Genomic DNA, 57,671 nt, shown 5'->3' with positions numbered 1-57,671 from the left:
AAAAGAATGGTCTTAGATGAAATGTCAAATATGATTAGAAAACAAAGCATTGTGAAGACATCAGTGAGTCATAGTATGCTGGTGCAAAACGCATTAAAGATGATTCAGGGACAGTTTAGAAAACAAATGAGATTGAAAAGTTTAGCACAAGAGTTATCTGTTTCTGAAAGCTATCTTTCAAGATGTCTCAAGCGAGAGACGGGGATGACTTTATCGGAGCACATATTAAAGCTTAGAATTGATGAAGCGAAACAGCTACTCATAAAAACAGATGCATCCGTGTATGATATTGCAACCGCTGTGGGTTTTAACTATCAAAATCACTTTGCATCCGTTTTTAAAAAATATACGGGCCTACAGCCTTTGGTATATAGAAATCGTCATTTTAGGTAATATCTTGAATATTTGTTGAGTATTTGAATTATTTTAGTCTCTTAAATGTGTATATTGCAGAACTGTAAGGATTTATCCCCACGATGTGTTTAGCGATATCGGGAATCTCAACAGGATCATGCAGTAAACCACTTTCATTAAAGATCTGCTTGATTTCAATTTCAGTGGTCTTATAGGTGATTTCAAGCTCAAGATCACAGCATAAAGATCTGAGCACATCTGCAATGGACAGTTTGAAGATTTCATAATGGGCATTATGAACGATCAGAAGACAATCATAGTCTTCTTTATCATCTACATGTATGCTGTAGACAATTGTGTTAGATCCAGAAGATTCTATATCCACAAAGTGAATGTTTTTCTTGATAAGTGCTGTATCTGTTATTCTAAAGCAATCATGGGTTTTTCTCAGTTCAATGAGATCTTTGACGTAGAGATAAAAAGCATAATGTGTTTTTTTATCGTGCCAATTGATGGCATTGATTGAAAGTGGTGCATTGTACGAATTATGGTTGCCCTTTTTACTGCGTAGGAATTCGTTTCCAGCGTGAAAAAAAGGAATGCCCTGAGATGTCATTATGATATTAAAGCAGAGCTTATTCATCTTGATCCAATCTTCGTAGGAACTATTTGGCATGGATTTGGACAGTTTATCAAATATGATCAAGTTATCGTGTGCATTAAAATAATTGATCGTTTCACAGGGATTCATGGCGAACCCCATATAAGTTTGATCATATGGAATAGAACCTAAAATGCCAACTTTAACGTTATATTCAGCATCTTTGTTCCCTTGAACGAAGCCATGGCCAGTGCCATCGTTGTCACCTTTAATGGCGTTTCTGAAGTCATCATTAAAAAGTGAGAAGCATTGGTTGCACTGGATCCCTTTATAAATGCGATTGGACTCAGGCAGTAGTGACAGACCTCCTGTCCATGGCTCACCATAGATCATCATTTCAGGATTGATTTTTTTAAGTTCTTGAATGGACAGATTGATGGTATCAATATCGATAAGCGCCATGAGGTCAAATCTAAACCCGTCTACTTTATATTCTCTTGCCCAATAGCATAGGGAGTCTATGATAAACTTCCGCCCCATAGGTTTTTCAGACGCAAATTCGTTGCCGCAACCAGAACCATTGGAAAAGATACCCTCTTGGGTTACACGGTAATAGTAGTTAGGAACAAGTGCGTTAAAATTAGATTGTGGCCCTCTAAAGGTATGATTGTAAACCACATCGAGAATAACCTTTAGACCTCTTTCATGAAGCGATTGAATCAACATTTTGAGTTCCATAACACGTGAAACAGGGTCGTTTGGGGACAATGAATAACTGCCCTCTGGCAAGTTAAAGTGTTCAGGGTCATACCCCCAGTTGTAACTCTCAGGTGCGTCAGAGAGTTCATCCACAGAGAGATAATCATTTATGGGCATCAAGTGGACGTGTGTGACGCCAAGATCAGCAATGTGGTCCAGTCCAGTGGCATAGCCCTCCAATTGACTGCCTTTTTCTGTAAGACCTAAAAACTTGCCTTTATGTTTGACGCCAGAACTTTGATCACCTGTAAAATCTTTAATGTGTAGTTCATATAAAATAGCATCACAATTTAAATTGCCCTTTGGAATAACATGATCTGCAAAGCCTTCGGGATCGGTTTGCCTCAAATCTAAGACGGCAGTCCTCAAACTGTTGGCAGATGCTGAAACGCCGTAAGGGTCTGTGACTTCAATTTCGTGGTTGACAATATAAGTGTAAAAGAACCCATGTAAATCGCCAAGTATTTTTACTGTATGAACACCATCTTCTGACTTGGTCATAGCATGTAAAGTTCTGTCAAGTGCATTTGGATGCTCATAGAGCGCTAATTGCACATCATCATGTGTAGGTGCCCAAACATTAAATTCAGTTTCAACTGGCGTATAATTATACCCCAGTTTTCGGCCTGTTACTGGATATTCCATAGAATCACCTTCATTTAGTTTATTGTAATTTGAACGCTTCGTTATAATTTAAAGTCCAGGGATTTTCGGTTGACATGCCATATGCCGGAAGCATATTTGTCAATGGTATAGTCTGCAGAAAATGCGCCGGAACATGCAATATTAGTGAGTGACATTTTCATCCAATGCGGTTTATTGCGGTAATAGAGTCCTATACGTTCTTGAGCATCGCGATAATCTTCGAAATCTTTCAGGACAAAATACTCATCATTAAACCTCAAGAGTCGATCAACAATGGGGATAAACTCATCTTTAGGCACTGGTAAAAAACTATTGATCAGTTGATCGATGACCTTTTTCAGTGCTGGATCTGCATTGTAAACTTCAAAAGCGTTGTAGTTGCCATTTTTATAATAGTCATAAACGTCTTTGTCTCGTAGGCCAAAGATGACGATATTATTTTCGCCGACTTCTTTTCTTATTTCAATATTGGCGCCGTCAAGTGTGGCCAGCGTTACAGCACCATTCATCATGAATTTCATGTTGCCTGTGCCAGAGGCTTCTTTGGAAGCTGTTGAAATTTGCTCACTGACATCTGCTGCAGGAATCATTCTTCCAGCTAATGAAACGCCGTAATTGGGCAAGAAGACCACTTTGAGTTTATTCTTAATGGTTTTGTCATTATTGATCACATGTCCAACTGTGTTGATGAGCTTAATAATTTGTTTGGCAACATAATAACTTGGTGCGGATTTACCTGCGAATATGAAAGTTCGCGGTGGCATGTCCAAATTTGGATTTTCCTTAAGCTGGTTATAGAGATGCATCACGTGAAGGATGTTCATATGTTGTCTTTTATATTCGTGAATTCTCTTGGCCTGCATGTCAAATATAGAATAAGGATCTACTGAGATATCCAATTTGTCTTTAATGAATTTGGCGAGGTCTTCCTTGTTTTGATGTTTGATTTCGTAGAGTTTGTCTAAAAATGCCTTATCTTCACGATATTTTAACAAATCTCTTAAGACAATTGGATTTTTTTTAAAGCCATCTCCAATAGTATCTTCAATGAGATCAGTCAATCTAGGGTTGGCATTGAGAAGCCAATGTCGATGCATAATGCCATTGGTTTTATTGTTAAATTTTGTCGGATAAATATTGTGAAAATCTTTGAGTTCCCGTGTTTTGAGAATTTCAGTATGAAGCTCTGCAACGCCATTGATGCTGTGTGAACCGACGATGGCAAGATGAGCCATTTTAACGATACCATCGTTGATAATAGCCATTTGATGGATCTTATTTTCATCTGTGTATTGATGGATATTTTTGAGAGTATCTATAAAACGACGATTAATTTCTTCTATGACCATGGTCACACGAGGCAATAAATCCTTCATCATGTATAGAGGCCATTTTTCAAGCGCTTCAGCCATAATCGTGTGGTTTGTATAAGAGATGCAATTGGTCGTAATACGCCATGCTGTATCCCAGTCTAAGCGCTCTTCATCGACGAGAATTCTCATGAGCTCTGGAACGGCAAGAGCCGGATGCGTATCGTTGATGTGAATTGCAACACGATCACTGAATTCTGTCATCGGTAAGTTAAGCTTTTTAAAAGTAGTGATAATACTTTGAATTCCCGCGGACACGAAGAAATATTCCTGTTTGAGCCTGAGTAATTTACCTTCATCATAGGCATCATTAGGGTATAGGATTTGAGTGATGATTTCCACGGAGTGTTTCTTTTCAAAGGCACTTAGATAGTTGCCTTTTGAAAAGTATTCGAAATCAAAAATATCTTCAATTTCTTCAGCAGACCATAGTCTCAGCGTATTAACCGTATTATTTTCATAGCCTAAAATAGGTGTGTCGTACGGCACAGCTCGCACAGCATCATAGCCAACATGCTTAAAGCATAATCGATCTTCTTCCATATAGGTCTCAACGTGTCCGTTAAATCTAATTTCAACAGCTTTATTTGGACGCTTGTATTCCCAAACATTGTTGTTGACAAGCCATCTGTCAGGGAATTCCACCTGGTTGCCATCGATAATTTTTTGTTCAAAAAGACCATTTTTATAGCGGATGCCGCAACCATGTCCAGGAATTGAAATGGAACTCATGGCGTCTAGAAAACAGGCAGCAAGTCGTCCTAGACCACCATTTCCAAGACCTTGATCCATTTCAACTTCAATGAGATCCTCTAAATCAATATTGAGAGCACGTAGTCCTTTTCGAGTAACGTCGTAAATGCCAAGGTAATGCAAGTTATTTTCTAAAAATTTGCCCGTTAAAAATTCCATTGAAAAATAGTAGACTTGTTTGACGCCATCAGCGCGATAAGATGCATTTGTATTCGCCCATAAGCTGCCAATATAATCTTTGATCATTTGCCCAAGTGCATTATATCTTTCAAGTGAAGAAGTATCTTCAAGCTGTCTAGCAGTTGTGGCGTGTATTGCCGCCATATAATCGATTTTAAAATTTTCTTCTGTAAGTTTCATTATTTTCACCTCATAAATTCAAATCGTGAATTCAAATCATGAATTCTTTATACCCAATATTTTGTGATATATCGCAAGGTATTCTTTTGAAGAGGTCTTCCAACTATGATCTGCACTCATAGCGTGTTTCATCATTAGACGCCAATTGGATTTATCTTGATAGTGCGCAAGGGCTTCTTTTATGGTAAATAAGAGCTCATGGGCATTGTAGTTGACAAAACAGAAGCCATTGCCTTCGCCTGTGAATTTATTGTAAGGAATCACGGTATCTTTTAGGCCTCCAATTTGACGCACGATGGGAATAGAAGCATATCGAAGCGCAATCAATTGGCTGAGACCACAGGGCTCGAAAAGAGAAGGCATTAAAAACAAATCTGTGCCCGCATATATTGCATGGGACTCATACTGATCAAAATAGATACGTGCAGAAAGCTTATGTGGATAGCGATATTGAAAGTATTTAAACATATCTTCATATTTTTTTTCACCTGTGCCGAGGACGACTAATTGGATGTCCTCTTGCAAGAGTTCTTCTAAAATATGATCCACGAGGTCAAGTCCTTTCATATCCACAAGTCTCGAAACAATACCTATCATTGGGATATTGGGATCAACAGGAAGTCCAAATTTTATTTGGAGGTGCATTTTAAGCTCGTTTTTTCGATTGAGAGAGCGCTTGTCAAAATGAATGACAATGTTGGGATCCGTGCTGGGATTATATACCTCATAATCAATGCCATTGACGATGCCTGACAATTTATGCTGATATTTTTGGATGATACCATCTAAGTTTTCACCAAAATAGGGGTAGGTTATTTCATGTGCATAGCTCTTTGACACCGTTGTGACATGATCTGCATAGACGATGCCACCTTTTAGGAGATTGATGCTATCATAAAATTTAAGCGCATCTTCATTGAAATATTCTTGAGGCAAATTGAGCATATCTCCAAGCACAAACGGATCAAATACGCCCTGATATCTCAAATTATGAATTGTAAAGACGGTCTTGATATGATCATAAAAGGGATCATAGTTTTTATAGTGATCCAACAAAACATTGACAGCAGCTGTGTGCCAATCATGTGTATGAATGACGTCAGGTTTAAGATCTAAAAACTTAAGTGCAGCGAGAACCGCTTTGGAAAAATAAATATAGCGCTCCGCATCATCACCATCACCATAGAGCATATGTCTTTTAAAATAGAATTCATTGTCTATAAAGTAATAGGTAACACCGTCGTAATTCATCTTGAAAATGCCAACATACTGATGACGCCACCCCAGTGTAACTTCCGTTTCGCCGATAAAGGCCATCTCTTTTCTAAAATCATTGCTGATTTTAGCATGGAGAGGCAAAAAAACTTCCACAGTGACCTCTTTAGAATTGAGCGCTTTTGGCAATGAACCTGCAACATCTGCAAGACCGCCTGTTTTAGCGAAAGGGGCGGCTTCAGAAGCGACAAAGATAACTCTCATTTATACAACCTCCTTAACAATAGAGGCCTTCTTGCCTGCAATATAAGGATTATTGGGTTCACCAATTAATGTGACGCCTGCATTTATTGTGGCACGTTTATCAAGAATGACGTGGTTGAGGTGCGCATTTCTTTGAATATCAGCCTTTTGCATGATAATCGAGTTTTTAATGATGGCGCCTTTATCGATCTTGACACCGCGGAAAATAATGGAGTTTTCAACATAGCCATCAATTTGGCAGCCATTTGCTACAAAAGAGTTTTTTACCTTTGCATGGGATTTATAGTACGTAGAAGGTTCATCCTTAACTTTGGTGAAAATTTGTCCATTTTTAAAGAAGAGATCGTTGGAAACTTCTGAATCCAAAATGGCAAAGTTTGCATCCGTATAGTTTTTAATGTTGTTGATACAGGATACGTGTCCATCAAATGCATGGGTAGTGACTTTGTACTTGTGGAGCGTGTTGAAAAGAGCCTGTTTTAAGAAGTTCGCCGAACCCTTTTCAATGGCGTCAAATAGGATATCAAAGTAGACTTCCTTTTTCATAAAATACATCTCAAGGGATAAATTGAATGCTCTATTTTTACCAAGATTCGTCCCAATGCTATCAAAGTTGCCTTGTGAATCCAGATGAATCATATCACAGCCGATAAAAGCATGGTCTGTATCTTCCACAGGTTTATAGATCATGCAAATATCTGAATCGGATTCAACGAATTTTTCATAGGCTTCATTGAGATCAATATTTGCCACCATATAAGATTTGGCTAAGAACAGATTTTCCTGTTTAGCGTATTTGATAAAGGAATTATTTTGATAGAACAGGTCCAAATCGCCTACGCGCTTATAAGTCGATGTATAGTCATAGGTCGGTGTGAACAGAAATAAACCATTTATTTTACGGTCTAGATCCCACGGGCGACCTGATCCCAAATGATCCATAACGGAACGAACTTTATTGCCTGTAAAAATGCCTATGCCAGTGATGCCGCTATTGACTATGTTAGAGAGAATAAAGTCAATTACACGGTATCTACCTGCAAAGGGGAGCATTGAAGTTGGTCTACTTTGGCATAAGACACCAAAATTATTATCTATTTCACTTAAATTGATAATTCCTAAACAGTTTTTCATGTTGTCACCTCTTTCTAAGATTCAATAATTTTATTTTTGGAAACAAGGTAGACCACTGTATCGTCTTTTGTACCTATTTTAGTTCCAGCTTTAATGACGACATCTTCCATGACAACCGCATTGTAAACCTCAGCACCCTCCTCGATGACAGCACCAGATAAGACAACGCTGTTGACCACTTGAGCATTTTTGCCAACCATGATCTCATTAAAGAGAACGGTGTTGTATAAGCTACCCTCTATACGACAGCCTTCATTTATAAGAGAGTTCACAACTGATGCGTCTTTTGAAACATAGTGAGGTGGCAGATGTCTATTTTTAGAATAAATTTTCCAATTTCTATCGTAGAGATCTAAAGTATTGCTATCGGCTAGAAGATCCATATTGGATTCCCAATAGCTTTTAATGGTACCAACGTCCTTCCAATAACCTTCAAATTGATATGCAAAGAGTTTTTTGCCGTCATTCATCATTTTAGGAATGATGTCATGTCCAAAGTCATTGCCTGAGTTAGGATCTTTTTCATCGGCGATGAGATATCTTCTAAGCGCTTTCCAGTCGAAAATGTAAATGCCCATGGAAGCCAAATTGGATTTAGGCTTTTTAGGTTTTTCTTCAAATTCAATAACAGACATATCGGGATTAACATGCATCAGTCCAAAGCGTGAAGCCTCTTCCCAAGGCACTTCCACAACTGAAATGGTGACATCAGCCTTTTTGTTTCTATGGTATTCGAGCATGATGGAATAATCCATCTTATAAATATGATCGCCAGAGAGTATGAGGACAAATTCAGGACTGAGCTCATCGATAAAGGAAATGTTTTCATAGATTGCATTGGCTGTGCCCTTATACCAACGTCCCCCTTGTTCATTCGTATAAGGTGGCAATACTCTAACACCGCCTGTTCTTCGGTCTAAATCCCATGAACTGCCGATGCCAATGTGAGAATTTAAATGATAGGGTTTGTATTGCGTTAAAATACCCACATCAAATATACCTGAATTGGAACAATTGCTGAGTGGAAAGTCAATAATGCGATATTTGCCGCCAAAGGGAACTGCGGGTTTTGCAACATCTTTTGTCAAAAGTTTTAGTCTTGATCCTTGACCACCGGCAAGGAGCATTGCAATCATTTTGCCTTCTTTCATAAGTTAATCCTCCTTTAATTTAAAGTATAAACCACCATAAGGGGGGAGCGTGATTCTAATAGCGTGGTAACGATGATGCATAAGTTCTTTTTTTGAAGTATAAATTTGTGGACCGTTTGCCATGGTGCCACCATACTTGATAGCGGCAGAGTTTAAGATGGTTTCGTATTTTCCTGGTATGGTGACGCCAACTGGATAATTTTTACGTTCAATTGGCGTGAAGTTGAGGACAATGACCAAACGTTCTCCCTTTTTATTGATGCGCTCAAAGGAAATAACGCTTTCATTTGAATTGTCCACTTCAATCCACTCATAGCCATCATAGCTTGTGTCGAGTTCATAGAAACAATTGTTTTGACGGTATGTCCAATTGAGATCTTTCACAAATTGTTTCAATTTTTGATGTGCTTCATAATCAAGGAGGTGGAAATCAAGTGCTTGCCATTCGTTCCATTCAATAAACTGACCAAATTCGCCCCCCATGAAGAGCAATTTTTTACCAGGGTGTGCCATCATGTAAGTATAAAGTAATCTCAACCCAGCAAATTTTTCTTCATAGCTACCAGGCATTTTGCTAAGCAAAGATTTTTTTCCATGAACGACTTCGTCATGACTCAGCGGCAATACAAAATTTTCTGTAAAAGCATAAGTAAGTGAAAATGTCAGTGCTTTGTGAAATCCTTTTCTAAAAATAGGGTCCAGTTCCATGTATTCTAAAATATCATTCATCCACCCCATATTCCATTTGTAGTTGAAGCCTAGGCCACCATCGGATATGGGTCTTGAAACCATAGGCCACGAAGTGGACTCTTCAGCCATCATTAAAGTATGGGGAAAATATTGAAAAACAATCTGATTCATCTTTTTGATAAAATCGATAGCCTCTAAATTTTCAACCCCTCCATATTTATTTTTGAGAAGTTGTCCGCCAAAGTTGAGGTAAAGCATATAGGCAACCGCATCAATTCGGATGCCGTCCACATGGTATAATTCATGCCAGTAGAATAGGTTGGAAATGAGAAAGGCGTTCACTTCGGGTTTGCTGTAATCAAAGTTCACTGTACCCCATTGTTCGTTGTGAGCGCGTTCATAATCGCTGGATTCAAAGCATGCACCGCCGTCAAAATGATAAAGTCCGTGAGCATCCTTGCAAAAATGACCGGGCACCCAATCTAAAATGACGCCAATATCGTTTTGATGACATTGATCGATGAAGAACATAAAATCCTTTGGCGTGCCATATCTAGAAGTGGGTGCAAAGTAGCCGGTGAGCTGGTATCCCCATGAACCATCGTATGGATGCTCCATGATGGGCATGAGTTCAATATGCGTGTATCCGAGATCTTTGACGTATGGGATCAGTTCATGCGCAAGGTCGTGATAAGAGTATTGTTTGCCGTCGTGCTTTTGACGCCAAGATAACAAATTGACTTCGTAGATATTAAGTGGACTGTGGTAAGGATCAGATTGATCTCGCTGGATGCACCAAGCGTCATCGTGCCACTGATAGCCAGAGAGATCATAATATTTTGAAGCCGTTTGTGGCCTTTCTTCTGCGTGAAATGCGTATGGATCTGCCTTGTAGTGAATACTGTGATCAGGTCCGACAATGTGATATTTATAACTGTCGAAGGGTTGAACATTCACGACACAGATTTGCCAAAGACCACTGTTTTTAATGCGTTGCATAGGATGTCTTGACGGATCCCAATCGTTGAATTCGCCAATGAGATTAACTTGATGCGCATTAGGTGCCCAAACGACAAATCGCACAGCGTTTACTTCAAAGCGGTTGATGGCATGAGCACCTAAAAATTCATAGCTTTTATAGAAGGTGCCCTCATGAAAGAGATGTACATCCAATTCCCCTTCATTTAAATAGAAATAACCTTTTTCTTGAATGTATTGATTGATTTCATGTGGCTGCATTGAATCACCTAACTTTCTTCTTCAAGGAGTATATTTAAGAACTTTTGAGTGGCTAAGGAAAGGGGTTTGCTCTTGTTGGTTAATATACCCACATTTATTTTGGGAATCTCTTCTTTAATTTGAACTTCTTTAATTTTTTCTGTAATCAAATCTTGCTCTGCCACATTTTTAGAGACAAAACCAATCCCCATATTGGATTTTACAGCTTCTAAGATGACTTCTAAAGAGCCAAATTCAAAGGATGGCTGTACATTAAGATGATTTGCTTTATAAAATTCCTCAAGAATCTTGCGCGTTGTTGATTTTTCTTCAAGACAGATGAGGGGCAGAGTGCTGATCTCCTTCAAGGAAAGTTTGGAAAAGGGCTTTAGTGGCAAGTAAGTATCTGTGGCAATAAAGATGTTATCAATGGTACTAAAAGGCGTAACGTCTAATCCGCTATAGTCGACATTTGGATTGAGGTTGATAATGGCGATATCAATTTCACCATTCTTTAGACGTTCAACGGATCTTGGCGAAGGCCTATTATTAATGGAGAGTTTTACCTTGGGATAAAGTGCGTTAAACCCCTTGATTTTAGAGAGGAGCAGATAACGTGTAATGGTGTCGCTGGCACCTATGAAGACCGTACCTTCATCTAAAGATTTGATGCTGTTGAGGGAATTTTCAGCAGACCGGATGAAATTGAAGGCTTTCTCAACGTGTTTAAAGAGTACTTCACCCTCAAAAGTCAGGCGAATATTGCGTCCTTGTCTAAAAAATAAAGTCACTTCAAGTTGCGATTCTAAAGACTTTATAGCTTGACTGACCGCAGACTGAGTGACATGAAGATTTTGTGCAGCTTTTGAAAAATTGAGTTCATCTGCAGCAAAATAGAAAAATTTATAGAGTTCAAAGTTGATATTAGGGTAGAGCGCCATTCATATTCTCCTTTTCTATAAAAAAGATGATAATATAATTTTATTAATTTCATGAGAAGTTTAAGTAATGTTTATTTTAAAATTGATTAGCAGAACTTATGAATATTATATCAAATATTTTCGAAAATGTAATATTTTCATTAAGAAAAGGTGTTTTTTATTTTAAATTGCATATATAATAAAAGATAATTGAGTATAATAAGACAGAATAATAATCTATATAATAATCTACAGAGTGAAATGCCATGAAAAATGGGTATATACATATCTGCTATGCGGGCGTTTGGAGCTTTTAGGAGATTTTTAATTTCGATTGCTTTAGAGAAAGCCATAAATGTACGAACAGGGAATGTATGAGTAAAAAACCAATTAAGGGGGAAAGACGATGAAACGAAAGGCTTTTGCAGTTACTTTGGTAATTCTTATCATTTTTATGGGAATACCACTTGATTTTGCTGTAAAGTATAAAACGGCTTCAGTAGTGGAAGTCACTGGGATGGTCACCATTTTAAAAGCAGGGGGCGAAAAAGCTTTTACACCTGAGGTGGATACCGTATTGGAACATGGGGACCGAATTGTCACAGGGAAGGGTGCTTCCATAGCACTTCAAATCGATACGGATAAGTATATAAAAGTGGGTGAAAAAACCTACATGAGTTTAAGTGAGCTCATGTCAGAGGCTGAGTCAGGTGGAGATTCTACCAATATCAAACTTTTTACGGGGAAAGTTTGGGCATCTCTCAGCAAGCCTCTAGGAGGAGATGATTCATTTGAGATAGAGACACCGACAGCAGTTATGGGCGCAAAGGGCACAAAGTTTTTTGTCAAATATGTTATTTCGCCAACAGAAGCACAGAAAGAGAAAAGCAGTACTGAACTGGTGGTTTTAGAAGGTAAAGTCAGTATGAAAACACAGGTTCAGAAACAAGGCGAAGGTGATGAACCCGCTGCCACACAAGATGTGGAACTCTTGGCAAGTGCAAATGAGACCTTATTACTGAATCCAGAACTCGTTCAAGGAATTTCAGATGAAATTACTAATAGACTGAATTCAGGTGAGGCAATTGAACAGATCAACATCCAAGAAGTTGTCAGTAAGGTTGGGAAGGCAAAACAAATTGAAGTCAGGGATTTGGACTTATTTGTGCTTGAAATTGTAGCAGATGAGCCTGAAGCCTTTGAACCAAATCTCACGCAAGATTTAGAGCAAATTATTGAACAGAAAAAACAGGAGTTGCCATCAGAACCAGAGCCTGATGAGGGCGTCAACAAGATTATTTATGATGAGCTTTCAGATGAGGACAATGCTGAGCCGCCTAAGGCGCCAACTACGCCGAATACGCCAGATAATCCAAACACGTCGAACACGCCTTCAGATGATGATAATGATAAAACAGATGCTTTGACAGTGACGAAGGTAGAAATTGTGGATGCCGTTTATGATGACGGCATAGCGGATCACATTGTGGTCACATTTAATCAGGATGTGAAGGATTCAACTTATTCCGCTTCAAGCGGTGCTTATATAGAATCATCGGACTTAATTGGAACATTGAGGACTTCAAGTATATCTAGAGATCAGATTCCGGGTGTAAACGATAAGGTTAACGATTCAATTCTCGTATTTGAACTCAATACTACAGAGAAGCCTGTGAATACTATACCGGTTGCTTATCTTAATATTCCGCATGCGGGTATGATTCAGTCAGTTTCAGGTGCTTCTCTTGGAACGGTTACCAATTTGTCTGTAGTAGACAAGATTGCTCCTGTGATTGTAGGTTCAATGATTTCTCTTGAGGGTGCTGCAGGCGACAAGTATGTCAAAATCATTTACTCGGAGCCTATTACTAATGATAGTCTAGATCTTTTGGGCTATGTTAAGATTGCAGCCAATTCTGAGACACTTTATAGCGCAGCACAGACAATCGGTTATGAGAAAAAATCCGATGATCCGTTCTATGTTGAGGCCAAAAAATTGGATTATCCAACGGTGAGATATGTAAAAAATGCAGCAATAGAGGGCTATGAACACATTTGCTTAAAGATGAACAGCGAAGTGCCATTTTACATTTCAGATGCAAACGGCAATCAAAGACTGCTTCAAAGAGATGTGCCTCTTTTAGGGCTTTCCATGGATACACAGAAGGCAATGGTTTCAGGTGTGACGGTAAAAACGTTAACGGCCAATAAGGATTATTTATTCACAGTAGAATTGAATGATTACCTATATGCAGAACAATTAGACTCATCAGTGTATATGAATCAAAGTCTTTTGAAAGGTACTTTCTCAAATTCAACTACAGAGTTTACTGATTTTCAATATCTGTTTGGCAAGACAGATCAGATTAAACTCGTTTTCCATGTGACTGTTTTTGAGGGGTCACTCTCAGATAATGATAGCGTTACGATAGATTACAGCTATCTTTATGATCTGTTTGGTCATGCTGTAACAGATTACTTTGATGATGCGGAGCAAATAACGCGGATTTATTCATATGATTCTGCTGAAGATACTTGGGCAATAGGCGCGCCACCAGCGGCACCTTTTTATGCAACAAGTGCAGCTACAATTGATGCGAATAGCGATGGTCTTGTGGATCATTTGCAAGTGACTTTTAATAGTCCTGTTGACGATTCTACTTTTGTGGCATCAAAGGGCATTGTCTTACAGTCCGAAAATCGCCTAGATCCTGTGGATGACTCTAGGATTGTAACAAATCTTACAGGTGCATATACAGATGATCAAGATGATGCCGTTATATATGTGAAATTGGATCATTCTTCTAGCAGTATTCAATACAACACAGGGGCTTTAGGGCTTTTAACCATACCTTCGGGCACTTTTAAAAGTAAAGAAGGGGCTTTAAATAATGCAACGGAGAGCTTGTTGACAATTGATCGTGCGGCACCTGTGCTCGTCGCTGGACGATATGATTTTAATGGCTTACGTGATGCCAAGAGTATTTGGTTAGTATTCTCAGAACCACTTGCTGGAAATAGTCTGGAAACGCCAGATTTTAGAATACTCAACAACAATACTGGTCAGCACAGTGAAGCCTATCCAATTGCATTTGGCAAGATGAATCAAAATGTGGGGTATCTAGGCAACGAGGTCAAACTAGAGGGATTAGACTCTGATACGATTCTGCACATGATAGAGTATGTCACTGCTGAACAGAGCACTTTCTTCTATTGCAGTGATGGCCTTACAATTGAAGATGCCTCTGAAAATCAAACCGTTTTAACAGGGCAAAAAATCGCTCTGACTGGGTCTGTGGTGGATACGTTTAAAACAGCGGTGAAGTCAGTTGATGTCAAGGATCTGGGATCAAATCAATATAAAATCAGTTTAATCTTTGATGACTATTTAAGTTATGATAGTGCAACAAGTTATATGGGGATGTTGAATGAGGTCGTCACGTATATGGATGGCTATTCTAATATGAGTGTTGTAAGCAATAGCTACAATGCGAGTGTCTCTGCCGATATATCTCTGAGCTTTGTCGTCCAATTGGAAGTGCCTTTGCTCACAACAGATCACTTTTCAATTGATATTACTGGATTATATGATTACAAGAACGCCCAAACTTGGGCAACAAATGACAACGTAGATAGAACTAAATTTGACATTATATACGATTCAGGTTGGACTTTTGATGCACCTTATTTGAGTTTGTTAGAGGCCAATACATTGGATTTTGATAGCAATGGGAGAGTGGATTATATTGAATTGACTTTTAATAAGGCCGTTAAAGATGACACCTTTAAAGATGTAGGCGCAATAGTAAATTCTTCTTCAATGTCGGTTGCTACAAGTGCCATTAAGGTTTTAGATGGCGAAGAATCGTTTAATTTTCCAATGGATCAGCCAGATGATACAAAAATTTATTTTGAAGTTGCAGAGAGTGTGGCTGGCAACACAGATGCAGTGGGGATCTTAGACATACCTTATGCAGGGATGATTGAAAGTCTTACGGGTTTAGTACTGCCTGCGACGAATGCTGTTCAAATAAAGGATAAGGCGAAACCGGTCTTGATGGATTTAGAGATTGACTTATCATTACCTCTAGATGAAAAATATATTGCTCTGAAGTTTTCGGAGCCTTTAAATGAAAGCGATACGGTGGATGTATCCAATTTAAAACTCATGAGTTCCGGTATTTATGCAAGTAACCCAATTGACTTATATGGGACGACCAGTGTTTTAGGAGATCAGATTTTCGTTAAACCTTTGGAATTAGGCAGTGTTGAAGATACTACACCTTCCTTTATCAGCAGACTTTCAAAGTATCTCTATGATTCTAATACGCCGACAGGTGGTTCGGCATCCATTAGATTATACAGCGGTTTTACGATTTCATCTGCAAACGATGAAGATTATGCTTTACCGGCGGAGTATGAGTATCCTTATGGTGGCCCTGCGGCAAGCTCCATCAAGAGAATCAATGAAACATCAGCTGTTTCAAGCATAACGCAGGTTACTTCTGGTTCAAGTGTGATTGTGACCTTAACTTATGACGATTATTTAGAGTCTTGGAACCATTCAGCGAGTGCGTATATACCAGCAACTGTAAATGTCAACACAGGCAATTTTGGCGTCATGTCACAAAAAGTTGGCAGTGATCATAAATCGTTAGAAATTGAACTCTGTAGTATGCCTCAAAATGGAGACTTTATTGTTATCAGTCAAGTCAGAAATATAACAAATAGTTATGGCGACGATGCCAATGCCAATGCCAATACAACACCTATTTATGCCCAAGCTATTGCGATTAGATTTGATGGTACAGAGTGGCACAGTGAACCGTATTAAAGGGGAGGGATACTATGAAAATGATAAGAAAAGCGGCACTTTTTATGATAATGATGGTGATCATGACACAGCTTTCCCTTGCATTTGCAGTAGATGTAAAGCCAATTACACCTGTTGATCCAGAGGTGAAAAGCGATTTGATGCTTGGATTGAATCAGCCTTATGGGTTGGCAACGGATTATCTAGGTGATGTTTATGTGGCGGACACTTATAATAATATGATTAAAAAAGTTACAGCAAATGGGCTGGAAATAGTTGCAGGTGGCTTTGATGGTAAGAACAGCATGGGTTTTCCAAGGGGTGGCCTTTTAGATGGAAAAGCACTTGAGGCAAGATTTAATAAGCCTCGCGATATTTTCATCACTAAAACAGGTGTCATCTATGTGGCAGATACAGGGAATCATGTTATTCGGAAGATTGAAGCAGGCGCAGTATCCACAATTTCTGGAACTGGCACCGCTGGCTTTAAGGATGGTGCTGCTAGTATAGCGCAATTTAATTTACCTTCTGCCTTGACAATGGATTCAGAGGGCAAACTTTATGTAGCAGACACTCTAAACAGCAGCATAAGGGTTATCCGTAAAGATGGTACAGCTGAAACACTTTCATTTACACCTGACCAGAAAACGTTGAAATCTGGAAAACTTAATGAACCAAGTGATTTATTGTTTGATGGCAATGGCATACTCTATATACTGGACAGTGGGAATCAATCGATAAAGCGTGTTGAGAACGGCGTTATTTCATTAGTAGCCGGGAATGTGACTGATCTGAATACAGAGACAGGTTATGTCAAAACAGGTCTTGTGAATGGCACCACAAGTGAGGCCAAATTTAATTTTCCAAAGGGATTTGCTTTAGATGACAAGGGCAACTTATTTGTGGCAGATTCTTGGAATCATGTGATCAGAGTGGTAGGAACTGATGGCGTTGTTAAGACTTATTCGGGAGCACCTTTTAGCGGCAATGTGGTCGGTGATATAAAAGAAGCAAGATATAATACGCCAACGGGGTTGATCATTAATAAGGGCACTTTAATGATCTCAGATATGTGGAACAATGAAATCAAGGCAATGCCGATTGATTACAACGATATAAGCTTTGGGTACTCTGAGGAAGCTTTACAAGCACTTATTGATCCTGCTCAAACAAGTACGGATTGGACCTTCTGGGAAAATCACATGAAAGTGGTGTTGGAGAAGCCAATTGTTGAAGTGGAGGGGATGATTTACTTGCCGTTTAAGGCAACCATGACACATTTCAATTATGAGATCTCTTGGGATGCAGTTCAGCGAAGAGTTATTTATAAAAACGATCAGGAAGACGATGGCTTTATAGATGAGACCTCGGGCATGAAAATTATTCAGAATAACAGTTATTTGTCCATAGAAGATTTTGAAAAAATCGTTCATAAGTCTATAAAACCATTGGAGATTTATAAGACCATTATTGTAGTGGATTAGAAGATAGTAAAGCATCTCTAATTAGAGTTTTTGCCGACAACTATGCCGACATCTATAATGAATGAAGCCCTAAAAATCTAAATAGCTCTGCAAGAAAAGGAAAAGCCAAGGTGAAAAAAATATGCCCCTGTCTGTGGACAGGGAACATATTCAAATCGCCTTGGCTTTAAAAATAGTAATGTGAAGTAATACAGTGGTGTTATTTCGAAGAAAACAATTCGTAGAGAGCCTGATCGTACTGGATGTGTTGATTGAGCTGTTCAAGCAATGTGTTTAATGAAGCTTTGATAGTGGCTTCATCACTGCTATCTATAGCTGTTTTTAGAGTGGTCATTAGAGTTCTATGAGCTTCTTGATCGATCTTATAAGTGTCTTTAAGTGCTTCAATTTCAGTTCTTAGAGCATCTCGTTCAGCCTGACCACTTGTCTTAAATGCTTCGAGTTGTGTTTGAGCTTCAGCTCGTGTAATTGTACCGTTTTCAAGCCCTGCCTTAAGTGTATTCAGAAGTGCTCTATATGCCGTTTGGTTTGCTTCTAGTTTAGTTTTTTGAAGTGTGCTTATAGAGTCGCGAATGGATTTTTGCGAGTCCATGGCAGTTTCAAATTGGTCTAAAAGTTCTGGCGCATAGAGTGTAACGATTTCGAGTGACCGGTCTCCCAATTGCGGCCCCCTATCATCACGCATAGGCATACGACCATTTTCGTTTTCAGGTCGTGGCGGCAAGTCGCCTTTAATTGGCCGATTTACAGTGGGCTTGTCTTCTGGAACCACAGCAATATCTGTACTTGAGTTGTCGGCAAAAGCCAATGCAGGCACAATCATGGTACCCAATAAACCTAATGTAACGATCTTTTTTATAAATTCTTTTTTCATCTTATTTCTCCCTTCATCTCAATTGTCGAGCAAGCTTGCATGCTTGTTCTATAAGAATAGTTTAACGGAGAGCGCATGGTCATATCAAAGGTGAAACTGTGGCAATTTTGTGGTAAAGTACGTTTGAATATTTTTACTGAAGTAGGGGTGTGATATGATGAATTTAAAGAATGGAGTGAGTCGCATGCAAAAAAAAATCTATGTTGCTGATGATGAAAAAAATATTCGTGAGCTGATCATGAGTTTTTTAAAAAATGATGGTTTTGAAGTAAAGACTTTTGAGGATGGAAAAGCACTTTACGATGCTTTTTTAATGGACCCTGCAGATATGCTTATTATAGATATTATGATGCCAGAGATGGACGGACTATCGCTGTGCACTAAGATCAGAGAGAAACATAATGTGCCCATTATCATCGTGTCTGCAAGAGACAGTGAGCTTGATCGAATTACGGGCATTACCATTGGAAGCGATGATTATCTGGTAAAACCGTTTTCTCCAATTGAACTTGTGGCACGCGTCAAAGCCATCTTTAGGCGCATGCAATTTGATCAAGGCAACTATGAAGTGAATCCACTATTAAGTTATGGTGATTTGACGATTTCTGTGGACAAAAGAGTCGTGCATTGTAAAGAAGTGCCTTTAGATTTGACGCCCACTGAGTTTGCCCTTATGGTCTATTTGTTTGAGCATCAAGAGCGCGCCATTTCCAGAGAAGAACTCCTTAAGAATGTTTGGAAGTTTGATTTTGATGTAGACACGCGCGCGACAGACGATGTGGTCAAGAGACTTAGAAAAAAACTCAGTTGTTCCAATGTGAAAATTGGAGCCGTATGGGGTTTTGGATTTAAACTTGAAATTGAAGATTCATTTAAGGGAAAGTAGGTCTGCTATGAGTAAAGCCCCCAAAAAAGCACAAAATCTTTGGACCATTGAACGTAAAATTTTGATGCCCTACATCGGCTTCATGATCGCTTTACCACTGGTCATTTTAATCGTTTTCAACATTGCCATGAGATTATACACAGAAAAAAATGCACGTGAGGAGATTCGAAACACGCTTGTGACGACCAATCTCATGCTCAAACAGCAACTTGTGAAAAGGCCTCTAGACTTTTCAAATGAAATAGATCGGAAACGCTTCAGTGATCAAATAGATTTTGTCAATGAAATTTTTAAGATTTCGAAAATGGCCAACAATACAGATATTTTTATATTTTCTAAAACAGGAGAATTGATATTTCCCACGAACAGGGATGAAACAGATCCTGTCATCTTAGCCGCTAAAGAGGCCATCTTCATACAGGAAATCGATGGGATTCAACGTGTTAAAGTCAATCAAATGGCCTATTTGATCGCTGGGGCGAGCATTGAAATCAATCAACCTATACCTGAAAGTGCTCCTGCTAGTGCGTCGTCAACCACATCACCAAATGTAACTGGTGACCTGCCACTTGCTAGACCCTTAAATAGAACTTTTCATGCCGTATATGTTTCTTCGTTAAATGCTGCAAATCTTCTGTTAAAACGGATTAACTTAATTTTACTGAGTATCATAGGTGTGACGCTCTTAGTCAGTAGTGTCTTTTTTAAAAGAATTGCATCCGGTATTTCTAAACCCATTATCGAAGCGTCGGCTTATGCAGATGCCATATCCAGTGGTCAATACGATGCGCTCTCAGTACATCAAGATACAGCAGAGATTTATCAACTTATGCATAGCCTTAATCAGATGAGTCAGAAATTGGAAGTGCAGGACCAGACACAGCGCAATTTCTTGCAAAATGTTTCACATGAACTCAGGACGCCATTGATGTCCATTCAAGGTTATGCGGAAGGTCTTGTAGGGGGTGTTTTTAAAGAAGTTACGCATCCAGCACAAATCATAGCAGATGAGAGTATTCGGTTAAAGGGGCTTGTGGATGAGCTCATTACACTTTCAAGACTTGAGAGCACATCTGTGAGCATTCAAAAGTCTAATTTGGATTTGAAAATGTGGCTATTGGAAATCGTTGAGCGCGCAGCGGGGATTGCACTTAAAGAGAACAAGCACGTCCGATTGATCTGCCAGGACTCTGTACATTTATTTCTAGATGAATCGTTGCTGGAAAAGACGATTTCAAACCTTTTGAGTAATGCCATTAGACATGCAAAAGATCAAATAGAAATAAGCGTAGAAGCCACTTCTGATTTCGTCAAAATATTTATATCAGACGATGGCAGAGGCTTTAGAAGTAATGAAATTGAATTCATCTTTGACCGTTTTTTCAAGGGGAGTGATGGCAACCACGGACTGGGACTTGCCATTGTGAAAAGTGCGGTGCTTCTAAATGGGGGCGAAATTAAAGCTTATAACAGTGAACAAGGGGCCGTTTTTGAGATTGAGTTTAAACGATAGATAGAGTGCCCAATAGAATGCATAAAAGCCTTGTGGGATCATGGAAAGTGGACTGAACCCCAAAAGTTAGATTTTTGGTCTAACTTTTTTGGGGGCCGGTTCAAATAAAATGATGCCATAGGGCTTTTTAAAATTAGCAGTGCTAATCTTAGTCATTAAAAATATTAATTTTCATTATAAAAAACCCTATGATAAAATGAGAGAGAAAGAAAAATGAGATTATAATTTAGAATATATTCACAATACATGGATGCATAAAACAGGTGGCATTTAAGCATTTGAAAGGGCCGTAAAGTGAAGCCCCTGCGGTCTGAGGCTAAGGAGGAAAATATGAGTTTAGTAAAGCGCATTTTGGTTCAAAAGAAGACGGGTTTTGACGTAGAAGCACATGAAATATTACATGATTTAAAACAGACACTTCACATTCATACGCTTGAAAAAGTGAGTATCATCAATGTCTATGACATGGAAGGTGTCAATGAAAGCAAACTTTCAGAAATAAAAGCATTAATTCTATCTGAACCCAATGTGGACAATGTCACTGAAACTGAAATTGAATTGCCTCAAAATAGCAAGGCCTTTAGAATTGAACTCTTACCGGGCCAATACGATCAAAGGGCGGATTCTGCGGCGCAATGCATTGAAATTGTAACGCTTGAGAAGCGACCTGAAATTGTGACTTCACGTATCATCGTAATAGAGGGTGCTGTTTCGGAGCCAGAATTTGAAATGATTAAAACGTATCTCATCAATCCAGTGGAATCCAGAGAAGTGCCACTGGAGATCCCTGAAACAGTTAAAATGGTAACACAGGAACCACATGCTGTAAAAACCGTTGAAAATTTCATCGACATGTCGCCTGAAGAACTTGTCGCTTTTAAAAGTACAATGGGCTTTGCCATGACTGTGGAAGATGTGGCATTTATACAAACCTATTTTAAGGAAACGGAACACAGAAATCCTACGATTACAGAACTTAGAGTGATCGACACCTATTGGTCAGATCACTGTAGACACACCACTTTTTCAACTGAAATTGAAGCTGTTGAGTTTGAAGAAAGCGACTTTAAACCTGTATTAAACAAAGCTTTCGAGGCATATCTAGAGGCACGTAAATACGTCTATGCTGATCGTAAAAGAGATATTACGCTGATGGATCTTGCAACGATCAACATGAAAACCCTCAGAAAAGAAGGCGGCCTTGAAGACTTAGATGTATCGGACGAAATCAATGCTTGCAGTATAGAAGTGGATGTTAAAATAGACGGTAAAAAAGAGCCCTGGCTTTTGATGTTTAAAAATGAAACGCATAATCATCCCACTGAAATCGAACCTTTCGGTGGTGCGGCAACTTGTCTTGGAGGTGCCATTAGAGATCCGCTTTCAGGCAGAAGTTACGTCTACCATTCCATGCGCGTAACCGGTGCAGCTGATCCTACAGTGCCGTTTGAATCCACGCTTGAAGGTAAACTGCCACAAAAGATCATCACGCAAAAAGCGGCAGCTGGGTTCAGTGCTTATGGCAATCAAATTGGACTTGCAACAGGTCATGTGGCTGAGGTTTATGATGAGGGTTTCTTAGCAAAGAGAATGGAAGTGGGCGCAGTGGTTGGCGCAGCGCCTAAAGCCAATATCGTCAGAGAAAAACCACTTGAAGGTGATGTGATTTTACTCGTGGGCGGTAGAACAGGTAGAGATGGCATCGGTGGCGCGACGGGTTCTTCTAAAGAACATGATGAGGAAAGTTTATTGACTTGTGGTGCAGAAGTCCAAAAGGGAAATCCACCAGTTGAACGCAAGATTCAGAGGTTGTTTAGAAATCCAAATTTATCAAAACTCATTAAAAAATGTAATGACTTTGGTGCAGGTGGCGTCTCTGTTGCAATAGGAGAACTTGCAGATAGTTTACAGATCAATTTGGATGCAGTTAAGAAAAAATATGAAGGTCTTGATGGTACAGAGCTTGCGATTTCAGAATCTCAAGAACGTATGGCAGTGGTAATCGCACCAGAAAACGTGGCGGATTTTATGGCGCATTGTGATCATGAAAACTTAGAGGTTTCAGAAGTTGCAAAAGTAACAGATGATGGCAGACTCATCATGACTTGGAATGGTCAAGAAGTGCTTAACCTTTCCAGAGCATTTTTAGATACAAATGGTGTGAAGGGCAAGACTTCTGTTAAAGTATCAGCACCTTCAAGTAATACCTTCTTTAATCAAGATAAACTTGGAACGAATAATAAAACAGTAGACCTTGAAGCAAAATGGCTAGAAACTGTGAAAGATCTTAACAACTGTTCACAAAAAGGCCTCGTGGAGCGTTTTGATAATACCATTGGCGCAGGAACGGTGTTGATGCCTTTTGGCGGTAAGACTTATAATACGCCGGCTCAAACCATGGTGGCTAAATTCCCAGTGCTCACAGGTGAAACGGATACCGTTTCCATGATGGCTTATGGCTATGATCCTGCCATTGGCAAGTGGTCGCCTTTCCACGGTGGATTGTATGCTGTGGTGGATTCCATCGCAAAACTCGTTGCGACGGGTGGCGCATATGAAAAAGTGAGACTTTCACTACAAGAGTATTTTGAAAAGCTGGGCAATGATCCTGTTAAATGGGGTAAACCGTTTTCAGCCCTATTGGGTGCAAGTTATGCACAAAGCCAGATGGGCACGGCTGCAATTGGCGGTAAAGACTCCATGTCGGGCACATTTAAAGACATCAACGTGCCGCCAACACTCATTTCATTTGCAGTGAATACAGCTGAGGGCAGTGAGATCATTTCGCCAGAATTTAAAGCGGGCGGCAATGCGATTGGCTATTTTTATGCAGAGCGAGATGCCTCTGAAATCATCGATTTTGAAAACTTGAAAAAAGCTTATTCTGAAATTCACCAAGCGATTTTAGAAGGTCAAATCCTATCGGCATATGCAGTGGGCAAAGGTGGCGTAGCACTTGCAATGACTAAAATGGCATTTGGAAATAAAATTGGATTTACATTGGATACGGAATTCGATTTATTTGAAGCCGCTTATGGCAGTTTGGTTTTTGAAATCAAAGCAGGCGTTGAATTAAGCCAATTATCATTTGCAAAAATGATTGGTAAAACCACTGAAAACTCTAATATCAGCGTCAACGGCGTGGCACTTGATATGGATGTGCTCATGTCAGAATGGGAAAAACCGCTGGATGCTATTTTTCCTAAAGTTCATGAAGCTCAGGCTCAGGGCACTTGCGAAACAATCACGTGTTTAGATCGTTCAATATACGCACCTAAAGCACAATTTGCAAAACCAAGAGTGCTTGTACCTGCATTTCCAGGGACAAACTGTGAATGGGATACGCAACGTGCTTTTGAAAAAGCAGGTGCTGTAGCAGAACCGTTTTTATTTAGAAATCTAACCCCTGAGGCAACAATGGCATCCATCGACGAATTGGTTGAGAAGATCAATAAGAGCCAAATCCTTGCGATTCCAGGTGGATTCAGTGCAGGCGATGAACCGGAGGGTTCAGGTAAGTTTATTGCATCTGTTTTTAGAAATCCTAGAGTTGCAGAAGCCCTTATGAAACTTTTGAATGAACGTGATGGACTTGTGATTGGTATTTGCAATGGCTTCCAAGCCCTCGTGAAGTTAGGGCTTTTACCGTATGGTGAAATTAAAACTTTAGATGAAAATGCACCGACCTTGACTTTTAACAAAATCGGTCGCCATGTGGCAAGGATGGCTCATGTGAGAGTTGCCTCTGTCAAATCACCGTGGTTTGCAAACGTAGAAGCTGGGGATGTCTTTGAAACGGCATTTTCTCATGGTGAAGGCCGATTCTATGCGGATGACAAAACACTTGAATCTCTCAAGAAAAATGGTCAAATAGCGACTCAATACGTGGACTCTAATCATCAGGCGACATATGATGGTCATTACAACATCAATGGTTCGGTGATGGCGATAGAGGGCATTACTTCAGTGGATGGTCGGATTTTAGGTAAAATGGGCCACGTGGAGCGTGTGGGTAAACATCTTTACAAAAATATTTATGGTGCATCTGATATGAAAATATTTGAAGCTGGCGTCAACTACTTCAAATTGTAATAAAGACGAGAAGCATTGCGATAAGCGGTACGGGTGGATTGAAAATGACAGCATGGTGACCAAAGGGTTGAATTAAGGCCCGAATATGGTAAAATAGGGCATATTTAAAAAAACAATTCAGGAGGTCCTATGAGGTTGAAATGGCAAGTGACCATGTTACTCTTGTTTCTGATGTTGCTTTCTTCAGTGACATTTGCAAACGAAGTGACTTTGATCATCAATGATCAACCGATTGGCAATGATGGTTTAGTTGTTGTCCAAAATGATCAGTTGTACGCATGTGTAGCAGATTTCTCGTCAAGATTTGGAGGAGAAACCCATTGGCTCGGAAATGCAAAGTTAGCAACGGTAGAATATGAAGATCAATATATGAGTTTTGAGTTAGAGTCAACACAAGCCATCATCAACAATGAAATTTTGATGATGGATGCCCCGACAGTTGTAATTGATGATCGCGTGTATGCACCACTCAATTTCCTAATGGAGCGTTTTCCAGCAACATTTGCTTGGAACGATAGCAATTTGACGTTGACGATTCAAAGCGATCAGTTTGAATGGGATGAGACAGATCCAATCGTGATACCTTATACAGATGAAGATTTGCTTTGGTTGGCAAGGATTGTAAATGTGGAGAGCAGTGACAGTTCAATGGATATGAAACTCGCCATTGCAAATGTGGTTCTAAACCGCGTCAAGAGTTCAAACTTTCCATCCACAGTATATGATGTTATTTATCAAGAGGGCAAATACAAACAGTTTCCGCCGGCACATAGGGAAAGCTTTTTAACGCTTCAACCTTCAAAAAACAGCATTGTGGCGGCTAAAAAGGCCTTAACAGGTGAAAACAATGTGGGTGAGTGTCTGTATTTCAACAACAGGCCGTTTTCAAGCAAAGCGGATGATCTCTATATCATTATAGACGGTGAATATTTTTATGAATAATTGGACGTAAGGTAAATTCAGAGTATTTTCAAACAGAACAAGACGAGAGATTCTCATCAAGAGAACTCTCGTTTTTTTAAAACAACAAGATTTGAGCCCAAAGCTGTGCTGAGGAATGTTCACCCTCAAACAGCGTCAGCGAAAATCGTTTTGAGGCATCGGAGATGGCTCAAATGTTGTTGTATGCAAGATTTGAGCCCAAAGCGGCGTCAGCGAAAATCGTTTTGAGACATCGAAAGATGATACAAATGTTTCCATATCAGATAAAATGATGTACATACAGATGGCAGATTTGATATAATAGAGGGGATAATATCATAGAAAAAATAGCGCATATATAGGGGAGGTTCGACATGAAAAACTGGTCTAAAAAGTGCCTTTTTCAAGTCTTGTTATTGGGTTTGATTGCGAGTACCTTTTTTCAATTTACATATGGACAGGATACAAGCGTGATCAGAATTGTTGAAGTGATTAAAGCCAATGAAGAGAGCAGTTACCAAAAGATGTTTACCGATTTTGGAATGCTCGTTGAAGTCATTCATGAAGAGGACCTCAGTACACTTGAGTTGTCGGATGTAGACATTTTAATAATCACTCAATCTGTGGCGGATCACTGTATCCCTGAAGCAAGTATTGTGAAAGCAGTGGGTTCAGGGATGCAATTAATCGTAGAAAGACATCAGAGTTTGGGCAGGCAATTGGGTGTTGACTTTGGAACGGATACAAAGCAGATTGATGGCCTAATAGACAAGATGCACCCAACCGTCAATATTTTTTGGGATGAAAAAGTGACCATTCCAATGATCACCAATAAAGATTTGTCCGTTCACTGTCTTTCAAGTGACAAATCTACACCAGTTGTGGTCAGTGGGCAATATCAAAAGGGTTCTTTCGTCTATAGCACTGTAGGCGCATATGTCAATGAGACGGACTATCAGTACTATAGAATCCCCTTTATGATGCAAATTGTTTCAAAGACCTTTGCACTTGATTTTTCAATTAAAAGAGATCAGATGATCGTTTATATGGACTGGGGCTATTATTATGATCAAGATCCAGAACAACTTGCTCAACAGTTTAAGAAAGCGGGTATTTCTGAGGTCCATTTAAGTGCATGGTACGAAATAGATAAAACCAAAACATTTTATGATAAATTTATCAATGCTTGCAATGGGCAAGGCATTTTGGTATATGCATGGTTTGAGTTTCCCATGGTAACAGAGCAATTTTGGCATGATCACCCAGAATGGCGAGAAAAAACAGGAACACTGGAAGACGCACATGTATCGTGGCGATATTTAATGGCCATGGAGAATCCGGCTTGCATGGATGCCATAAAAGCATATGTAAAAGATTATTTGGGCGCCTTTAATTGGGATGGTGTCGATATCGCCGAACTCTATTTTGAGTCACCAGATGGGTTTAAGTTTCCAGAGACCTTTACGCCCTTATCTGACGATGTACGAAGCGCATTTAAAGCAAAAACGGGTGTAGATCCGATTGAATTATTTGATGCATCAAGTCCTTATCATCACAGTAAGAGCGACAATGCTATCAAAACTCAGTTTTTGCAATACAGGCGAGACCTTGTAACGGCTTTAAATGAGGAAATTATCAGCTCTGTGAAGCTCTTGAAAAAAGGGGGATTACCTTATTCCATATATGTCACTCAGATTGAAAGCATTAAAGATTCTAAAATGTATGACAACATAGGTGTGGATGCCAATGCCTTTATCAAACTTCAAAACAAATATGATTTTTTCTACATCGTGGAAGACCCTTTTACACTATGGGCGCTTGGACCAGCAAGGTATTCTGAAATATCAAAGCATTATAAGGGAAAGATGAACAGTGACAAGGATGTTTTATTTGACATCAATATCGTTGAAAGATCAAGAGTAGCTTATGAAAACTTATATCCAACAGCTAAACAAACAGGGTTAGAACTTTATGATCTCATTGCCCATGCCATGTCTTTATCAGATAGAGTTTGTCTATATGCAGCGCATACACTCTATGATCATGATTATGAAATGCTGCCTTATGTAATGGCGCATAAGAGTCAAGTTGAAAAAGTGAATTCAGGACATATCAAGACGCAATCAGAGAATACATTTAAATACCTCGGTGATATGAAGCACAAAGAAGTGTTGATAGATGGGCAAGTGAGTCCATTTGTAAATTCTGATTTTATACTGATACCAAGTGGTACTCATGATGTTGAATTCAAAGTGATTCCTGCAGAAACATTTGAAAAAAATATGAGAATCTTAGATTTCAATGGTGAGATTAAAAGGTTTAAATCGACTGCGGATAAAATTGAACTTGAATACCAAGAAAAGAGAAACGGGTTGATCACGATAAATTTCGTGCCGACAGAGATATTGCTTGATGATGTTCAGACATCACTGGAAGTGTTGTATAATGGAGAATCCTTTACAGTTAAAGCACCATTGGGTAAACATAAACTCACGCTTGTAAACGCGCCTAATGGCAATGAGTCTCAAAAACTCTTTATTCAAGGTAAATACGTCCATTTTGAAAGTAAACCTTTACTGGTGAACAACAATAGCCTATACCGTGCAGAAGAATTGCTATCGGCATTAGGTGTAGACTTCGATTATCATAGTAGTTATAAAACGTACACTGGGGGGAAAAATGGTTATGTGTTCTGGATACAACTGGATAACCCCTATGCCAAAGCCAATGGGAAAGAAGTTTATCTAGAAACCGTTGGCATAAAAAATGAGGACATTAACTATGTGCCCCTAAAGTTTATTTGCCAAGCTCTGAACTTTAAAGTGAGTTATATCCCTAAATATCATATTGTGACAGTGAATGCCATGCCTTAGTAATTAAGGCTAGGTTTATCGAGTGTGTTGAACATTGCAGAGAATAACGGATGTATGCCATTATTCTCTATTTTTTTGTCCTATTTATGGGTTCTATTTTGAGGATCTTCTTTGTAAGGGGTTGTAAAGTGAGCAAAATATGATATAATCAAATTAGAACACACGTTCTATTTTGTAAAAGATAAAAGCTCTGAACTGAAGATAAAAATTATGAATAAAAAATAGAGATGAGAAGGTCAGTCACATGAACATAAACCACATGAACCTAATAGAGGATATCAAAGCAGATATTAAAATGAGGTGCGAAAGTCCGAATAACTTTTTTGGAAAAGGATGCTATGATCATATTGAAAGTGTTGCAAGGCATGCTGTTGAATTGGCAAAGCAATATCATGCGGATATTGAAGTCTGTGAAATTGCAGGCTGGTTGCATGACATTGCCAGTATTACTGATTACGCGTTATATGAATCACATCACATTCATGGTGCGCAGATGGCAGAGGCAATACTGAGCACATATGACTATCCAGAAGTCAAAATTGAAAAAGTGAAGCAATGCATTCTCAACCATAGAGGCAGTGTTATTAGGAACAAGATGAGTATAGAAGAAATCTGCGTTGCAGATGCAGATGCGATTTCTCATTATGACAATTTACCGGCACTTTTCTATTTGGCATATGTCATGAGAAAAATGGATCAAAATGAGGGCGTTCATTTTGTACGCAATAAACTCATCAGGAGTTATGACAAAATGTCTGAAAAGAGCAAACTCTACTATAAAGATAAGAGAGAACAGATTTATAATCTATTGGGTTGATGTGGTGGGAGGTCGCTATGGAAATCTTTGAAAAACTTGAAATATTAGCAGATGCTGCGAAATATGATGTATCATGCTCATCCAGTGGGAGCGAAAGAGCTAATGCAGGTGGTCTTGGCAATGCAACTAAAGCAGGGATTTGCCACAGTTGGACTGATGACGGCAGATGTATCTCACTCCTTAAAATTTTAATGTCTAATAAATGCATCTATGATTGTGCGTATTGCATCAATCGTCTGTCGAATGATTTTCCGCGCGCAGAATTTGAACCAGAAGAGATCGTGGCACTGACGATCAACTTTTACAGACGCAATTACATAGAAGGCCTATTCTTGAGTTCTGCCGTAACGAGAAATCCGAATTATACGATGGAAAGACTTCTAATGGTAGCTAAGCGATTGAGAACAGAAGAGAACTTTCAAGGTTATATTCATCTAAAAGGCATCCCAGGCGCTGATGAAAAGCTCATCAGGGAAGCTGGGCTCTACGCAGATCGCTTAAGCATCAATATTGAATTGCCCACCACCAATGGTCTCAAATTATTGGCCCCTCAAAAGGATCGCCAATCCATATTGAGCCCTATGAAACTGATCAAAGACCAAATTGATCAGCATAAATATGAAAAGCGCAATAAAGCACTATTTGTCCCTGCTGGTCAGTCGACACAACTCATAGTAGGGTCCACAAATGAGACAGATTATCACATTGTCAAGCTATCAGAGGCGCTCTATAATAAAATGTCACTTAAAAGGGTCTACTATTCTGCCTATGTACCGGTGAACAATCATCCGGATATCGTGCCACATAAAGTGCCACCCCTTCAAAGAGAACATCGCATTTATCAAGCGGACTGGCTCTTGCGTTTTTATGGGTTCAAGGCAGATGAAATCGTCAATGAAGCACATCCGAATTTGGATATGCTGGTGGACCCCAAATGCCAGTGGGCACTTCGCAATTTGCATCTGTTTCCCATGGAAGTCAATCAAGTGAGCTTTTTAGAATTGCTCAGAATACCGGGCATTGGAAATACCTCTGCAAGACGCATTATGGCTGCAAGACGATTTGGACTTGTCTCATATGAGTCTCTTAAAAAAATGGGTGTGGTCTTAAAGCGTGCAAAATACTTTATCACATGCAAAGGGCAATACTTCGGCGCAGGTGATTTAGAACCGCTTAGATTAAAACAAATGTTGCTGGATAAACCCAAGCAAAGCCAGATGAGCCTCAGTGATTTGTATCCTGAGGCATTTGGCATAACGACACCCAACCATGCAATAGAGGGAGAAACTTATGGATTACTTACATGATGGCAGTTTCGAAGGCGCCTTGACAGGTATTTACCAGATGTTTCATAATCGTGCTCGTATAGAAACGGACCAGCTTTTAGATGCGAAGACTTACCAGATGAATCTTTGGTGCTCTTATGAGATCGTAGTAAGCGATCGTGATCAGGCCTATAAAGTGGCAAAATCTATCATGGATACATTTGGAGAAGAGGGATTTAAAGTCGTTCTTTACAGTTATCTCTATGAATCATCGGACTATGGGACGCTTCTCTTTAAATTTCTGAAAAGAGCTTATAAACTGGGTGGCAATGCAATCACTTGTTTAAGCGATGACGCCATTTTTAACATTTATAAACTCTATCGATCCGTTGTGCGGGAGTCCCATCTAATGCTTGGCATATTGAGATTTGCACAGCTGGACAAGGACATCTTTTATGCGCAATATGAGCCCACTTATGATCTGACGGGGATAATAGCCCCTCATTTTGCTGAGCGTTTAAAAGATCAACTGTGGGTGATTCACGATACCAAAAGGGGCATTGGCGCTTTCTACGATGGTCAAAAATGGTTTTTACAGCCCATTGATGCCTTTGAACAACTCCAATTTTCCAAAGAGGAGGCGAAATATCAGGAACTCTGGAAGCGCTATTTCGATCATATCGCCATAGCAGAAAGAAAGAATCCCAAGTGCCAAAGGAACTTCATGCCACAAAAATATTGGAAGTTCTTAACGGAAAAAACGTTTGTGTTAAAACCTCGTGAAGCAGACACCACCAGAAATTAAATTCATATCCCCATTCCCAAAAGCCAATTAACTCCAATTCAAGTTAATTGGCTTTTTTAAACCTAAGTAAATATTTATTTAAAATCAGATAAATATTTACTTTGCCGTATTGAATTAAATTTTAGTTATGATATGATATTTTTAGATAGGCTATTCCGAAATTAAATGAACATGAAGTTAGATGGACATTAGTAATACTGAAATTAGATTTAAGCAATAAAATACAAGATATGAGGAGTGAATGTATGATCTTAGTTTTAGGTGGTGCAGGTTACATTGGTAGCCATGCGGTTAAAATATTGATTGAAAGTGGAGAATCCGTCGTCGTTGTGGATAATCTGGAAACAGGTCATTTGGCATCGGTAAATAAAAAGGCCATCTTTTATCAAGTTGATATTCGAGATGAAGAAGCGCTTACCGCTGTTTTTGAAGCGCATGATATTGAGGCTATTTTACATTTTAGTGCCAATTCACTTGTGGGTGAGTCCTGTGAAAATCCGCTAAAATATTTTGAAAACAATGTTTATGGTGCAAATGTATTGTTAAAGGTCATGAGAGATCATGATGTTAAGAAGATTATTTTTTCATCGACGGCTGCTGTTTATGGCGAGCCTAAAATTGTTCCGATCACAGAAGAGAGTGAAACGCTCCCAACAAATCCATATGGGGAATCCAAGCTCATGATGGAAAAAATGTTTAAGTGGTCTGATGCTGCACATGGCATCAAATTTGTATCATTACGCTATTTCAATGTTGCGGGTGCAGATAAATCAGGTGATATAGGCGAAGCTCATACCGTTGAGACACATCTCATTCCGCTTGTCTTGCAAGTGCCGCTGGGTAAGAGAGAGGCTATTTCCATCTATGGTGATGATTATCCCACAAAAGATGGGACTTGTATTCGAGATTATATTCATGTGATTGATCTGATTCACGCACATTTATTAGCGCTTAATTATCTCAGAGCTGGCAATGAAAGCAACATCTTTAATCTTGGCAGTGGATCCGGTTTTTCTGTGAAAGAGGTTATAGAAGTGGCAGAAGAAGTTACTGGAAAGCCTATTAAAACACTAATAGCGCCAAGGCGGAGCGGTGACCCATCGGTCCTTATTGCATCGCCTGAAAAGGCCAAGGCTATTTTAAAATGGGAACCAAAGCATACGAATGTCAGAGAAATAATTGAAGACGCTTGGCGTTTTCATATCAATAAACCAAATGGCTATTAAAGGTAGAGGTGATTGAATGGAACTGAGCACATTAAAAAATAATTTCTATAATCTCTATAGAGCAGAGCTTATGGAATCTAAAAAACAGGTGGCAGTTAAGACTTACTTTTCACCTGGACGCGTCAATTTGATTGGTGAGCATATCGATTATAGTGGGGGGATGGTTCTGCCCTGTGCGATTAATCTCGGAACTTATGCGGTGGTTTCCAGAAGAACCGATCAGACAGTCAAAATTATGTCGTTGAACTTTGAAGAAATGGGTATATTGTCTTTTGAACTAGATCAGATTGAAAACAAGCCAGAAATGGATTGGGCAAACTATCCTATGGGTGTGTTTAATGAATTTATAAAAAGGGGTCATGTTATTGATCAGGGATTTAATATCCTGTTTTATGGTGATTTACCCAATGGTGCAGGGCTTTCATCTTCTGCGTCGATTGAAGTCTTAACGGCAACCATCATCAACGACTATCTCTCTTTTGGATTTACTAAAACAGAACTTGCACTTTTATGCCAGAAATCTGAAAACGAATTCAATGGCATGAATTGTGGCATCATGGATCAATTTTCTGTTGCTCACGGGGTGAAAGATCATGCGATTTTTCTCAATTGTGACACCTTGGAATACGAACTCATACCCGCTGCATTAAAGGACTATCGCTTGATGATCATCAACACCAATAAAAAGCGTGGGCTTGTGGATTCAGAGTACAATATGAGAAGGCGTGAATGTGAAGTTGCTCTTGAGATCATTCAGAAGGGATTTGACCAGAGAACCATTCAATACCTCTGTGATCTTACCCCAGTAGAATTTTTAGACGTTGCGCCACTTTTGAATGAAGACACCGTTTACAAAAGAGCCTATCATTCGGTGGTTGAGAACTTCAGAGTGCATGAAAGTAAAAAAGCACTGAGCAATGGCAATCTCATAGCATTTGGCGAATGGATGTACAGTTCTCATGAATCCTTGAAAAACTACTTTCAGGTGAGTTGTAAAGAACTCGACATCATTGTAGATTTAAGTCGAAATATGCGCGGTGTTTTAGGTGCAAGAATGACAGGTGCAGGGTTTGGCGGTTGTGCGATTGCCCTAGTTGAAAAAGATAAATGTGATTACTATATGGAGAAAGTCGGGAGATCTTATAATGTTAAGACAGGTCTCAAGGCAACTTTTTATATAGCGGAAATTGCAGATGGTGCAGGAGTGGTACATGAAAGCTTTTGAACATATAGAGACGTTAATTCAATACGGGATTGTTCATGAATTGATTCAAGAGATCGACTGTTTTGTGGTCCGAAATGAACTCTGGAAATTGCTCGGTATAGAAACGGATTTGGACAAGATAGGCATTGTGACTCAAGAGGATACAGTGACTTCTTTTGACGATCCGTTTGAAATTTATAAACTTTTGGATTTGATCACAGAGGATGCAAAAGAGCTTGGACGTTCTCTGGAATTCTTATATGAAATCGAATGTTTTCAAGCAGAAATTATGTCTAAACTCATGCCGAGAATGTCAGAAGTCAATCGGCTATTCTATGAAAAGCATAAAGTGTCCCCTGTGGAGGCGTCCAAGTTTTTTTACGCATTATCTAATGCATCCACATATATTCGGATGGACAGAGTATCCAAGAATGTCACTTGGAAAACCCCTTCTCCCTATGGGGTATTGGATATCACCATTAATTTATCTAAACCTGAGAAAGATCCCAAGGAGATTGCACTTCAAAAGAATGTAGCGGCATCAGACTATCCAAAATGTCTTTTATGCGTTGAAAATGCAGGCTATCAGGGAACCGTTAACCACCCTGCTAGACAGAATCATCGCCTTGTGGAGATGAACTTGGATGGTGAGACGTGGTATTTTCAATATTCACCATATGTTTATTATAATGAGCATGCCATTGTACTTTGCCATGAACATCGAAATATGAAGATAGATAGACACACTTTCATTAGGCTCTGTGATTTTGTGGACTTAATGCCACATTATTTTATTGGTTCAAATGCAGATTTGCACACAGTTGGGGGTTCCATTCTCTCACATGATCACTATCAAGCGGGATGTTATGAAATGCCGATGATGCGTGCTAAAACCGTGCATATGTTTAGCCCCAAAGGTTATCCAACTGTGACGGTTGAGGTGCTGGAGTGGCCATTGTCCGTGCTCAAAGTGTGTTCTAAATCAAGAGACGAACTCATTGCATTATCAGATCACATTTTAAGATCATGGATAGATTATAGCGATGAAAATGTAGATTTGATCGCATATACGGATGAACGTCATAACACCATTACGCCTATTTTGAGGCAAAAAGACGGTCAATATGAAATGTACCTGGCACTTAGAAATAATAGAAAGACTTCGGCGCATCCAGAGGGACTTTTCCATCCGCATAGAGTACATCATCATATAAAGCGAGAAAATATTGGATTGATTGAAGTCATGGGACTTGCAGTTTTGCCAAGTCGATTGATTCATGAAATGGATGAGATTATCAACCTGACGATAGAAGCGGGTAATCTCGACCTTAAAATTTGTAGTGCCCATCCTGAAATTGAAAAGCATGCGGCATGGTTGGCGCAATTGAAGCCTGAAATAGACGGGCTTGTTACGGAGCGAAATCAGAATGTCCATGAAAGGCGCCTTGCAATATCAAATTATCTAAAAGATCAAATTGGACAAAAATTTGCTCTAGTCTTAATGGATGCAGGTGTTTATAAAGACAATTTTGAAGGCGTGTTAACTTTCTTAAAAGAAGGTTGTGCGCTATAAAGATAAGTTGATTTTAGATTATGGTTAGAGGGAGGCAATCGTATGAGTGTAGAAATTGTAAAAGAAGAAAAATTAAGCGAACGGTTAGGCAAAGAGATTCACCGCATAAAACTAAAAAATCAAAATAATATTTCAGTGGAATTGCTGACATATGGGGGCATTCTTTTAAGTATTATGACGCCAGATCGAAATGGAAAACGAGAGAACATCTTGCTAGCATATGATCAAATTGAGGATTATATTGAGAATCCATATTATTTAAATGCCAATATAGGGCTGACCGCTGGGCGCATAAGAGATGGCGAATTTATCATAGATGACGTTGCCTATAAAGTGCCTGTCAATAATGATATCAATTGCCTTCATGGTGGGCCAAATGGGCTACACACTAAGATTTGGCAGATCGAATCCTTTCAAGCCACATGTGAGTTCGAAGAAATCATTCTCAAAACGCACCATATGCACTTAGAAGATGGTTTTCCAGGAAATATTGACATTAAAGCGATCTATAGGCTGAATAATGAGAATACATTGGAGATTATCTATAGGGCTGAAACGGATAGGAGCTGCACGCTGAACCTTACCAACCACAATTACTATAACTTGTCTGGGGCGGCGTTGGATGAAATTGGAGAACAGGAATTGTTTGTCAATGCGGCGTATTATAAGGCAATTGATGCGCACAGTTTACCTGTTGAAGAGTTAGTGAGCTGTCGGGATTCTGATTTTGATTTTACGAAGAGTAGCGCGCTTCAAAAGGCATTGACAAAAGGTTTGGATCACCCTTTTTGCATAGAACACAAAGTCGATGAGAGCATGCCTGATGTGGTCTACAAAGATCCTAAATCTGGCCGCGTCATGAGCATTAGCACCAATCAAGAAGCGGTTGTGATCTATTCCAATAATGGTCCGTTTAAAACACATCGAGGCATTTGTTTTGAAACACAGGGCTATCCCAATCAAATTTATGTACTTGATGCAGAGGATACTTACTTAAGTGAAACGCGTATCAAATTTGATGTGGAGGCGTAGCTTCTGGGAAACCGCTGGTCACCCAATGAGCCAGATGTTTTTAAACGGAATTGAGCTCGCATTTAAATGGAATCGAAATTAGATTGAACCGGAATTAGATTGAATCAAAGTTGGATTGAATCCAAGTGAGATTCAATTCAAGCTAAACTGAATAGAAATTGTATCGGATAAAAATTGTACTAGATAGCAATTGAGTCCATCCATTTTTTTGAGTAACTTTATGATCCAGATTGTTAAGTAGTGCAATCCATGAACATAAAGTTACTTTTTTATGTGGATTCAACAAGAGTTGTCCTGAAATATGAGTGCATGTTGAATATTAAGAAATTTGTAAGAAATTTATGAAGGTGTTTGTCATAATATTTTGGTATGATATCTCTAGAGTGCACAACAGCAATAAACAAGGGGGAAAGAGATGAAACATACTGTATTGATTTGTGATGATGACGTGGCCATTGTCGACTCAGTAGAAATTTTTTTATCAAATGAAGGCTATCATGTTCTCAAAGCCCATAACGGGAAAGAAGCTCTACAATACATAGAGTCCAGTGAAATTCACTTACTTCTCCTCGATATTATGATGCCTGAAATGGATGGTTTTGAGGTCATGAGAAAGGCGAGATTGGAGTACAATTTTCCAATTATTATGGTAACTGCAAAGTCGGAAGATTTAGATAAAATTATGGGGCTCAACTTAGGTGCCGACGATTATTTGACTAAACCCTATAATCCTTTAGAACTCATTGCCAGAGTAAGGTCTCAAGTGAGGCGTTACACCAAGTTTGGCGGGCAGAGTCAGATAATAAGTTCAGGTGAGCACACCTATAAAACTGGAGAACTGTTCATGGACTCTGTTAAAAAAGAAGTCACAGTGGATGATGAGATCGTATCACTTACGGCCACAGAATTCGGGATACTGGAACTCCTGTTAAAAAACAAGGGGAGAGTATATGCTATCAATGAAATCTATGAAAATGTTTGGAAAGATCATGCAATTGCCGCTGACAATACGATAGCAGTCCATATTAGACGCATAAGAGAAAAAATAGAAATCGATCCTAAAAATCCAAAATACTTAAAGGTGGTGTGGGGCATTGGCTACAAAATTGAAGACATTCGTTAAAAGTGCATTGACGCAAACAGTCGTTAAAATTATATTGGCCATATTGGTACTTGTGGTAATCTTGAGCTTAATTTTCATTAGCGATTATGAAAATACTTATTATTCAGGCTTATATGAATCAGATGAATTCCGTCATGAATTTCAAAGGCGTGTTCACAATGTGATTGAAAAGGAACTCGTTTTACTTTCCAAAGAAAACATTGAAAGAAGCGCAGCAGAAGACCCGTCTTATGACTACAATGAAAATATTTCAAGGTGGTATCAAATTCAGTCGAACCTATCAGAGTCGCCAAGTTTCAAATATTACATTCAAAACAAGGACACAGGTGAACGGTATAGCAACTTAATGGACTTAAATAATAAGGAAAATCTATCAAAGTACAATTTTCGTTTGATAATGAATGCCTCTAAGATAGAGGCAACTGAAGTGAGTGATGGCAAGATTATCTACCATGAAAGTTATTCTAGAAGCGGCATGTTAAATGCTGCAAAAGATATGGGAAATTGGGAAGGCGTATTTGTACTACAGGATACAGTTGGTCAAAATGATATTTTTAAAGCCTTGGCACATAAATATGAGGCAGTTGCCCCTTTTTTAGAGAACAGGAGCAGTATCTATGTCGGCATAGTGGGCGTGGTGATTTTAGGTATATTCTTGTTTATCTACTTGGTCGTTAGTTTAATCACAACAGAAAACTCTAAAAAAAATATTTCAGATTATATCCCAAATGATTTAAAGAGTATCCTGATATTGATATCATTATCTTTTATGAGTGATATTATGTGGGAATTTACTTTTGAACCCTTCGTTATAGTGGAACAACAAAGTGATAGATGGTTAGAAATTACAATCATAGCGATTTTATTTCTATGGTTATTTATAGGCTTGCAATTTACTCTTTCTCTAATAAAAGATATATCAAGGGGCAATTTTTTTAGAAATACATTGTTTTATATGGGTTTGAAAAAAGGATGGACTTTTGTCACCAAGATTTTTAAAAGTTTATCACGCAGTAAAACGTTTAGACGACGCGTACTCATTTACATTGCCATTTATGGGTTTGTCAACTATGTGCTTGGGATGGGTCTTATGAGATTAGAGTTCTTTGGCCTTGTACTTGTAGGTGTATTTAATGCGGCATGTTTCTATTTAGTCTATAGGAATCTTCAAAGTCTTCAAATCATCATGCAATATGTTTCTGAAGGTGATGTTTCGGCACCTATTGATTCAGAATCCATTTCACCTCTGTTTTATAACTTTGCAAGTCAAGTTAATGGTCTTCAACAAAATCTAAAAGAGGCTATCCAAGAAGCTATAAAAGGTGAACGTTTAAAGACAGAACTTATAACCAATGTGTCTCACGATCTCAAGACACCCCTTACTGCAATTGTAAACTATACTTCTCTACTTAAAAATAAGGCAATAGAAGATGAGGAAACTGTAAAATATATTCAAGTAATTGATGAGAAAGCAGGCGTCTTAAAACGGCTAATTGAAGATGTGCTCGAAGTGAGCAAAGTGAGCTCGGGTAATGTGGAGATTCATCTGGAATCTTTGGACATTAACCAATTAATTCAACAAGTTCTCGGTGAATTTGAAGAGGATATGAAAAATCAAAAATTGAAGCTGATCACTACGGAACTGAGCACGCCTATTTATGTGGAAGCGGACTCCCTAAAGCTCTGGCGTGTCGTTCAAAACTTGATATCTAATATCACAAAATACACATTGCCTGATTCTAGAGTATATATCATCGTTGAAGATAAGGAAAAATTTGTTACTGTGGCATTTAAAAATATATCCAAAGAGATGCTTTTAGAGGGTAATGATGGCCTTATGGAGAGATTTGTCAGAGGCGATGTCTCTAGGACACAGGAGGGATTTGGACTCGGCCTTGCCATAGCAGGTGATCTTATGAAGCTTCAAAATGGACAGTTGGACATCGTTGTTGACGGTGATTTGTTCAAAGTGACTTTAAAGTTAAATGTTTGTAAAAATCATCAAAATCCAGTGTAAAGTAGAAGAACTAATAGAAAATATTAGTGTTCCTAATAGTAAAAGTGAATATTTAAAAAAAATATAATTAAATAATTCGTTATCCCCTTGACGTCAAGGGGATATTTTTATATGATGAATCTGAACGAATAATATATGGTAACATTGAATAAATTATTCGGATTTAGGAGGCAGGAAACGTGAAACTTTTAAATCAATTGGATAAATTAAATCAGATTGACGTTCAAGGCCAATTTCAAGATTGGTTCAATTAGTATGTCTAAAACCTTTTAACGAAAGTTAGAAGGTTTTTTTAAACGCATGATATATAAACACATGAGATATAGTATTAATATTAATCGTGAAAAAGGCAATCACGAAATGTTTAGGAATTGGAGGAGAAGATGAAGGTAGCAATTATAATGGGCAGTGACTCAGATTTTCAAGTGGTTGAAAAGAGCATTCAGATTTTAAAGCGTTTTGATGTTGAGGTTGTGGCAAGAGTTTTATCTGCTCATAGAACACCGCATTTGGCAGTCGCTTTTGCAATGGAAGCAGAGGCAAATGGATTTGAAGTGATTATTGGTGCAGCGGGAAAGGCGGCGCATTTACCAGGGGTTATAGCTGGTGTAACACCATTACCGGTTATCGGATTGCCCATTAAATCGTCCACAATGGATGGCCTGGATTCATTGCTGTCTATTGTACAGATGCCAAGTGGAATTCCTGTGGCAACAGTTGCTATCAATGGTGCAGAAAATGCGGCACTGTTGGCAATCCAAATGTTATCTATTAAATATTCAGAATTAAGAGAAAAAATGAAAGCATATAGACTTACTATGGCAGATCAAGTCATTGAAAAAGATGCGGCAATTCAAGCGCGCTATTAGATTTTTTCAGAGATGAGCAGAAGTCATGAGAGATGAGTAGAATTCATGAAATAAATGCTAGAGAAAGCCTGTTATCAGATTGGATGGAGATAAAAATAAGATCATTGGATCATTAAAACTTGGAGGATAAAGATGGAAAAATTAGAAATGTTATATGAAGGCAAAGCAAAAAAAGTTTATAAAACAGAAAATGCAGATTACTATATAGTAGAGTACAAAGATGATGCGACGGCATTTAATGGGGTAAAAAAAGGCACAATTCACGACAAGGGTATCGTCAACAATAAAATGAGTGCATTGCTCTTTAAAATGCTTGAAGAAAAGGGCATTCCAACACATTTTGAAACATTGATAAACGATCGCGAACAGTATGTAAAAGCCGTTAAAATATTACCGCTTGAAGTTATTGTGAGAAATGTTGCAGCAGGTTCTCTTTCTAAGCGATTAGGTCTTGAAGAGGGCGTTCCAATGAAACAAACGGTTCTAGAGTTTTGTTATAAAGATGATGAACTGGGAGATCCAATGATCAATGAGTACCACATCGCTGCAATTGAGCTTGCCACAGAAGCGCAAGTGGAAAAAATAAAAGCGTACTCATTCCAAATAAACGATATTTTAAAAGCATTTTTCCTTGAAAGAGATCTCAAATTGATTGATTTTAAACTCGAATTTGGCGTTTTTAAAGATGAAGTGATTTTGGCAGATGAGATCAGCCCGGATACTTGTCGTCTCTGGGATGCTCATACAAATGAGAAAATGGATAAGGACCGTTTTAGAAGAGACTTAGGTAATGTAGAAGATACCTATCAGCAGGTACTTGGTAGACTTGAAAAATAGTCTCTGTCATGAGGAGGATGAAATGACTGATTTTTTAGAACTCGATAAATTGAAAGAAGAGTGTGGTGTTATTGGGGTATATGCACCTGGTGTGGAAAATATTTCGCAAATGCTGTGTTTTGGACTGATTGCGCTTCAACATAGAGGACAAGAAAGTGCCGGCATTGCAGTGCTTAAAGATAGAAAAATGCAGTATTATAAAGAAATGGGGCTCGTTCAAGAAGTTTTTTCCAGTGAAATATTAGATCGATTGCCTGCAGATATTGGCATTGGACACGTCAGATATTCCACTACTGGCGAAAGCTATGTCTCCAATGCACAGCCGCTTGTGGTGAGATATAAAGGGGGGAGTATTGCCCTTGCACACAATGGCAATTTAGTCAATGCAGGTGAGATTAGAGATCGACTTGAAGATGAGGGTTCTATCTTCCAAACTTCAATCGATTCGGAAGTCATTGCCAATTTGATTGCCAAGAATTATCACTTAGGTATGAGAGAAGCTGTAATAGAAGCTGTAAAAGAAATCAGAGGATCGTTTGCACTGGTGGTTATCATTGATAACATGCTTGTTGGCGTCAGAGATCCACACGGTTTGCGTCCACTGTCACTTGCAAAAATGGACAATGGGTACGTACTCGCATCAGAAACCTGTGCCCATGATGTCGTTGGCGCTGAATTTATAAGGGATATTGAACCGGGTGAAATCGTTGTAATCGATGAAAATGGCATAGAGTCTATTATGTATGATGAGACAAAACGCAAAGCGGTTTGCTGTTTTGAATACGTTTACTTTGCAAGACCTGATAGTATCATCGATGGTAAAAATGTCTTTATCACGCGTAAAAAAGCAGGTAAGATTTTAGCTCAGGAGAGCCCCGTTGAAGCGGACATGGTGATTGCAGTACCGGATTCGGGCATTGCAGCTGCCATTGGTTATGCTGAAGAATCGGGTATTCCCTTTGATATCGGTCTAATCAAAAATAAATATATGGGGAGAACTTTTATTCAACCCGATCAGAAGTCAAGAGAGCTCGCAGTGAGATTAAAGCTGAATACCATGCGAGAAAATATAGAAGGTAAAAGATTGATTCTCATTGACGATTCCATCGTGAGGGGGACAACGAGCAGAAGACTTGTCAATATGCTCAAAGAAGCGGGTGCTACAGAAGTTCATATTCGAGTGAGTTCACCACCTGTATCACATTCATGCTACTTTGGCATTGATACGCCAAATCGTGCGCAACTTATTGGCGCAACGCATACAATTGAGCAGATAAGGGAAATGACTGAAGCGGATAGTTTAGCTTATCTGAGCGTTGAAGGTCTTGTTGAATCCATTGGCATGAAGAAAAATGAATTGTGCACAGCTTGCTTTAATGGCGACTATCCAATGGATGTGCCAAAAGAAGGCGACAAAAACATGTTTGAAAAATGTTAAAAAGCTTAAATGCTTTCTCAAGTGATTAATTTCGAGTGATTGCTTTTAAAGTCAAAGGATCTTAATGGATAAAGGAGTTTATGATGAGTGATAATAAATTGACTTATCAAGAGGCTGGCGTTGATGTAAAAGAAGGCGCAAGAGCTGTTGAGTTGATGAAGAAACATGTTAAAGAAACCTTTAATGATGATGTTATTGGTGATCTTGGAAGTTTTGGCGGTTTGTTGAGGTTGAGCGGCCAGTTTGAAAGTCCAGTTCTCGTGGCGGGAACAGACGGTGTGGGCACTAAACTTAAAATCGCATTTATGATGGATAAGCACGATACAGTAGGTCAAGACTTAGTGGCAATGTGTGTAAATGATATTTTGTGCCAGGGTGCAACCCCTTTATTTTTCCTCGATTATTTGGCAACGGGTCATCTGGAGGCTGAAAAAGCGGCGGCGCTTGTCAAAGGGATCACAGACGGTTGTAAATTATCCGCAATGCCGTTGTTGGGTGGTGAAACCGCTGAAATGCCAGGATTTTATCAAGCGGGTGAGTACGATATGGCAGGGTTTGCTGTGGGCGTTGTGGATGAGTCTAAAATCATCACAGGCGCGGATATCAAATCTGAGGATGTGCTCATTGGATTGGCTTCATCTGGCATTCATTCGAATGGCTACAGCCTTGTGAGAAAACTTTTTTTTGACAAACTGAATTTAAAATTGGATGATTATATAGAGGCACTAGGAGATACACTTGGCAATGTTCTGATAGAACCTACGAAGATATACGTTAAAAGCGTTTTGAAAGTCCTTGAAAAAACAACCGTTAAAGGAATGGTCCACATGACTGGCGGGGGATTTTTCGAAAATATTCCAAGAATCATACCTAAAGGATTTGGGGTTGACATTCAATTAGGCACTTGGCCAATTCTGCCTGTTTTCAACTATATGATGGAGCAGGGCAACATTGATTTAGAAGAGATGTTTGCAACTTTCAATATGGGTATTGGCTATATTTTGGTGGTTTCAAAGGAAGATGAAGCTTCAACTTTGGCACTTTTAGAATCACTTGGAGAGAAGGGCTATGTCATGGGAACCGTTACAGATCAGCATGAAGGAGTTCAGTTATGTCAAGGCTAAAACTAGCCGTTCTAATATCCGGCGGCGGCTCAAATCTGCAAGCAATTATAGACGCTATTGAAAGCCATGAACTTGATGCAGAAATCAAAGTGGTGATTTCAAATCGCAAAAATGCATTTGGCCTTGAGCGAGCTCAGAAACATAACATCAAGACGGCTTATATTGGCATTGGCAATTATAAAGATATCTCAGCAAGACATGAAGCCTTACTGAATTTGCTTGTAAATGAAGCGGTTGATCTCGTCGTCTTAGCAGGTTATTTGAGTATTTTATCTCCCAAAATTATCAAGCAATTTGAAAAAAGAATTATCAACATTCACCCTTCACTGATTCCCAAATACTGCGGTGAGGGGTTTTATGGCGAGCATGTGCATGAAGCCGTGATTCTCAATCAGGAAAAGGAATCTGGCGCAACGACGCACTTTGTAGACGAAGGTGTGGATACAGGGGAGATCATTAGACAGGAACGCGTAAGCGTAATGGCTGATGATACCGCTAAAACTTTAGCTGCACGTGTATTAGAGGTGGAACATCGTCTTATGGTGGGTACCATTAAGGCGATACAAATGGGACAAGTGAAAATTGGTCTTTAGGAGGCAGAAAAATGATTAAGAGAGCACTTTTAAGCGTTTCAGACAAAACAGGTATTGTAGAGTTTGCAAGAGCACTGGATGCACTAGGTGTAGAACTCATTTCAACAGGTGGTACTGAAAAAGCCATTAAAGATGCAGGTATTCCGGTTAAAAATATCAGTGAAATTACAAACTTTCCAGAGTGTTTAGATGGCAGAGTCAAGACTTTGCATCCAGCGGTTCATGGTGGTATATTGGCGATGAGAGCGAATCCAGATCATATGAAGCAACTGGAGTCACTTGATATTCAAACCATTGATTTGGTGGCAATTAATCTCTATCCGTTTAAGGAGACCATTTCAAAGCCCAATGTTGCCCTTGAAGATGCCATAGAGAACATCGATATCGGCGGTCCAACAATGCTCAGATCAGCTGCTAAAAATCATCAGGATGTGATTGTGCTTGTCGATCCAAAAGATTATGAAAAGGCGATAGAGGCCATAAAGACTAAAGGGGATGCCGATTATGAGATGAAATATGATTTCGCCCTTAAAGTCTTTTCGCACACAGCACATTACGACACCATGATTGCAGAATACTTGAGACAAAAGGGCAATCGTGAGAAGTTCCCAGAGACCTTAACGGTTACTTTTGAAAAAATCCAAGATCTAAGATATGGCGAAAACCCACATCAACAAGGTGCCTTCTATAAAGAAGCCATTTCAACGGGTGGAACTTTAGCAGAAGCTGTTCAGCTACACGGGAAAGAGCTCTCGTTTAACAATATAAATGACACCAATGGCGCGCTGGCTTTGTTAAAAGAGTTTGAACAACCTGCTGTTGTGGCTGCAAAACATGCAAATCCTTGCGGCGTAGGTGTTGGGTTCGACATTTTACACGCTTATCAAAAAGCATATGACTGTGATCCTCAGTCTATTTACGGTGGCATTGTTGCGGCGAATCGACCAATTGACCATAAAACAGCAGTTAAAATTAATGAGATCTTTGTTGAGATCGTCATTGCACCAGACTTTGATGAAGAAGCGATTAAAGTGCTCACAACAAAGAAAAATATTCGCCTTTTAAAACTTAAAAATATCAGTCAGCCTATTTCTGAATTCAGCTTTGATATGAAGAAAATTCACGGAGGCATGATCATACAGGATTCAGATCGTTCTATGTTTGATGGAGATCTTGAAATTGTAACCGATCGCATTCCAACTAAAAAAGAAATTGAAGAACTTAAATTTGCCATGAAGGTCTGTAAACACTCCAAGTCAAATGGCATTGTCGTCACTAAAGATGGACAGACGCTTGGTATTGGTCAAGGTCAAGTAAGTCGGGTATGGGCCACTGAAAATGCAATCAGACAATCCAATTTTCCAACTAAAGGCGCTGTGCTTGCATCAGATGCATATTTCCCATTTGGAGATTCAATTGTGGCTGCTGCAAAAGCTGGCATTTCTGCAATTATTCAGCCAGGCGGTTCTATCAGAGATCAAGAAGTGATTGACACAGCCAATCAATATGGCATTGCAATGGTCTTTACCGGTATGCGTCACTTTAAACACTAAATGTGATGACAAGAATAGTAGACTAAGCATATTGAAAGTAGGTAAGCATATGAAAGTATTAATTATCGGCAGTGGCGGCAGAGAACATGCGATTTGTCATAAAATTTTAGAGAGCCCAAAAGTTGAAAAAATATTTGTAGCACCGGGTAACGCGGGCATCTCTGAGATTGCAGAATGCGTCAATATTCATGTGGAGGATACGAGATCTCTGTTGGCATTTGCCCAAAAGGAACAGATTGATTTGACCATTGTCGGACCTGAAGCGCCACTGGTTGCAGGGCTTGTGGATGCATTTGAGGCCGAGGGTTTAAAGGTTTTTGGTCCCAATAAAGAAGCGGCACAATTTGAAGGCAGTAAAGCATTTACAAAGAGCTTTCTCATGAAACATGGCATTCCCACAGCGCCCTATAAGGAATACCTCGATGTGGAAAAAGCAATTGAAGAAGTGGATCAATTTGGATTTCCAATCGTCATCAAAGCGGATGGTTTAGCGGCTGGTAAAGGGGTTATCATTGCACAAAATGAAGATGAAGCTCAAAAGGCACTTAGAGAAATCATGTCGGATAAAATATTTGGCGACTCAGGTAACAAAGTTGTTCTTGAAGCCTTTCTAACGGGCATTGAGGCTTCTATTCTCTGCTTTGTGGATGGAAAGACAATTTTGCCTATGGCACCTGCTCAAGACTATAAAAAGGCGTTTAACAATGACATCGGTCCAAACACTGGGGGCATGGGCACTTATTCCCCAAGTCAAATCATAGATGATGAGATCATGGCCAAAATCAAGACCAGATTGCTAGAACCATTTATCCAAGGTATCCATGAGGATGGTATCGAGTTTAAGGGCATCCTATTCATCGGCATTATGATTGAAGGAGACGACATCAATGTCATAGAGTACAATGTACGGTTTGGCGATCCTGAAACAGAGGTGACTTTGCCGAGAATGGAAAATGATTTGATTGAAGTCTTTGAAGCTGTGATTGCAGGTGAATTAGATCAAATTGAATTGAAGTGGAAGCCTGAACATGCAGTGTGTGTGATCATGGCCTCTGAGGGATATCCGGATGCTTATGAAAAAGGGATTGAGATCAAAGGGACTTCTGAGGTTAAAAATGCAATCGTATACCACTGTGGTACAAAGAGCGTTGACGATAAACTAGTCTCCAACGGTGGAAGGGTTTTAGGGGTCACTGCACTCGGTAAAACTCTAGAAAGCGCAAAACAAACTGCCTATGAAGCTGTCCAGTGCATTGATTTCCCAAAATCATTTTACAGGACGGATATAGGGAAGAAAATCGAAATTTAAGCGTTTGGAAAAAAAGAGCCCCTATATATTAGATTCTGCGACAAGAAGTCCTCGGCTGCGCCTGTGGATTGCCGCGTCATCTAATATATAGGGGCTCTTGTAGTTTAAAACAGATTGTTGATATGATCGCTCTTCGATATTCATGCAGAGCTAAAAAGGCAGCTATCTATTTAGAAAACATACAAAATAGGTGTATGTAAATTTGTGGAAACTCACAATGAAGATTGACACACCTGAAACCGAGATAAATTGCTTGGTAAAAGCATTAGCAAGGGACTTGAAATTACCAAGCCCCACCCCTATAAGGTGAAGCGACAATCCGCAGGCTCAAGCCGAGGACTTCTTGTCGCAGAATCTTATAGGGGTGGGGCGTTTGATTAATTGTTGAATATTTAGAGCTATATAGCCTGAGTGACTTTTTCCAGATATGCTGCATCTTCCTTTGAAAGATGTGGCCTCAACGCGTCATGAACGGTTTGATGATACTGGTTGATCCACTCTATCTCTTCATCTGTTAGGAGTGCTTTTACAACGGGACGCATATCTATAGGTGTCATAGTCAAGGTTTCGAAATGATAGAATTTGCCAAATTCAGTCGTTTTAAAAGGCACGGTCAACAATGTGTTTTCAATACGAATACCATGACGATCCGATTTGTAAATACCGGGTTCATTGGTGAGGATCATTCCTGATTCAAGAGGTATGGTGTTATAGACCATGGAAATGCCTTGTGGCCCCTCATGGACTCCCATAAAGAAGCCCACACCGTGCCCCGTACCACATTTGTAATCCAGACCGTTATCCCACATGGGTTTTCGAGCTAGAATATCGAGATTGGTACCTGTGGTGCCTTCAAGGAAAATGGCTTTACTGAGCTGAATCATGCTCTTTAGAACAAGGGTGTAGTCCCTTTTTTCTTCATCTGATAGGGGTCCAAGAGCAAAAGTTCTTGTGATATCTGTGGTGCCGTTGAGATATTGACCGCCGGAATCCACCAAGAAGAGTGATTCTGGCTTAAGAGTATACTCTGTTTCTGGCTTTGCTTTGTAATGCATTAAAGCAGCATGGTCCTTATAACCTGCAATGGTATCGAAGCTTCTGCTGAAAAATGTAGAAATTTCACTTCTGTACTGGGTGAGTTCTTCATCAGCTATTGTTTCGGTTATATTGCCAGTGGGAACAGTTTCATCAAGCCATTTCATGAAGCGAAGCATTGCCACACCATCCTGAATATGACAGTCTCTAAGGTGGCTACATTCGATTTCATTTTTAATCGCCTTTAAAGTAGTACTGTGATTGGGTTGATCTAAAATTTGACAACGTCTATCTATGTCGTGATAGAGTTGATAAGGTATTGCCTTTTTATCTAAAACAATGCGCTTGCCTTCTTCTAAGTCCTGAAGATCATATAAAACATCTTCGTATATTTTTACTTTTATGTCATTTTCATGTAAATAATTGATTATTTTATCATTTAGTTTTAAAATATCAATATATAGATACGTTATTTCTTTGTCAATGAGGACATATGATAAGAAATAGGGATTGTTCTTTATATCACTACCTCTCAAGTTGAGTAGCCATGCGATGTCATCCAATTTGTTGATCAAATGATAATCACACTCATTTTTCACCATATTTGCGCGTATGTGCTCAATCTTTCGTTTTGCTGATTCACCAGCATAAACCTCGTCGTGTATGAACACTTTTTCAGTGGGAAGATAAGGTCTATTAAGCCATATCTTGTCCACGATGTTCGTTCTGAAATCTAATTTGATCTTTTTATCCTTGAGTTCACTTTTTATCATTTCAGCATCATGAGCAGAATATTGAAAGCCGTTAAAGCCTATTGTAGAGCCAGACGGTAATTTTAGATTTAACCATTCGTGAATGGTGGGTACATTTGGCATACGCATTTTATAAAGCTCAATTTCTGAACCTTTGAGTTCATCTTCAGCTTGTAAAAAGTAGCGACCATCTGTCCACAATCCACTTTCTTCTTGTGTAATAACGAGTGTTCCTGCTGATCCTGTAAATCCTGATACCCATTGTCTCGTTTTATAGTAGTCAGGTAGATATTCACTATTATGCGGATCATTGGAAGGAATAATGTATGCATCTATTTTAGATTGCATCATTTCTTCGCGTATAAGTCTAATTTTATCATTGGTATTCATTTGACACCTCCACCCACTTATTGTATTACTTGTGTGAAAGGGTTTCAATACTCTGCAGGCGTTAAATTATTTTAATATTCTGTAAGAACAATCCGCGTACTATGAGAACACAATTTGGGAGGACGAGAATGTTGAAACGGAATAAGAGTTATAAGAAGTTTTTAATGATTACAATTGTCATGCTAGTGGTGATCCCTCTTGTTATGAACTCTGGTATCATATTATGGCTAAATGGCAAGTCCATAAGTCAGAATATCATGGCACTCAATGTTGAGAAAGCGCATACTGTTTCGCGTGAAGTCGATCGACTTTTAACAGAAACTGAAAATTTGATCTCAGCACTAACCTTTGATGAAGCGCTTCAAACGATGACATCAAGTGATATGGCATTACTGAATAAAATAGTTGAGAGCAATACTGTGGTGAGTCAGATTTATGTCATGGATACCAAGGGTATGCAAATTTATAAAACATCAGGAGAGCTCGGTGATCGTTCGGATCGTAGCTATTTTAAGGAAGCTTTAAAAGGCAATGAATACTATGATATTATATATTCTTCAACTACCGGGAAGGCAACCGCAGTTTTAGCAATGCCTATCAAGAGAAATGATAAAGTCGTCGGTGTCATCGGTGCAAGTATTGACTTAGAAATTTTGACGGCATTGGTCACTGAGTATAACGATCAGGATATAGCCTATGCCTTCATAGTAGAAAAAAACGGCACCGTACTTGCGCATCCTAATACGGCCTATATCGAAAATATGCAAAATTTTATGGATTACAGCTATGTTAAGCGCGCTTTGGATGGTGAGTCAGGCTCTATAATAGCGCCTTATGAGTCTGAAGAGGCCATCATTGCATTTGAACCCATTAAAACTGCGAATTGGGCTGTAATAGTACAATCTCCAAGAAGTTACGCATTTGCAGATTTAAAAAAGACGAGAAATATTTCTTTCTTTTCCTTGGCAGCATGGATGGTTATTGCGGTGCTCTTAGGCCGATTTTTATCAGTGGTCATTTTTAAGAATATTGCTTTTACTGAGTCTGTGATATCCAGATTGGCTCAGGGGGATCTCAGTTTTGATATAGAGGATCAATATTTAAAGAGACATGATGAATTTGGCGTCGTGGCAAAAGAATTGCAGGTCTTGATAGAAACTTATAATGAGCTGTTAAAAAAATTAAAATCAGATATGGCACAAATCGATGCTTTCTCTGAATCCCTTCATGAGATCAGTGAAGAAAATGCAAAGGCCACTGAGGAAATGACCGAGCAGATCGTCGATCTTTCTGAACGCGTAGGGAAAGATATGCATACGACTCAAGCCACTTTTTCTGCATTACAGGACATGACAACGGGATCAAATGTTGTTGCAGAAAATACTGAGAAGTTAAATGCGACGATTAAAGCCAATATGGCTGAAACACAGAAAAGTTCAGATCTGCTGAATAAAACGGTTTCAGATATGACAATTGTATCCAATATGAGCGATGAAACCAATGAAAAAATGAAGGCACTTAAAAATTCCGCAAATGATATTGGCGGGATTACAGAAGCTATAAAATCCATTTCTGAACAGACTAACTTATTGGCACTTAATGCGTCCATAGAAGCCGCAAGAGCGGGTGAAGCAGGAAGGGGCTTTGCAGTTGTGGCAGATGAAATTAGAAAGTTGGCAGAACAGTCTAATTTATCTGCAGATCAAATTGCGAGTATAATTGGGATCATACAAAATGAAATTGAAGAGATTTATGTGAGATTTGATCAGATTTTTCAGGGGATTAAGAAGACAACTGAGGTTTCAGAAATCACCAAGTCAAGTATGGATACTGCGCTTACTATCACGGAATCTTCTAACGTTGCAGTTGAAGAAATTGCGGCGATCTCGGAGGAACAAGCGGCATCTATGATGGAGATAAATTACTCTATGACCCGTTTTGAACAGACACTGGTGAATACCAACGACATGACTACTCACATTAGTGCCATTGCTGAACAACAGATGGCATCCACTGAACAAATCCTCAACATGATTGAAGAACTTAAAACCAGATCACATGAACTTGTGGAGAAGGCGAATCAGTTTAAGCTTAAAGTTTAGGAGATAGATTTCTAGGAAGGAGTCTTTGAGAAAACGTTTAAAAAGTTTTTTTAAGGACTCTTTTTTCTAATTACAGAAGTCAATTTGTGGCTAGAATTCTTCTAATATTAAGAAATACCAAGAAATAAAGGCACTACAACAAAGCAATGTTAAATTTATGTTATTTTGTATATTTTATACACATTTCGTTTATATATATGATATTATTATTATTGCTTTGTTGCTTCTTTTTGTAGCATCCGACAATTGTTGGTAATCTGTATAAGAGCTTGATAATACGCTTTCAAATATTGATCAAGAAATTTCAGAACAATCTTATGCAAATTTAAAGCTTGAAAAAATGGTTTTTGAGAGAGAACTAAGTGGAGAAAATCCTGATGAAATGGATAGCGTCGCTGAAGGCAGAATGAATAAAGCAAAAAATATTTCGAGCATGAATACCATATTAGCGCCAGTGAGTGGACAAATAAATGGGTTAGGTGGAAATGCAGTTGGAAGTGTTGTTTCTGCATCAACACCAATAATGACTCTTGTACCGCGAGATACACCTATGATAATTGAAGCTAGTATTGCAAATATGGATATTGGATTTATAAGTGAAGGACAATCAGTAGATATAAAAGTAGATACGTTTCCGTTTCAAAAATACGGTGTTATAGAAGGGGTTATTACTTTTGTGAGTCCAGATGCTTATCAAGATGAAAATCAAGGGTCTTTTTATAAAATCAAGGTAAAACCTTCAAAAGAAACTTTAAATGTAAATGGTAAAGAAATGAAAATCAGTTCTGGAATGACTACCACTGTGGAGGTTAAAACTGGGAAAAGGCGTATTATAGAATTTTTCCTTCCAGCGGTAGATTATATTAAAGAGAGCTTTGAGTTAAGGTAGTATGGATTGTTAAGATGAATAACATAATGAGGTGAATATGTCAAAAAAGAGTCATTTAAGTACAAAGAGCAAATTTCAGTTAATCATCATCTTATTCGTAGTCATCAGCTTTTTTTTCTATCTAGGGTCAAATCGGTCGAGTTCAGTTGGAACGGTGATCAATGCAAGTGATCTGATAGATCATGCCGATGAGCAAGCAAAGGCAAATGTTGAGAATGTCGTTGCAACTATGAAAGCGGAGTTCGATAAGGAATACAGTGATCCGAGTCTTTACTTTGAAGATTTCAGTGAAGAAATTGCGGTACTAGATGTAGAATGCAATAAAAGTCTAGAAGCCTATTTTTCAGATAAGATTGAGATTCCCTATTTTACAAAATCTTATAATCAATATTATTTGCCAACACTTAAGAAATTTAGAGATGGTGAGATCAGTGTGTCGGACGTTGTGGATGATCCATTTGAGCATATTAGAGTATGGAAATTTGATATCTATACAATGGTATCGGAAAATTATAATGGAGAAACTGGAAATCAGTTATACGATTATGTGGGGTATTTAGAGGAAAATGGTGTGAAGCATTTTATGTATCAAGAAATTCAGTTAAAGGCTTCTGAAATAACCGAGATTGAACTCAATAAATTAAAGAACTTTGAAAATCCGTTTGAAAAAATTAAGGACAAAAATGTAATCAAGAGACGGAATTTTATGACTGATTTAGGATCAAATTCTGCACGTTGGGATGAAGAAAATGAGTGGGTGAAAGATCTTGAAAAGAAATATAACGTAGCCCTTGTAAAAGTAGATCTAGATTATAGTTTAAAAGAAAGATCATGTACTTATTATGCACCTCAAAATGATCCAACAATGAAATTCCCAGCAACAGAGATATTGAGTAGATGCCTTCAAATATATGCTCAGAGAGCATTATATGAAGAGATTGAAAAGATAGTAGATGAAGAAGGGTATGGTGGGCAAATTGCCCATATTGCTATTTCTAGGAATAGAGATGTCGTTATTTATGATGAAAATGGAAGGGGGCGCGATCCAGACGTCTTTGATTTTGACCTATCTCTAAATCCAGATAATATAAGCATTATAAACGATGGTTATAAAGGCTGTTATGACATAACACTAAATCTATTACTTGAAGAAGGTGAAGCAATAGATTATGCAAAACTTCAAAAAATAACGGCTAGAATAGCAGATCTATTTAAAGTGAATTATGTAGAGGGGGATGAACCTTGGCAAAGGGAAGATATGTTTGTTTTCTTTTATACTTTACCGAAAGAAGAGCAAAAAATTGTAGTGGACCTTTTCAAGAGAGACATGATCACAGAGACTTATTTTAGAGAACGCACTACTTTATCCAATATATACTTAGATATGTATTATGTTAGAGAAGAGACAGAAGGGTTTCACTATTTAGATACAAGGGCAAAGAAATTAGATTTTCTACTTAGAGTGACTGGTAACTATGATGATTTAATGTCACTATCAGCAGATACCTTTGGAACGAGACTAAAAAGAGATAAATTGATTAGATAGGAGATAAAATAATGACAAGCAATGATGTTAAGTTGAATGATTTAGATTCAACGTTAAAGCAAATCGATGCAAGATTAGATCAAGAAATAAATGATAACCCTAACAACATAAACACATATGACAGCTCAAGTATAAGCATCATAGTCTATGAGGCAGGCTACATAGATTATGATGCGAGAAGTAAGGACTACAATAATAGTGGAAAAAATGTTGCACAGTTTCGTGACATCAAATTTGCATTATATGAAGAAAAAGTAAGAGACTCAGATAATGCTTAAGTTCAAGCGCTAAAGAGCACATATGGACATTCTTCTGAAAATGCAATGTTGACAATAAAAGAAATGATGCATAAGGAAGTAACTCAATACATATGGATACTCAAATCATCATAATGATCAAAGCATATTTAAAATGAGTATGAAATATAAAAAAAACATAGGAGGCATCCACCATGACAAATAAAAGTCAGAAATAAAAATTTAAACCATAAAATCAGGAGGCAAATATGTCGCAAAAGAGTCATTTGAGTACAAAAAGCAAATTTCAGTTAATCATCATACTATTCGTAGTCATCAGCTTTTTTTTCTATCTAGGGTCAAATCGGTCGAGTTCAGTTGGAACAGTTATAAGTGCAAGCGATTTGATAGATCATGCTGATGAGCAAGCAAAGGCAAATGTTGAGAATGTCGTCGCAACCATGAAAGCGGAGTTTGACAAGGAATACAGCGATCCAAGTCTTTACTTTGAAGATTTCAGTGAAGAAATTGCGGTACTAGATGTAGAATGCAATAAAAGTCTAGAAGCCTATTTTTCAGATAAGATTAAAATTCCCTATTTTACAAAATCTTATAATCAATATTATTTGCCAACACTTAAGAAATTTAGAGATGGTGAGATCAGTGTGTCGGACGTTGTGGATGATCCATTTGAGCATATTAGAGTATGGAAATTTGATATCTATACAATGGTATCGGAAAATTATAATGGAGAAACTGGAAATCAGTTATACGATTATGTGGGGTATTTAGAGGAAAATGGTGTGAAGCATTTTATGTATCAAGAAATTGAGCTGAAGGTTTCTGAGATTACAGAGATTGAATTCAATAAATTAAAGAACTTTGAAAATCCGTTTGAAAAAATTAAGGACAAAAATGTGATTAGATGGCGAAGTTTTTTTAGTGATTTAGGATCTAACCTTATACGTTGGGATGAAGAAGATGAGTGGGTGAAAGATCTTGAAAAGAAATATAACGTAGCCTTAGTAAGAGCAGATCTAGATTATAGTTTAAAAGAAAGATCATGTACTTATTATGCACCTCAAAATGATCCAACAATGAAATTCCCAGCAACAGAGATATTGAGTAGATGCCTTCAAATATATGCTCAGAGAGCATTATATGAAGAGATTGAAAAGATAGTAGATGAAGAAGGGTATGGTGGGCAAATTGCCCATATTGCTATTCCTAGGAATAGAGATGTAAAGATTTTTGATAAAAATGGAAGATGGAGTGATCCAGACGTCTTTGATTTTGACTTATCTCTAAATCCAAATAATATAAGCATTATAAACGATGGCTATAAAGGCTGTTATGACATAACACTAAATCTATTACTTGAAGAAGGTGAAGCAATAGATTATGCAAAACTTCAAAAAATAACGGCTAGAATAGCAGATCTATTTAAAGTGAATTATGTAGAGGGGGATGAACCTTGGCAAAGGGAAGATATGTTTGTTTTCTTTTATACTTTACCGAAAGAAGAGCAAAAAATTGTAGTGGACCTTTTCAAGAGAGACATGATCACAGAGACTTATTTTAGAGAACGCACTACTTTATCCAATATATACTTAGATATGTATTATGTTAGAGAAGAGACAGAAGGGTTTCACTATTTAGATACAAGGGCAAAGAAATTAGATTTTTTACTTAGAGTGACCGGTGACTATGATGATTTAATGTCACTATCAGCAGATACCTTTGGAACGAGACTAAAAAGAGATAAATTGATTAGATAGGAGATAAAATTATGACAAGTAATGACGTTAAATTAAATGATTTAGAATCAACGTTAAAGTTAATAAATGCGAGATTAGATCAAGAAATAAATGATAACCCCAACAACATAAACACATATGACAGCTCAAGTATAAGCATCATAGTCTATGAGGAAGGCTACACAGATTTAGATGCGAGAAATGATGAAAATTACAATGGTAGTGGGAAAAAACTTACAGAGTATCGTGACATTAAACTTGCACTATATGAAGAAGCAGTAAGAGAATTAGATAATGCTTTAGTTCAAGAAGTAAAAAATGTATATGGATTTTCTTCTGACCAGACTTTAACGACAATAAAAGAAATGATGGCTGAAGTAGTAGACCCAATTATGAGAAATACATCATATACGGATGATGAAAAAGCAGACCAAATAAGTGTGGCATACGAAAATAAGTTAGATGCAAGAATAATTACTAAATTTTATAAGGCTTACTACGAAGAATACAAAACAGCTCAAATTGACTATGATGCTACCAGTGGAAAACTAGTAGGCATCTATAAAAACAATGGGGAAAGTCACAAAGTTGATCCAGACGGCGATAAAGTGCCCGAAAACCTAATCGGTTTTGCATATGTACCTCAAAATGAGATTGATTTTCCAGTTGATATTTTAGAATCGGCTAAAACGGCATTACTTGCTGGCGGTCTTTCGGGTATAGCGGCGACACTACATGCGATGCCGTTTAAGAGCTTATCAAGAGAAATGAGAAATTTAGTGAAGTCGAGTGCTCAGTCTTGTTTAGGTGCGTATGACAAAATAGCAGAAAAATTAGTAGATACAACAACAGGTGGTGCTGGTGTAGCGATTAGTTTCGAAGCTGAAAAGGACATATTAAATGAAAATATTAAAAATTTATATTAGGTATGACTTTGAAACATCTTTTGAATTGTTTTCGATCTCACCGTATAAAGATTGTGTTTTTCAATGGGCTGATGAATTCTTTTTAATTAGATTAACCTGATAAAGTCGATTTTTTTTTAAATTCAAAAAGGATTTTGTGAATTTATGTCGAATAAGTATAAGTAAGAAACCTAAAAAGAAAGGAAGATTACAATGCTTATTCTAGATTACCCAAACTGGGAACAACCAACTCTCTTCGAGGAGTTTTTACCGAAAACCCTTTTTGAATTAACACCGGAACTTGCTGAAATTGATCGACTTCTACAAAATCCTGTTTTTGAAGAACCGATTGTAAATAAATTCAATACTATGCTTGGAAGACCA

At 38.5% G+C, this 57,671-nt stretch carries 39 protein-coding genes (1 of these 39 running past the window's edge); 30 read left to right on the top strand and 9 right to left on the bottom strand.

Annotation, left to right across the window (positions count from 1 at the left end; genetic code table 11):
- Positions 1 to 393, top strand: the end of a protein-coding gene (locus tag ISU02_RS16110; protein ID WP_194702877.1) for a helix-turn-helix transcriptional regulator. 405 nt of this gene lie to the left of the window's left edge; 393 of the gene's 798 nt are visible here — the last part of the coding sequence; its start codon lies off the left edge, out of view; the stop codon is at positions 391 to 393.
- Between the two features lie 28 nt (positions 394 to 421).
- On the opposite strand, the gene pulA is transcribed toward ISU02_RS16110, so the two are convergent.
- Genes pulA through ISU02_RS16075 form a run of 7 tightly spaced genes read right to left on the bottom strand, consistent with a single transcriptional unit; the run spans position 422 to position 11,455 of the window.
- Positions 422 to 2,359 carry a type I pullulanase gene (gene pulA, locus ISU02_RS16105; RefSeq protein ID WP_194702876.1) on the bottom strand — a complete coding sequence of 646 codons (1,938 nt, stop codon included), beginning with the start codon at positions 2,357 to 2,359 and terminating at the stop codon, positions 422 to 424.
- Between the two features lie 41 nt (positions 2,360 to 2,400).
- Positions 2,401 to 4,842 (bottom strand): glycogen/starch/alpha-glucan phosphorylase, encoded by a 2,442-nt coding sequence (locus tag ISU02_RS16100; protein ID WP_194702875.1) that lies wholly within the window; start codon positions 4,840 to 4,842, stop codon positions 2,401 to 2,403.
- Between the two features lie 36 nt (positions 4,843 to 4,878).
- On the bottom strand, positions 4,879 to 6,321 hold the full coding sequence (gene glgA / locus ISU02_RS16095; RefSeq protein WP_194702874.1) for a glycogen synthase GlgA: 1,443 nt from the start codon (positions 6,319 to 6,321) through the stop codon (positions 4,879 to 4,881).
- Positions 6,322 to 7,455 carry a glucose-1-phosphate adenylyltransferase subunit GlgD gene (gene glgD / locus ISU02_RS16090; protein WP_194702873.1) on the bottom strand — a complete coding sequence of 378 codons (1,134 nt, stop codon included), beginning with the start codon at positions 7,453 to 7,455 and terminating at the stop codon, positions 6,322 to 6,324.
- 14 nt (positions 7,456 to 7,469) lie between these two features.
- Positions 7,470 to 8,606 (bottom strand): glucose-1-phosphate adenylyltransferase, encoded by a 1,137-nt coding sequence (locus ISU02_RS16085; protein WP_194702872.1) that lies wholly within the window; start codon positions 8,604 to 8,606, stop codon positions 7,470 to 7,472.
- A gap of 3 nt (positions 8,607 to 8,609) precedes the next feature.
- Positions 8,610 to 10,535: a 1,4-alpha-glucan branching protein GlgB gene (gene glgB / locus ISU02_RS16080; RefSeq protein ID WP_194702871.1), complete on the bottom strand. Its 1,926-nt coding sequence runs from the start codon at positions 10,533 to 10,535 to the stop codon at positions 8,610 to 8,612.
- 8 nt (positions 10,536 to 10,543) lie between these two features.
- On the bottom strand, positions 10,544 to 11,455 hold the full coding sequence (locus ISU02_RS16075) for a LysR family transcriptional regulator (protein ID WP_194702870.1): 912 nt from the start codon (positions 11,453 to 11,455) through the stop codon (positions 10,544 to 10,546).
- Positions 11,456 to 11,840: 385 nt separating this feature from the next.
- Here ISU02_RS16075 and ISU02_RS16070 point away from each other — a divergent pair, with 385 nt between their 5' ends.
- Both ISU02_RS16070 and ISU02_RS16065 read left to right on the top strand, forming a co-directional pair.
- The gene (locus ISU02_RS16070; protein ID WP_194702869.1) at positions 11,841 to 16,268 is read left to right on the top strand and encodes a FecR family protein; all 4,428 of its coding nucleotides are present in this window, start codon (positions 11,841 to 11,843) and stop codon (positions 16,266 to 16,268) included.
- Between the two features lie 14 nt (positions 16,269 to 16,282).
- Positions 16,283 to 17,731, top strand: a complete 1,449-nt coding sequence (locus tag ISU02_RS16065; RefSeq protein ID WP_194702868.1) for an NHL repeat-containing protein — start codon at positions 16,283 to 16,285, stop codon at positions 17,729 to 17,731.
- A 199-nt stretch (positions 17,732 to 17,930) separates the two neighbouring features.
- Here the strand turns inward: ISU02_RS16065 and ISU02_RS16060 are convergent, their stop codons facing one another.
- A complete protein-coding gene (locus tag ISU02_RS16060; protein ID WP_194702867.1) occupies positions 17,931 to 18,605 on the bottom strand; it encodes a hypothetical protein in 675 nt (224 codons plus the stop codon).
- A gap of 184 nt (positions 18,606 to 18,789) precedes the next feature.
- Between ISU02_RS16060 and ISU02_RS16055 the strand changes: the two genes are divergently transcribed.
- The 21 genes from ISU02_RS16055 (at position 18,790) to purD (ending at position 47,675) form a co-directional block, all read left to right on the top strand.
- Positions 18,790 to 19,491, top strand: a complete 702-nt coding sequence (locus tag ISU02_RS16055) for a response regulator transcription factor (RefSeq protein WP_194702866.1) — start codon at positions 18,790 to 18,792, stop codon at positions 19,489 to 19,491.
- 7 nt (positions 19,492 to 19,498) lie between these two features.
- Positions 19,499 to 21,004, top strand: coding sequence for a sensor histidine kinase (locus ISU02_RS16050; protein WP_194702865.1), 1,506 nt, complete (start codon positions 19,499 to 19,501; stop codon positions 21,002 to 21,004).
- A gap of 330 nt (positions 21,005 to 21,334) precedes the next feature.
- On the top strand, positions 21,335 to 25,096 hold the full coding sequence (locus ISU02_RS16045) for a phosphoribosylformylglycinamidine synthase (protein ID WP_194702864.1): 3,762 nt from the start codon (positions 21,335 to 21,337) through the stop codon (positions 25,094 to 25,096).
- Between the two features lie 129 nt (positions 25,097 to 25,225).
- On the top strand, positions 25,226 to 26,038 hold the full coding sequence (locus ISU02_RS24000) for a cell wall hydrolase (protein WP_228727853.1): 813 nt from the start codon (positions 25,226 to 25,228) through the stop codon (positions 26,036 to 26,038).
- 353 nt (positions 26,039 to 26,391) lie between these two features.
- Positions 26,392 to 28,890, top strand: a complete 2,499-nt coding sequence (locus ISU02_RS16035; protein ID WP_194702863.1) for a stalk domain-containing protein — start codon at positions 26,392 to 26,394, stop codon at positions 28,888 to 28,890.
- A gap of 244 nt (positions 28,891 to 29,134) precedes the next feature.
- Positions 29,135 to 29,707, top strand: coding sequence for an HD domain-containing protein (locus ISU02_RS16030; protein ID WP_228727852.1), 573 nt, complete (start codon positions 29,135 to 29,137; stop codon positions 29,705 to 29,707).
- A gap of 17 nt (positions 29,708 to 29,724) precedes the next feature.
- Positions 29,725 to 31,014: a putative DNA modification/repair radical SAM protein gene (locus ISU02_RS16025; protein ID WP_194702862.1), complete on the top strand. Its 1,290-nt coding sequence runs from the start codon at positions 29,725 to 29,727 to the stop codon at positions 31,012 to 31,014.
- Positions 30,998 to 31,777 (top strand): TIGR03915 family putative DNA repair protein, encoded by a 780-nt coding sequence (locus tag ISU02_RS16020; protein WP_194702861.1) that lies wholly within the window; start codon positions 30,998 to 31,000, stop codon positions 31,775 to 31,777. Before ISU02_RS16025 ends, ISU02_RS16020 begins: the two co-directional genes overlap by 17 nt.
- Before the next feature lie 245 nt (positions 31,778 to 32,022).
- Positions 32,023 to 33,003: a UDP-glucose 4-epimerase GalE gene (gene galE, locus ISU02_RS16015; RefSeq protein ID WP_194702860.1), complete on the top strand. Its 981-nt coding sequence runs from the start codon at positions 32,023 to 32,025 to the stop codon at positions 33,001 to 33,003.
- Positions 33,004 to 33,019: 16 nt separating this feature from the next.
- Positions 33,020 to 34,228: a galactokinase gene (locus ISU02_RS16010; protein ID WP_194702859.1), complete on the top strand. Its 1,209-nt coding sequence runs from the start codon at positions 33,020 to 33,022 to the stop codon at positions 34,226 to 34,228.
- Positions 34,215 to 35,780, top strand: coding sequence for a UDP-glucose--hexose-1-phosphate uridylyltransferase (locus ISU02_RS16005; protein WP_194702858.1), 1,566 nt, complete (start codon positions 34,215 to 34,217; stop codon positions 35,778 to 35,780). The genes ISU02_RS16010 and ISU02_RS16005 overlap by 14 nt, the downstream gene beginning before the upstream one ends.
- Before the next feature lie 42 nt (positions 35,781 to 35,822).
- A complete protein-coding gene (locus ISU02_RS16000; protein WP_194702857.1) occupies positions 35,823 to 36,812 on the top strand; it encodes an aldose epimerase family protein in 990 nt (329 codons plus the stop codon).
- Between the two features lie 415 nt (positions 36,813 to 37,227).
- On the top strand, positions 37,228 to 37,935 hold the full coding sequence (locus ISU02_RS15995; RefSeq protein ID WP_194702856.1) for a response regulator transcription factor: 708 nt from the start codon (positions 37,228 to 37,230) through the stop codon (positions 37,933 to 37,935).
- Complete coding sequence (locus ISU02_RS15990; protein ID WP_194702855.1) at positions 37,907 to 39,952, top strand: sensor histidine kinase; 2,046 nt, start codon at positions 37,907 to 37,909, stop codon at positions 39,950 to 39,952. Before ISU02_RS15995 ends, ISU02_RS15990 begins: the two co-directional genes overlap by 29 nt.
- A gap of 383 nt (positions 39,953 to 40,335) precedes the next feature.
- Positions 40,336 to 40,821 carry a 5-(carboxyamino)imidazole ribonucleotide mutase gene (purE, locus tag ISU02_RS15985; protein WP_194702854.1) on the top strand — a complete coding sequence of 162 codons (486 nt, stop codon included), beginning with the start codon at positions 40,336 to 40,338 and terminating at the stop codon, positions 40,819 to 40,821.
- A 132-nt stretch (positions 40,822 to 40,953) separates the two neighbouring features.
- Entirely contained in the window at positions 40,954 to 41,658 is a 705-nt protein-coding gene (purC, locus tag ISU02_RS15980) for a phosphoribosylaminoimidazolesuccinocarboxamide synthase (RefSeq protein ID WP_194702853.1), read from the top strand.
- 22 nt (positions 41,659 to 41,680) lie between these two features.
- Positions 41,681 to 43,096, top strand: coding sequence for an amidophosphoribosyltransferase (gene purF / locus ISU02_RS15975; protein ID WP_194702852.1), 1,416 nt, complete (start codon positions 41,681 to 41,683; stop codon positions 43,094 to 43,096).
- A gap of 83 nt (positions 43,097 to 43,179) precedes the next feature.
- A complete protein-coding gene (gene purM / locus ISU02_RS15970; protein WP_194702851.1) occupies positions 43,180 to 44,220 on the top strand; it encodes a phosphoribosylformylglycinamidine cyclo-ligase in 1,041 nt (346 codons plus the stop codon).
- Entirely contained in the window at positions 44,208 to 44,813 is a 606-nt protein-coding gene (gene purN / locus ISU02_RS15965; RefSeq protein WP_194702850.1) for a phosphoribosylglycinamide formyltransferase, read from the top strand. The genes purM and purN overlap by 13 nt, the downstream gene beginning before the upstream one ends.
- A gap of 11 nt (positions 44,814 to 44,824) precedes the next feature.
- The gene (gene purH / locus ISU02_RS15960) at positions 44,825 to 46,366 is read left to right on the top strand and encodes a bifunctional phosphoribosylaminoimidazolecarboxamide formyltransferase/IMP cyclohydrolase (RefSeq protein ID WP_194702849.1); all 1,542 of its coding nucleotides are present in this window, start codon (positions 44,825 to 44,827) and stop codon (positions 46,364 to 46,366) included.
- Positions 46,367 to 46,415: 49 nt separating this feature from the next.
- Entirely contained in the window at positions 46,416 to 47,675 is a 1,260-nt protein-coding gene (purD, locus tag ISU02_RS15955; protein ID WP_194702848.1) for a phosphoribosylamine--glycine ligase, read from the top strand.
- Between the two features lie 398 nt (positions 47,676 to 48,073).
- Here the strand turns inward: purD and ISU02_RS15950 are convergent, their stop codons facing one another.
- Positions 48,074 to 49,852 carry an aminopeptidase P family protein gene (locus tag ISU02_RS15950; RefSeq protein WP_194702847.1) on the bottom strand — a complete coding sequence of 593 codons (1,779 nt, stop codon included), beginning with the start codon at positions 49,850 to 49,852 and terminating at the stop codon, positions 48,074 to 48,076.
- 128 nt (positions 49,853 to 49,980) lie between these two features.
- Between ISU02_RS15950 and ISU02_RS15945 the strand changes: the two genes are divergently transcribed.
- The 6 genes from ISU02_RS15945 to ISU02_RS15920 all read left to right on the top strand — a co-directional run bounded on the left by ISU02_RS15945 (position 49,981) and on the right by ISU02_RS15920 (position 57,308).
- Positions 49,981 to 51,954, top strand: a complete 1,974-nt coding sequence (locus tag ISU02_RS15945) for a methyl-accepting chemotaxis protein (protein ID WP_194702846.1) — start codon at positions 49,981 to 49,983, stop codon at positions 51,952 to 51,954.
- Between the two features lie 406 nt (positions 51,955 to 52,360).
- Positions 52,361 to 52,843 (top strand): HlyD family efflux transporter periplasmic adaptor subunit, encoded by a 483-nt coding sequence (locus ISU02_RS15940; protein ID WP_207736359.1) that lies wholly within the window; start codon positions 52,361 to 52,363, stop codon positions 52,841 to 52,843.
- A gap of 37 nt (positions 52,844 to 52,880) precedes the next feature.
- Positions 52,881 to 54,389, top strand: a complete 1,509-nt coding sequence (locus ISU02_RS15935; RefSeq protein WP_194702844.1) for a hypothetical protein — start codon at positions 52,881 to 52,883, stop codon at positions 54,387 to 54,389.
- Positions 54,390 to 54,400: 11 nt separating this feature from the next.
- A complete protein-coding gene (locus tag ISU02_RS15930; protein WP_194702843.1) occupies positions 54,401 to 54,667 on the top strand; it encodes a hypothetical protein in 267 nt (88 codons plus the stop codon).
- Positions 54,668 to 54,894: 227 nt separating this feature from the next.
- Complete coding sequence (locus ISU02_RS15925) at positions 54,895 to 56,403, top strand: hypothetical protein (protein WP_194702842.1); 1,509 nt, start codon at positions 54,895 to 54,897, stop codon at positions 56,401 to 56,403.
- Between the two features lie 11 nt (positions 56,404 to 56,414).
- A complete protein-coding gene (locus ISU02_RS15920) occupies positions 56,415 to 57,308 on the top strand; it encodes a hypothetical protein (RefSeq protein ID WP_194702841.1) in 894 nt (297 codons plus the stop codon).
- The last annotated feature ends 363 nt before the right edge of the window (positions 57,309 to 57,671 follow it).

The sequence above is a fragment of the Fusibacter ferrireducens genome (genome assembly GCF_015352425.1).
Taxonomy (GTDB): Bacteria; Bacillota; Clostridia; order Peptostreptococcales; family Acidaminobacteraceae; genus Fusibacter_A; species Fusibacter_A ferrireducens.
This window is presented reverse-complemented; position numbering and strand designations above follow the sequence as displayed.

What these genes read in the sequence shown, in the direction of transcription:
- pulA (WP_194702876.1), bottom strand. Translation starts at nt 2,359, where the DNA reads ATGGAATATCCAGTAACAGGCCGAAAACTGGGGTATAATTATACGCCA.
- ISU02_RS16100 (WP_194702875.1), bottom strand. Translation starts at nt 4,842, where the DNA reads ATGAAACTTACAGAAGAAAATTTTAAAATCGATTATATGGCGGCAATA.
- glgA (WP_194702874.1), bottom strand. Translation starts at nt 6,321, where the DNA reads ATGAGAGTTATCTTTGTCGCTTCTGAAGCCGCCCCTTTCGCTAAAACA.
- glgD (WP_194702873.1), bottom strand. Translation starts at nt 7,455, where the DNA reads ATGAAAAACTGTTTAGGAATTATCAATTTAAGTGAAATAGATAATAAT.
- ISU02_RS16085 (WP_194702872.1), bottom strand. Translation starts at nt 8,606, where the DNA reads ATGAAAGAAGGCAAAATGATTGCAATGCTCCTTGCCGGTGGTCAAGGA.
- glgB (WP_194702871.1), bottom strand. Translation starts at nt 10,535, where the DNA reads ATGCAGCCACATGAAATCAATCAATACATTCAAGAAAAAGGTTATTTC.
- ISU02_RS16075 (WP_194702870.1), bottom strand. Translation starts at nt 11,455, where the DNA reads ATGGCGCTCTACCCTAATATCAACTTTGAACTCTATAAATTTTTCTAT.
- ISU02_RS16070 (WP_194702869.1), top strand. Translation starts at nt 11,841, where the DNA reads ATGAAACGAAAGGCTTTTGCAGTTACTTTGGTAATTCTTATCATTTTT.
- ISU02_RS16065 (WP_194702868.1), top strand. Translation starts at nt 16,283, where the DNA reads ATGAAAATGATAAGAAAAGCGGCACTTTTTATGATAATGATGGTGATC.
- ISU02_RS16060 (WP_194702867.1), bottom strand. Translation starts at nt 18,605, where the DNA reads ATGAAAAAAGAATTTATAAAAAAGATCGTTACATTAGGTTTATTGGGT.
- ISU02_RS16055 (WP_194702866.1), top strand. Translation starts at nt 18,790, where the DNA reads ATGCAAAAAAAAATCTATGTTGCTGATGATGAAAAAAATATTCGTGAG.
- ISU02_RS16050 (WP_194702865.1), top strand. Translation starts at nt 19,499, where the DNA reads ATGAGTAAAGCCCCCAAAAAAGCACAAAATCTTTGGACCATTGAACGT.
- ISU02_RS16045 (WP_194702864.1), top strand. Translation starts at nt 21,335, where the DNA reads ATGAGTTTAGTAAAGCGCATTTTGGTTCAAAAGAAGACGGGTTTTGAC.
- ISU02_RS24000 (WP_228727853.1), top strand. Translation starts at nt 25,226, where the DNA reads ATGAGGTTGAAATGGCAAGTGACCATGTTACTCTTGTTTCTGATGTTG.
- ISU02_RS16035 (WP_194702863.1), top strand. Translation starts at nt 26,392, where the DNA reads ATGAAAAACTGGTCTAAAAAGTGCCTTTTTCAAGTCTTGTTATTGGGT.
- ISU02_RS16030 (WP_228727852.1), top strand. Translation starts at nt 29,135, where the DNA reads ATGAACATAAACCACATGAACCTAATAGAGGATATCAAAGCAGATATT.
- ISU02_RS16025 (WP_194702862.1), top strand. Translation starts at nt 29,725, where the DNA reads ATGGAAATCTTTGAAAAACTTGAAATATTAGCAGATGCTGCGAAATAT.
- ISU02_RS16020 (WP_194702861.1), top strand. Translation starts at nt 30,998, where the DNA reads ATGGATTACTTACATGATGGCAGTTTCGAAGGCGCCTTGACAGGTATT.
- galE (WP_194702860.1), top strand. Translation starts at nt 32,023, where the DNA reads ATGATCTTAGTTTTAGGTGGTGCAGGTTACATTGGTAGCCATGCGGTT.
- ISU02_RS16010 (WP_194702859.1), top strand. Translation starts at nt 33,020, where the DNA reads ATGGAACTGAGCACATTAAAAAATAATTTCTATAATCTCTATAGAGCA.
- ISU02_RS16005 (WP_194702858.1), top strand. Translation starts at nt 34,215, where the DNA reads ATGAAAGCTTTTGAACATATAGAGACGTTAATTCAATACGGGATTGTT.
- ISU02_RS16000 (WP_194702857.1), top strand. Translation starts at nt 35,823, where the DNA reads ATGAGTGTAGAAATTGTAAAAGAAGAAAAATTAAGCGAACGGTTAGGC.
- ISU02_RS15995 (WP_194702856.1), top strand. Translation starts at nt 37,228, where the DNA reads ATGAAACATACTGTATTGATTTGTGATGATGACGTGGCCATTGTCGAC.
- purE (WP_194702854.1), top strand. Translation starts at nt 40,336, where the DNA reads ATGAAGGTAGCAATTATAATGGGCAGTGACTCAGATTTTCAAGTGGTT.
- purC (WP_194702853.1), top strand. Translation starts at nt 40,954, where the DNA reads ATGGAAAAATTAGAAATGTTATATGAAGGCAAAGCAAAAAAAGTTTAT.
- purF (WP_194702852.1), top strand. Translation starts at nt 41,681, where the DNA reads ATGACTGATTTTTTAGAACTCGATAAATTGAAAGAAGAGTGTGGTGTT.
- purM (WP_194702851.1), top strand. Translation starts at nt 43,180, where the DNA reads ATGAGTGATAATAAATTGACTTATCAAGAGGCTGGCGTTGATGTAAAA.
- purN (WP_194702850.1), top strand. Translation starts at nt 44,208, where the DNA reads ATGTCAAGGCTAAAACTAGCCGTTCTAATATCCGGCGGCGGCTCAAAT.
- purH (WP_194702849.1), top strand. Translation starts at nt 44,825, where the DNA reads ATGATTAAGAGAGCACTTTTAAGCGTTTCAGACAAAACAGGTATTGTA.
- purD (WP_194702848.1), top strand. Translation starts at nt 46,416, where the DNA reads ATGAAAGTATTAATTATCGGCAGTGGCGGCAGAGAACATGCGATTTGT.
- ISU02_RS15950 (WP_194702847.1), bottom strand. Translation starts at nt 49,852, where the DNA reads ATGAATACCAATGATAAAATTAGACTTATACGCGAAGAAATGATGCAA.
- ISU02_RS15945 (WP_194702846.1), top strand. Translation starts at nt 49,981, where the DNA reads ATGTTGAAACGGAATAAGAGTTATAAGAAGTTTTTAATGATTACAATT.
- ISU02_RS15940 (WP_207736359.1), top strand. Translation starts at nt 52,361, where the DNA reads ATGAATAAAGCAAAAAATATTTCGAGCATGAATACCATATTAGCGCCA.
- ISU02_RS15935 (WP_194702844.1), top strand. Translation starts at nt 52,881, where the DNA reads ATGTCAAAAAAGAGTCATTTAAGTACAAAGAGCAAATTTCAGTTAATC.
- ISU02_RS15930 (WP_194702843.1), top strand. Translation starts at nt 54,401, where the DNA reads ATGACAAGCAATGATGTTAAGTTGAATGATTTAGATTCAACGTTAAAG.
- ISU02_RS15925 (WP_194702842.1), top strand. Translation starts at nt 54,895, where the DNA reads ATGTCGCAAAAGAGTCATTTGAGTACAAAAAGCAAATTTCAGTTAATC.
- ISU02_RS15920 (WP_194702841.1), top strand. Translation starts at nt 56,415, where the DNA reads ATGACAAGTAATGACGTTAAATTAAATGATTTAGAATCAACGTTAAAG.